At 62.0% G+C, this 56,935-nt stretch carries 51 protein-coding genes and 2 tRNA genes (1 of these 53 cut by a window edge); 32 read left to right on the top strand and 21 right to left on the bottom strand.

Annotated features, from left to right (window positions below; all coding sequences use genetic code 11):
- Nucleotides 1-96: the 3' portion of an MFS transporter gene (locus HX881_RS18760; RefSeq protein WP_177085918.1), read on the top strand. It extends 309 nt beyond the left edge of the window; only the last 96 of its 405 coding nucleotides appear in the window; the start codon falls outside the window, past its left edge; it ends in the stop codon at nt 94-96.
- Nucleotides 97-108: 12 nt separating this feature from the next.
- Here HX881_RS18760 and HX881_RS18755 read toward each other — a convergent pair whose 3' ends face one another.
- Nucleotides 109-417, bottom strand: coding sequence for a YhbY family RNA-binding protein (locus HX881_RS18755; RefSeq protein ID WP_017126811.1), 309 nt, complete (start codon nt 415-417; stop codon nt 109-111).
- 106 nt (nt 418-523) lie between these two features.
- Between HX881_RS18755 and rlmE the strand changes: the two genes are divergently transcribed.
- From rlmE to HX881_RS18675, 16 genes are all read left to right on the top strand, one after another.
- Nucleotides 524-1,153 (top strand): 23S rRNA (uridine(2552)-2'-O)-methyltransferase RlmE, encoded by a 630-nt coding sequence (gene rlmE, locus HX881_RS18750; protein WP_017126812.1) that lies wholly within the window; start codon nt 524-526, stop codon nt 1,151-1,153.
- A 201-nt stretch (nt 1,154-1,354) separates the two neighbouring features.
- Nucleotides 1,355-3,265 (top strand): ATP-dependent zinc metalloprotease FtsH, encoded by a 1,911-nt coding sequence (gene ftsH, locus HX881_RS18745; RefSeq protein WP_017126813.1) that lies wholly within the window; start codon nt 1,355-1,357, stop codon nt 3,263-3,265.
- 8 nt (nt 3,266-3,273) lie between these two features.
- Nucleotides 3,274-4,125 (top strand): dihydropteroate synthase, encoded by an 852-nt coding sequence (gene folP / locus HX881_RS18740; protein WP_177085916.1) that lies wholly within the window; start codon nt 3,274-3,276, stop codon nt 4,123-4,125.
- Nucleotides 4,126-4,141: 16 nt separating this feature from the next.
- The gene (gene glmM / locus HX881_RS18735; RefSeq protein WP_177085914.1) at nt 4,142-5,479 is read left to right on the top strand and encodes a phosphoglucosamine mutase; all 1,338 of its coding nucleotides are present in this window, start codon (nt 4,142-4,144) and stop codon (nt 5,477-5,479) included.
- Between the two features lie 66 nt (nt 5,480-5,545).
- Complete coding sequence (gene tpiA, locus HX881_RS18730; protein WP_042935547.1) at nt 5,546-6,301, top strand: triose-phosphate isomerase; 756 nt, start codon at nt 5,546-5,548, stop codon at nt 6,299-6,301.
- 4 nt (nt 6,302-6,305) lie between these two features.
- Nucleotides 6,306-6,689, top strand: coding sequence for a preprotein translocase subunit SecG (gene secG / locus HX881_RS18725; protein WP_083875367.1), 384 nt, complete (start codon nt 6,306-6,308; stop codon nt 6,687-6,689).
- A 29-nt stretch (nt 6,690-6,718) separates the two neighbouring features.
- Nucleotides 6,719-6,804: transfer RNA gene (locus tag HX881_RS18720), tRNA-Leu, on the top strand.
- Nucleotides 6,805-6,900: 96 nt separating this feature from the next.
- A tRNA-Met gene (locus HX881_RS18715) sits at nt 6,901-6,977 on the top strand.
- Nucleotides 6,978-7,120: 143 nt separating this feature from the next.
- Entirely contained in the window at nt 7,121-7,579 is a 459-nt protein-coding gene (gene rimP / locus HX881_RS18710; protein WP_042935593.1) for a ribosome maturation factor RimP, read from the top strand.
- A 47-nt stretch (nt 7,580-7,626) separates the two neighbouring features.
- Nucleotides 7,627-9,108, top strand: coding sequence for a transcription termination factor NusA (gene nusA / locus HX881_RS18705; protein WP_017126818.1), 1,482 nt, complete (start codon nt 7,627-7,629; stop codon nt 9,106-9,108).
- A 27-nt stretch (nt 9,109-9,135) separates the two neighbouring features.
- Complete coding sequence (gene infB, locus HX881_RS18700) at nt 9,136-11,661, top strand: translation initiation factor IF-2 (RefSeq protein WP_017126819.1); 2,526 nt, start codon at nt 9,136-9,138, stop codon at nt 11,659-11,661.
- A gap of 159 nt (nt 11,662-11,820) precedes the next feature.
- Nucleotides 11,821-12,237, top strand: a complete 417-nt coding sequence (gene rbfA, locus HX881_RS18695) for a 30S ribosome-binding factor RbfA (RefSeq protein ID WP_017126820.1) — start codon at nt 11,821-11,823, stop codon at nt 12,235-12,237.
- A gap of 3 nt (nt 12,238-12,240) precedes the next feature.
- A complete protein-coding gene (gene truB / locus HX881_RS18690; protein WP_017126821.1) occupies nt 12,241-13,158 on the top strand; it encodes a tRNA pseudouridine(55) synthase TruB in 918 nt (305 codons plus the stop codon).
- A gap of 142 nt (nt 13,159-13,300) precedes the next feature.
- Nucleotides 13,301-13,570, top strand: coding sequence for a 30S ribosomal protein S15 (gene rpsO / locus HX881_RS18685; protein WP_002555121.1), 270 nt, complete (start codon nt 13,301-13,303; stop codon nt 13,568-13,570).
- 223 nt (nt 13,571-13,793) lie between these two features.
- A complete protein-coding gene (pnp, locus tag HX881_RS18680; protein WP_017126822.1) occupies nt 13,794-15,899 on the top strand; it encodes a polyribonucleotide nucleotidyltransferase in 2,106 nt (701 codons plus the stop codon).
- A gap of 291 nt (nt 15,900-16,190) precedes the next feature.
- Nucleotides 16,191-16,547, top strand: coding sequence for a BON domain-containing protein (locus HX881_RS18675; RefSeq protein WP_017126823.1), 357 nt, complete (start codon nt 16,191-16,193; stop codon nt 16,545-16,547).
- Nucleotides 16,548-16,717: 170 nt separating this feature from the next.
- On the opposite strand, the gene HX881_RS18670 is transcribed toward HX881_RS18675, so the two are convergent.
- The 14 genes from HX881_RS18670 to dksA all read right to left on the bottom strand — a co-directional run bounded on the left by HX881_RS18670 (nt 16,718) and on the right by dksA (nt 36,174).
- Nucleotides 16,718-17,017, bottom strand: a complete 300-nt coding sequence (locus HX881_RS18670) for a DUF2845 domain-containing protein (RefSeq protein ID WP_042935550.1) — start codon at nt 17,015-17,017, stop codon at nt 16,718-16,720.
- A gap of 2 nt (nt 17,018-17,019) precedes the next feature.
- A complete protein-coding gene (locus HX881_RS18665; RefSeq protein ID WP_177085912.1) occupies nt 17,020-19,944 on the bottom strand; it encodes a DUF748 domain-containing protein in 2,925 nt (974 codons plus the stop codon).
- A 109-nt stretch (nt 19,945-20,053) separates the two neighbouring features.
- Nucleotides 20,054-21,070, bottom strand: coding sequence for a class I SAM-dependent rRNA methyltransferase (locus tag HX881_RS18660; RefSeq protein ID WP_177085910.1), 1,017 nt, complete (start codon nt 21,068-21,070; stop codon nt 20,054-20,056).
- A gap of 149 nt (nt 21,071-21,219) precedes the next feature.
- A complete protein-coding gene (gene acs, locus HX881_RS18655; protein ID WP_177085908.1) occupies nt 21,220-23,157 on the bottom strand; it encodes an acetate--CoA ligase in 1,938 nt (645 codons plus the stop codon).
- Nucleotides 23,158-23,427: 270 nt separating this feature from the next.
- On the bottom strand, nt 23,428-25,092 hold the full coding sequence (gene pgi, locus HX881_RS18650) for a glucose-6-phosphate isomerase (protein WP_017126828.1): 1,665 nt from the start codon (nt 25,090-25,092) through the stop codon (nt 23,428-23,430).
- A 338-nt stretch (nt 25,093-25,430) separates the two neighbouring features.
- Nucleotides 25,431-26,291, bottom strand: a complete 861-nt coding sequence (gene panC / locus HX881_RS18645; protein ID WP_017126829.1) for a pantoate--beta-alanine ligase — start codon at nt 26,289-26,291, stop codon at nt 25,431-25,433.
- Nucleotides 26,288-27,088, bottom strand: coding sequence for a 3-methyl-2-oxobutanoate hydroxymethyltransferase (gene panB, locus HX881_RS18640; protein ID WP_017126830.1), 801 nt, complete (start codon nt 27,086-27,088; stop codon nt 26,288-26,290). Before panB ends, panC begins: the two co-directional genes overlap by 4 nt.
- A gap of 368 nt (nt 27,089-27,456) precedes the next feature.
- The gene (gene folK / locus HX881_RS18635) at nt 27,457-27,939 is read right to left on the bottom strand and encodes a 2-amino-4-hydroxy-6-hydroxymethyldihydropteridine diphosphokinase (RefSeq protein WP_017126831.1); all 483 of its coding nucleotides are present in this window, start codon (nt 27,937-27,939) and stop codon (nt 27,457-27,459) included.
- Nucleotides 27,940-27,943: 4 nt separating this feature from the next.
- Complete coding sequence (locus HX881_RS18630) at nt 27,944-29,332, bottom strand: polynucleotide adenylyltransferase PcnB (protein WP_017126832.1); 1,389 nt, start codon at nt 29,330-29,332, stop codon at nt 27,944-27,946.
- 751 nt (nt 29,333-30,083) lie between these two features.
- Nucleotides 30,084-31,517, bottom strand: coding sequence for a sigma-54-dependent transcriptional regulator (locus HX881_RS18625; protein WP_177085906.1), 1,434 nt, complete (start codon nt 31,515-31,517; stop codon nt 30,084-30,086).
- Between the two features lie 22 nt (nt 31,518-31,539).
- A complete protein-coding gene (locus tag HX881_RS18620; RefSeq protein WP_167331640.1) occupies nt 31,540-34,494 on the bottom strand; it encodes a sensor histidine kinase in 2,955 nt (984 codons plus the stop codon).
- Nucleotides 34,478-34,654, bottom strand: a complete 177-nt coding sequence (locus tag HX881_RS18615) for a hypothetical protein (protein ID WP_003176118.1) — start codon at nt 34,652-34,654, stop codon at nt 34,478-34,480. Before HX881_RS18615 ends, HX881_RS18620 begins: the two co-directional genes overlap by 17 nt.
- A 77-nt stretch (nt 34,655-34,731) precedes the next feature.
- Nucleotides 34,732-35,631 (bottom strand): tRNA glutamyl-Q(34) synthetase GluQRS, encoded by a 900-nt coding sequence (gluQRS, locus tag HX881_RS18610; RefSeq protein ID WP_177085904.1) that lies wholly within the window; start codon nt 35,629-35,631, stop codon nt 34,732-34,734.
- A gap of 96 nt (nt 35,632-35,727) precedes the next feature.
- Nucleotides 35,728-36,174: an RNA polymerase-binding protein DksA gene (dksA, locus tag HX881_RS18605; RefSeq protein WP_017126836.1), complete on the bottom strand. Its 447-nt coding sequence runs from the start codon at nt 36,172-36,174 to the stop codon at nt 35,728-35,730.
- Between the two features lie 398 nt (nt 36,175-36,572).
- Between dksA and HX881_RS18600 the strand changes: the two genes are divergently transcribed.
- Both HX881_RS18600 and sfsA read left to right on the top strand, forming a co-directional pair.
- The gene (locus tag HX881_RS18600; RefSeq protein ID WP_177085902.1) at nt 36,573-37,745 is read left to right on the top strand and encodes a pyridoxal phosphate-dependent aminotransferase; all 1,173 of its coding nucleotides are present in this window, start codon (nt 36,573-36,575) and stop codon (nt 37,743-37,745) included.
- The gene (gene sfsA / locus HX881_RS18595; protein ID WP_177085900.1) at nt 37,745-38,452 is read left to right on the top strand and encodes a DNA/RNA nuclease SfsA; all 708 of its coding nucleotides are present in this window, start codon (nt 37,745-37,747) and stop codon (nt 38,450-38,452) included. The genes HX881_RS18600 and sfsA overlap by 1 nt, the downstream gene beginning before the upstream one ends.
- Before the next feature lie 4 nt (nt 38,453-38,456).
- On the opposite strand, the gene HX881_RS18590 is transcribed toward sfsA, so the two are convergent.
- The gene (locus HX881_RS18590; RefSeq protein WP_177085898.1) at nt 38,457-38,774 is read right to left on the bottom strand and encodes a Rieske (2Fe-2S) protein; all 318 of its coding nucleotides are present in this window, start codon (nt 38,772-38,774) and stop codon (nt 38,457-38,459) included.
- 205 nt (nt 38,775-38,979) lie between these two features.
- Between HX881_RS18590 and HX881_RS18585 the strand changes: the two genes are divergently transcribed.
- The 4 genes from HX881_RS18585 (at nt 38,980) to deoC (ending at nt 42,664) form a co-directional block, all read left to right on the top strand.
- Entirely contained in the window at nt 38,980-39,855 is an 876-nt protein-coding gene (locus HX881_RS18585) for a heme/hemin ABC transporter substrate-binding protein (RefSeq protein ID WP_177085896.1), read from the top strand.
- Between the two features lie 50 nt (nt 39,856-39,905).
- The gene (locus HX881_RS18580; RefSeq protein WP_177085954.1) at nt 39,906-40,889 is read left to right on the top strand and encodes a FecCD family ABC transporter permease; all 984 of its coding nucleotides are present in this window, start codon (nt 39,906-39,908) and stop codon (nt 40,887-40,889) included.
- Nucleotides 40,889-41,656, top strand: coding sequence for a heme ABC transporter ATP-binding protein (locus tag HX881_RS18575; RefSeq protein ID WP_177085894.1), 768 nt, complete (start codon nt 40,889-40,891; stop codon nt 41,654-41,656). The genes HX881_RS18580 and HX881_RS18575 overlap by 1 nt, the downstream gene beginning before the upstream one ends.
- Nucleotides 41,657-41,872: 216 nt before the next feature.
- Nucleotides 41,873-42,664 carry a deoxyribose-phosphate aldolase gene (gene deoC / locus HX881_RS18570; RefSeq protein WP_177085892.1) on the top strand — a complete coding sequence of 264 codons (792 nt, stop codon included), beginning with the start codon at nt 41,873-41,875 and terminating at the stop codon, nt 42,662-42,664.
- Between the two features lie 206 nt (nt 42,665-42,870).
- Here deoC and HX881_RS18565 read toward each other — a convergent pair whose 3' ends face one another.
- The 4 genes from HX881_RS18565 to HX881_RS18550 form a co-directional block, all read right to left on the bottom strand.
- Nucleotides 42,871-43,671, bottom strand: coding sequence for a Crp/Fnr family transcriptional regulator (locus tag HX881_RS18565; RefSeq protein ID WP_017126844.1), 801 nt, complete (start codon nt 43,669-43,671; stop codon nt 42,871-42,873).
- 15 nt (nt 43,672-43,686) lie between these two features.
- The gene (locus HX881_RS18560) at nt 43,687-43,959 is read right to left on the bottom strand and encodes a TfoX/Sxy family protein (RefSeq protein ID WP_010444127.1); all 273 of its coding nucleotides are present in this window, start codon (nt 43,957-43,959) and stop codon (nt 43,687-43,689) included.
- Nucleotides 43,960-44,214: 255 nt separating this feature from the next.
- Nucleotides 44,215-44,559, bottom strand: coding sequence for a pentapeptide repeat-containing protein (locus tag HX881_RS18555; protein WP_017126845.1), 345 nt, complete (start codon nt 44,557-44,559; stop codon nt 44,215-44,217).
- Nucleotides 44,560-44,649: 90 nt separating this feature from the next.
- The gene (locus HX881_RS18550; protein WP_177085890.1) at nt 44,650-46,206 is read right to left on the bottom strand and encodes an AAA family ATPase; all 1,557 of its coding nucleotides are present in this window, start codon (nt 46,204-46,206) and stop codon (nt 44,650-44,652) included.
- Nucleotides 46,207-46,323: 117 nt separating this feature from the next.
- Here HX881_RS18550 and mrcB point away from each other — a divergent pair, with 117 nt between their 5' ends.
- Genes mrcB through HX881_RS18535 form a run of 3 tightly spaced genes read left to right on the top strand, consistent with a single transcriptional unit; the run spans nt 46,324 to nt 49,746 of the window.
- Nucleotides 46,324-48,648, top strand: coding sequence for a penicillin-binding protein 1B (gene mrcB / locus HX881_RS18545; protein WP_177085888.1), 2,325 nt, complete (start codon nt 46,324-46,326; stop codon nt 48,646-48,648).
- 16 nt (nt 48,649-48,664) lie between these two features.
- Entirely contained in the window at nt 48,665-49,417 is a 753-nt protein-coding gene (locus HX881_RS18540; protein ID WP_042935551.1) for a tetratricopeptide repeat protein, read from the top strand.
- A complete protein-coding gene (locus tag HX881_RS18535) occupies nt 49,417-49,746 on the top strand; it encodes a YqcC family protein (protein WP_017126849.1) in 330 nt (109 codons plus the stop codon). The genes HX881_RS18540 and HX881_RS18535 overlap by 1 nt, the downstream gene beginning before the upstream one ends.
- A gap of 48 nt (nt 49,747-49,794) precedes the next feature.
- Here HX881_RS18535 and HX881_RS18530 read toward each other — a convergent pair whose 3' ends face one another.
- Nucleotides 49,795-50,226 carry a DUF4124 domain-containing protein gene (locus HX881_RS18530; protein WP_017126850.1) on the bottom strand — a complete coding sequence of 144 codons (432 nt, stop codon included), beginning with the start codon at nt 50,224-50,226 and terminating at the stop codon, nt 49,795-49,797.
- Between the two features lie 402 nt (nt 50,227-50,628).
- Between HX881_RS18530 and HX881_RS18525 the strand changes: the two genes are divergently transcribed.
- The 6 genes from HX881_RS18525 to msrQ all read left to right on the top strand — a co-directional run bounded on the left by HX881_RS18525 (nt 50,629) and on the right by msrQ (nt 56,616).
- Nucleotides 50,629-52,353, top strand: coding sequence for an acetolactate synthase 3 large subunit (locus HX881_RS18525; RefSeq protein ID WP_042935595.1), 1,725 nt, complete (start codon nt 50,629-50,631; stop codon nt 52,351-52,353).
- A gap of 1 nt (nt 52,354) precedes the next feature.
- A complete protein-coding gene (ilvN, locus tag HX881_RS18520) occupies nt 52,355-52,846 on the top strand; it encodes an acetolactate synthase small subunit (protein WP_003176102.1) in 492 nt (163 codons plus the stop codon).
- A gap of 47 nt (nt 52,847-52,893) precedes the next feature.
- Nucleotides 52,894-53,910, top strand: coding sequence for a ketol-acid reductoisomerase (gene ilvC / locus HX881_RS18515; protein ID WP_003185459.1), 1,017 nt, complete (start codon nt 52,894-52,896; stop codon nt 53,908-53,910).
- A 145-nt stretch (nt 53,911-54,055) separates the two neighbouring features.
- Entirely contained in the window at nt 54,056-54,913 is an 858-nt protein-coding gene (gene pssA, locus HX881_RS18510; protein WP_017126852.1) for a CDP-diacylglycerol--serine O-phosphatidyltransferase, read from the top strand.
- A gap of 63 nt (nt 54,914-54,976) precedes the next feature.
- Entirely contained in the window at nt 54,977-55,990 is a 1,014-nt protein-coding gene (gene msrP, locus HX881_RS18505) for a protein-methionine-sulfoxide reductase catalytic subunit MsrP (protein WP_017126853.1), read from the top strand.
- Complete coding sequence (gene msrQ, locus HX881_RS18500; protein WP_177085886.1) at nt 55,990-56,616, top strand: protein-methionine-sulfoxide reductase heme-binding subunit MsrQ; 627 nt, start codon at nt 55,990-55,992, stop codon at nt 56,614-56,616. Before msrP ends, msrQ begins: the two co-directional genes overlap by 1 nt.
- Nucleotides 56,617-56,935 lie beyond the last annotated feature (319 nt).

The raw sequence follows: 56,935 nt of genomic DNA, 5'->3' as shown, positions 1-56,935 counted from the left end.
CTGTTCAGTTATCTGGTGCTTGGCCTGTCCGGCCTGGTGCTGGTGCTGCAGCCGGTTCCCGGCGAGAGTGGCAGGGCACGCGAAGCGTACCCTTGACCCTTGTCTACATCACTTGAAACGGTGAACGTTCGACAGTTGCTTGTTGACACTGAAATTCTTGCGATAAACCAGTGCCATCTTGCCGATGACCTGTACCAGGTCCGCCTTGCCGACCTTGCACAGCTCGGCGATGTTCGCCAGGCGCGCTTCGCGATCGAGGATATTGAGCTTGATCTTGATCAGCTCGTGATCGCTCAATGCGCGTTCGAGTTCGGCTAACACACCTTCAGTCAAACCGTTGTCAGCCACAGTCAATACTGGTTTCAGATGGTGGCCAATGGATTTGTACTGTTTCTTCTGCTCTTGAGTGAGCGGCATAATCTGACCCCTGCGTCTGATCTTGTAAAAAGCGGCGGCCAGTTTACCCGAGCGAGTCCGGGACCGCCCAGTTAATCGCGATTCGACAATTTTTTCGAGGTGCCCCGTGGCCCGTTCCAAGACTAGCCTTAACTGGCTGAAAGAACATTTCAACGACCCGTTCGTCAAGATGGCACAGAAAGACGGGTACCGCTCCCGTGCCAGCTACAAGCTGCTGGAAATCCAGGAGAAGGACCGGATCATCCGTCCGGGCATGAGCGTGATCGACCTCGGCGCCGCGCCAGGTGGCTGGTCCCAGGTGACCAGTCGTCTGATTGGCGGGCAGGGGCGACTGATCGCTTCCGATATCCTCGATATGGACAGCATCCCCGATGTGACCTTCATCAAGGGCGACTTTACCGAGGACTCGGTGCTGGCGCAGATCCTCGAAGCTGTCGGAAATTCCGAGGTTGACCTTGTGATTTCCGATATGGCCCCCAATATGAGTGGTACGCCCGAAGTGGATATGCCGCGCTCGATGTTCCTTTGCGAGCTGGCACTCGATCTGGCCGGGCGCGTATTGCGTCCCGGTGGTGATTTTCTGATCAAGGTTTTCCAGGGCGAAGGCTTCGACGAGTACCACAAGAACTTCCGCAAGCAGTTCGACAAGGTGCAGACGCGCAAGCCGGCATCGTCCCGCGATCGGTCCCGCGAGCAGTACCTGCTGGGCCGTGGTTTCCGCGGGCGCACCGAGTAAAACGGGGTTTTTGACCGGGGCGATAGGAATTTCGCATTTCGCCTCGTGAACATAAGCGAATATTGTGTAGTCAATGTTTCACAAAGGGTTACAGACGGCGCCTGCGAAGCTGTAGGTAATGTAGTAAGTTATGCCGGTGAATATCATGCGAAGCGCGCGCCACAAGCGGAGCTAGCTTCAGAGGGTAGTTAATTGAACGATATGGCAAAGAATCTGATCCTGTGGTTGATCATCGCGGCTGTCCTGGTGACGGTGATGAACAACTTCTCCAGCCCTAACGAGCCACAGACCCTCAACTATTCCGACTTCATCCAGCAGGTCAAGGATGGCAAGGTCGAACGCGTTGCCGTGGACGGTTACGTGATCACCGGCAAGCGCAACGATGGCGACAGCTTCAAGACCATCCGCCCGGCGATCCAGGACAACGGCCTGATCGGCGACCTGGTGGACAACCATGTCGTGGTCGAAGGCAAGCAGCCTGAGCAGCAGAGCATCTGGACCCAGTTGCTGGTAGCCAGTTTCCCGATCCTGGTGATCATCGCGGTGTTCATGTTCTTCATGCGCCAGATGCAGGGCGGTGCGGGCGGCAAGGGCGGCCCGATGAGTTTCGGCAAGAGCAAGGCGCGCCTGCTCTCCGAAGACCAGGTGAAGACCACCCTGGCTGACGTTGCCGGTTGCGACGAAGCCAAGGAAGAAGTGGGCGAACTGGTCGAGTTCCTGCGTGATCCGGGCAAGTTCCAGCGCCTGGGCGGTCGTATCCCGCGCGGTGTGCTGATGGTCGGTCCTCCGGGTACCGGCAAGACCTTGCTGGCCAAGGCCATCGCCGGTGAGGCGAAAGTGCCGTTCTTCACCATTTCCGGTTCCGACTTCGTCGAGATGTTCGTCGGTGTCGGTGCCAGCCGCGTTCGCGATATGTTCGAGCAGGCCAAGAAACACGCGCCTTGCATCATCTTCATCGACGAAATCGACGCGGTCGGTCGTCACCGTGGTGCCGGCATGGGCGGCGGTCATGACGAACGTGAGCAGACCCTCAACCAGTTGCTGGTGGAGATGGACGGTTTCGAAATGAATGACGGCATCATCGTCATTGCCGCGACCAACCGTCCTGACGTGCTTGACCCGGCGCTGCTGCGTCCGGGCCGTTTCGACCGCCAGGTGGTGGTCGGCCTGCCGGATATCCGTGGTCGCGAGCAGATTCTCAAGGTGCACATGCGCAAGGTGCCAATGGGTGACGACGTCGCTCCGGCGGTGATTGCCCGTGGTACCCCGGGTTTCTCCGGTGCCGACCTGGCCAACCTGGTCAACGAGGCTTCGCTGTTCGCTGCCCGTACCGGCAAGCGCATCGTCGAAATGAAGGAATTCGAGCTGGCCAAGGACAAGATCATGATGGGCGCCGAGCGCAAATCCATGGTCATGTCCGAGAAGGAAAAACAGAACACTGCCTACCACGAAGCCGGTCATGCGATCGTCGGACGGGTAGTGCCCGAGCATGATCCGGTCTACAAGGTCTCGATCATCCCGCGCGGTCGTGCGCTGGGTGTGACCATGTTCCTGCCGGAAGAGGATCGCTACAGTCTGTCCAAGCGTGCCCTGATCAGCCAGATCTGCTCGCTGTACGGCGGCCGTATCGCCGAAGAGATGACCCTGGGCTTCGACGGTGTCACCACCGGTGCCTCCAACGACATCATGCGTGCCAGCCAGATTGCGCGGAACATGGTCACCAAGTGGGGCCTGTCCGAGAAGCTCGGTCCGCTGATGTATGCCGAGGAAGACCAGGAAGTGTTCCTGGGTCGTGGCGGCGGTGGCCAGAATGCCAGTTTCTCGGGCGAAACGGCCAAGCTGATCGACTCCGAAGTACGCAGCATCATTGACCAGTGCTACGGCACGGCCAAGCAGATCCTCACCGATAACCGCGACAAGCTCGACGCCATGGCCGATGCGCTGATGAAGTACGAGACCATCGATGCCGAGCAGATCGACGACATCATGGCCGGTCGCCCACCACGCGAGCCGCGTGACTGGGAAGGTGGTTCGGGTACTTCGGGCACTCCGCCCGTAGTGCAGAACGAGCGTCCCGAGACGCCGATCGGTGGCCCTGCGGCTGATCACTAAGGTTTGAAATGACTTCTGCTCAGTCCTCGACCCGGTTGCCTTGCGGCAACCGGGTTCTTGATTTGGCCCGGACGCATGTCATGGGCATTCTCAACGTCACTCCCGATTCCTTTTCCGATGGCGGGCGCTTCAGCCAGCTGGATGCGGCATTGCGACATGCCGAGGGCATGGTGCAGGCCGGCGCGACGCTGATCGATGTCGGTGGCGAGTCGACCCGGCCCGGGGCGCGTGCGGTATCGCCCCTGGAAGAGCTGGAGCGGGTGGCGCCGATTGTCGAGCGCATCCATCGTGAGCTGGATGTGGTCATTTCGGTCGATACCTCGACGCCCTCGGTGATGCGCGAAACGGCGCGTCTCGGTGCGGGGCTGATCAACGATGTACGTGCCCTGCGGCGCGATGGCGCGCTGGATGCGGCGGCGGCAACCGGGTTGCCGGTGTGCCTGATGCATATGCTCGGCGAGCCGGGCGACATGCAGGACAATCCGCACTACGACAACGTCACCGAAGAGGTGAGGGCCTTCCTGGCCGAGCGCATGCGTCAGTGCGAGGCGGCGGGGATTCCGGCCGAGCGGGTCATCCTTGACCCGGGATTCGGCTTTGCCAAGAATCTGCAGCACAACCTGAGCCTGTTCAAGCATATGGAGGCCCTGCACGTACTGGGGCGGCCACTGTTGGTTGGCGTCTCGCGAAAGAGCATGATAGGCCAGGCCCTCGGGCGTCCGGTAGGCGAGCGCCTGTACGGCGGCCTGGCGCTGGCGGCGCTGGCGATGAGCAAGGGAGCACGGATTCTGCGAGTGCACGATGTGGCCGAGACGGTCGACGTCGTCAGCATGATCGCTGCCGTTGAAGCTGCTGAATAAGAATGATGGAGCACTTATGAAAAAGAAATATTTCGGCACCGACGGTATTCGCGGTCGCGTCGGGCAATACCCGATCACCCCTGATTTCATGCTCAAGCTGGGCTGGGCTGCCGGCATGGCGTTCCGCAAGCTGGGCACCTGCCGCGTACTGGTCGGCAAGGACACGCGTATCTCCGGCTACATGTTCGAGTCCGCCCTGGAAGCCGGCCTGTCGGCCGCGGGCGCCGATGTGATGCTGCTGGGGCCGATGCCGACGCCGGCCATCGCCTACCTGACACGGACTTTCCACGCCGAGGCGGGGATTGTCATCAGTGCTTCGCACAACCCCCATGACGACAACGGCATCAAGTTCTTCTCCGGTGAAGGCACCAAGTTGCCGGATGAGGTCGAGCTGATGATCGAGGAATTGCTCGATGCGCCGATGACCGTGGTCGATTCGGAAAAGCTCGGCAAGGTTTCGCGGATCAATGACGCGGCCGGTCGTTATATCGAATTCTGCAAGAGCAGTGTGCCGACCGGGACCAACCTGGCGGGCCTGAAGATCGTGCTCGACTGTGCCCACGGCGCCACCTACAAGGTCGCTCCGAGCGTGTTTCGCGAGCTGGGGGCCGAGGTCGTCGCCCTGTCCGCGCAGCCCAACGGGCTGAACATCAATGACAACTGCGGTTCGACCCATATCAAGCCGCTACAGGCTGCGGTGCTGGCCGAGAAGGCGGACCTGGGCATTGCCTTCGATGGCGATGGCGACCGGGTGCTGATGGTCGATCACACCGGTGCCGTGGTCGATGGTGACGAACTGGTGTTCATCATTGCCCGGGATCTCGCCGAGCGTAATAAATTGAATGGCGGCGTGGTCGGCACCCTGATGAGCAACCTGGGGCTCGAGCTGGCGCTCAAGGAGCTGGATATCCCGTTCGTGCGCGCCAATGTCGGTGACCGCTACGTGATCGCCGAGCTGCTCGAGCGCAACTGGCTGATAGGCGGTGAAAACTCCGGACACATCCTCTGCCTGAACAATACGACCACCGGTGACGCGATCATCGCGGCCCTGCAGGCCTTGCTGGCGGTGCGGCGTCGTGGCGAAAGCCTGGCCCAGGCGCGCCAGGCGCTGCGCAAATGCCCGCAGGTGCTGCTCAACGTCCGTTTTGGCGGTGGCGTCGATCCGGTCAGGCATCCCGAGGTGGTGGCGGCTTGCGAGCGCGTGACCGAGGCCATGCAGGGCCGTGGGCGCGTGCTGTTGCGCAAGTCGGGCACCGAGCCGCTGGTGCGCGTGATGGTCGAAGGCGAAGACGAAGTTTCGGTTCGTGGCCATGCCGAAGTCCTGGCAAAACTGGTTGCTGAAGTTTGCGCCTGAATTCGGCTTGCCAGTGATGATCTGGTTGGGTAACATCTGCGCCCACTTTGACCTGCGAGGTACAGCATGCGTCGTCCATTGGTAGCTGGTAACTGGAAGATGCACGGTACCCGCGCCAGCGTCGCTGAGCTGATCAAGGGCCTGCGCAACCTGGCCTTGCCGAGCGGTGTTGATATCGCGGTATTCCCGCCTTGCCTGCATATCAATCAAGTGATTGATGGCTTGAAAGGCAAGTCGATCTCGGTCGGCGCGCAGAACTCTGCGATGGAATCCATGCAGGGCGCCTTGACCGGAGAGATTGCACCGAGCCAGTTGGTCGATGCGGGTTGCTCCCTGGTACTGGTGGGGCACTCCGAGCGTCGCCTGATCATGGGCGAGACGGATCGCACCCTGAATCGCAAGTTCGCGGCAGCGCAGGCTTGTGGTTTGATCCCGGTGCTCTGTGTAGGGGAAACCCAGGAGCAGCGTGAAGCCGGCAAGACGATGGAAGTGGTTTCGCGTCAGTTGGGCAGTATCATCGAAGAGCTGGGTGTCGGTGCTTTTTCCAAGGCTGTCATCGCTTACGAGCCGGTCTGGGCCATTGGCACCGGGCTGACAGCTTCGCCGCAACAAGCGCAGGATGTGCACGCCGCCATTCGCGCGCAGTTGGCGGCAGAGAATTCTGAGGTCGCACAAGGTGTGCGGCTTCTATACGGCGGCAGCGTGAAGGCGGCCAATGCGGTCGAACTGTTCGGCATGCCGGATATCGATGGGGGGCTCATTGGTGGAGCGTCCCTGAATGCAGATGAGTTCGGTGCGATCTGTCGCGCCGCGGGAAACTGAAAAAATGCTGGAAACAGTCGTAGTCGTTCTTCATCTGTTGGGTGCGCTGGGCGTTGTTGCTCTGGTATTGCTGCAACAGGGTAAAGGTGCGGACGCTGGTGCGTCTTTCGGGGCAGGTGCTTCAAATACTGTGTTCGGAAGCCAAGGTTCCTCTACCTTTCTTAGTAAGTTTACTGCTATACTTGCCGCAGCTTTTTTCATAACCAGCTTAGGGTTAGGTTACTTTGCTAAAGAGAAAGCTCACCAGCTGACTCAAGTAGGTTTGCCAAGCCCAGCGGTGTTGGAAGCGCCAAAGCAAAAACCGGCATCTGACGATGTACCGGTGCTCCAGGAGCAAAAGTCGGCTACTCCAGCGACTGACGTACCTCCAGCTCCTGAGCAGAAGTAAAACGGGTTTCATGCTGTAAACGTTGTATTGCCGAGGTGGTGGAATTGGTAGACACGCAACCTTGAGGTGGTTGTGCCCATAGGGTGTAGGGGTTCGAGTCCCCTTCTCGGTACCAATTATCAGGAGAGCCCGCTGTTGCGGGCTTTCTTGTAGGTGGAAGGTTACATTGACCCTGTAAGGGATCGGTCGTATACTTCCGCCCCAGCTTTGTCGCGGGGTGGAGCAGTCTGGTAGCTCGTCGGGCTCATAACCCGAAGGTCGTCGGTTCAAATCCGGCCCCCGCAACCAGTTTTAGCGGAGCCCCTTTTCAGGGGCTTTTTGTTAGCTGGACACTTTATGACGCCGCTGTTCGACGGCGTTTCAGGGATGGGCGATTCGCCCATTTTTTGTTTATTTCAATAGCATGCACATACATGCACGAGGGGGTTCAGGTGTCGAGCAAGCTAGAACAGTTGCAGGCCTTGTTGGCCCCGGTGGTCGTGGCCCTTGGCTATGAATGCTGGGGTATCGAGTTTTCAGCTCAAGGCCGCCATTCCGTGTTGCGCGTTTATATCGATAAAGAAGGCGGTGTGCTGGTGGATGACTGCGCCATTGTCAGTCGCCAGATCAGTGGCGTGCTGGATGTCGAAGATCCGATCACCACTGAATACACCCTTGAAGTTTCCTCTCCTGGCATGGAACGCCCGCTGTTCACCCTTGAACAGTTTGCCTCGCATGCCGGCGAACAAGTGAAAATAAGGTTGCGCTCGCCTTTTGAAGGTCGACGTAATTTTCAGGGCCTTCTGCGCGGAGTGGAAGAGCAGGACATCGTGGTGCAGGTAGAAGAGCACGAGTTCCTGTTGCCGATCGATTTGATCGACAAGGCCAACATTATTCCCAGTTTTGACTGAGACGCGGATCCCGCGGATCCAATGGCTTGCGAAAGGCGAGGCGTACGATGAGCAAAGAAGTATTGCTGGTTGTTGAGTCGGTATCCAATGAAAAGGGTGTACCGGCAAGCGTGATTTTTGAAGCACTGGAAGTGGCCCTGGCCACGGCTACCAAAAAACGCTTTGAAGACGAAGTTGACCTGCGTGTGGAAATCAATCGCCACACCGGTGCCTATGAGACTTTCCGTCGCTGGACTGTCGTCGAGGAAGCCGATCTTGACGATCCGGCTGTGGAAACCTGGCCGAGCAAGGTCGCGTTGACCCATCCTGGCGCACAAGTCGGCGATGTTGTTGAAGAAAAGATCGAGTCCATCGAGTTTGGTCGCATCGCTGCTCAGACCGCCAAGCAAGTCATCGTGCAGAAAGTCCGCGAGGCCGAGCGTGCTCAGGTCGTCGACGCCTATCGCGAGCGCCTGGGTGAAATCATCTCCGGCACCGTGAAGAAGGTCACCCGCGACAACGTCATCGTTGACCTGGGTAACAACGCCGAAGCACTGCTGGCTCGTGAAGACATCATTTCCCGCGAGACTTTCCGCGTCGGTGTACGGGTTCGTGCACTGCTCAAGGAAATCCGCACCGAAAACCGCGGCCCGCAGCTGATCCTGTCGCGTACCGCGCCGGAAATGCTGATCGAGCTGTTCCGTATCGAAGTGCCGGAGATCGCCGAAGGGCTGATCGAAGTCATGGCCGCCTCCCGTGATCCGGGTTCGCGTGCCAAGATCGCCGTGCGCTCCAAGGACAAGCGCATCGACCCGCAGGGCGCGTGCATCGGCATGCGCGGCTCGCGCGTCCAGGCCGTGTCCGGCGAGTTGGGTGGCGAGCGTGTGGATATCGTCCTGTGGGACGACAACCCGGCGCAGTTCGTGATCAACGCCATGTCGCCGGCCGAAGTCGCGGCAATTATCGTTGACGAGGATGCCCATGCCATGGACATCGCCGTCGGCGCAGACAATCTGGCTCAGGCCATTGGTCGCGGCGGTCAGAACGTGCGTCTGGCCAGCCAGCTGACTGGCTGGACCCTGAACGTGATGACCGAATCGGACATCCAGGCTAAGCAACAGGCAGAAACCGGTGACATCCTGCGCAACTTCATCGACGAGCTGGAAGTCGACGAAGAGCTGGCACAGGTGCTGGTCGATGAAGGTTTCACCAGCCTGGAAGAGATTGCCTACGTACCGTTGGAAGAAATGCTCAACATCGACGGCTTTGACGAAGACATCGTCAACGAGCTTCGCGCTCGTGCCAAGGATCGCTTGTTGACTAAAGCCATCGCTACTGAGGAAAAGCTGGCAGACGCCCATCCGGCCGAAGACCTGCTCTCGCTTGAGGGTATGGACAAGGATTTGGCGATGGAACTGGCGGTGCGCGGCGTAATTACCCGCGAAGACCTGGCCGAGCAGTCTATTGACGATCTGCTCGACATCGACGGCATCGACGACGATCGTGCCGGCAAGTTGATCATGGCCGCCCGAGCCCACTGGTTCGAGTAATTAGGCGCGGCCTGAGGAGAGAAGTGCATGACGCAAGTCACGGTGAAACAACTGGCCGATGAGGTCAAAACACCGGTAGAGCGCCTGTTGCAGCAGATGCGTGAGGCAGGTCTGCCGCACACCGCCGCCGATGAAGGTGTGAGCGATAGTGAGAAGCAGTCTTTGCTGACTCACTTGAAGAGCAGCCACAAGGCGAAAGTGGAAGAACCGCGCAAGATCACTCTGCAGCGCAAAACCACCAGCACCCTGCGTGTCGCGGGTAGCAAGAGCATCAGCGTTGAAGTACGCAAGAAGAAAGTCTTCGTGCAACGCAGCCCTGAAGAAATCGAAGCCGAGCGCAAGCGCGAGCTGGAAGAACGTCGTGCCGTAGAAAATGCGGCCCGCCAGAAGGCTGAAGAAGAAGCCAAGCGTCGCGCCGAAGAAGAAGCGCGTCACCAGCCTGCTGCTGCTCCGGTTGCCGCACCTTCGGTTGAAGCGGTTGCCGCTCCGGTCGTGGCTGCCGAACCTGTGCGTGAGGCCCCGGTTGCCGCTCCTGCACCGGTTGCCGATACCCGCAAGCGTGAAGAACCACGCCGTCCGGACAAGCCTCGCGCCGACGATAGCAATCGTCGTAGCGGCAGTGGCGATGGCGAGCGCAAGAATGCTCCGCATCGCGCTTCGGTCAAGGAAAAGGCTCCGGCGCCACGCGTGGCTCCGCGCACTACCGACGAAGAGAGCGACGGTTTCCGTCGTGGCGGTCGCGGCAAGGCCAAGCTGAAGAAACGCAACGCCCACGGTTTCCAGAGCCCAACCGGCCCTATCGTGCGTGAAGTGAAGATCGGCGAGACCATCACTGTCGGTGATCTCGCCCAGCAGATGTCGGTCAAGGCTGCTGAAATCATCAAGTTCATGTTCAAGCTGGGTACCCCGGCCACCATCAACCAGGTACTGGACCAGGAAACTGCCCAGCTGGTTGCTGAAGAACTGGGCCACAAGGTGACCCTGGTCAGCGACACCGCCCTGGAAGATTCCCTGGCCGAGTCGCTGAAGTTCGAAGGCGAGGCGTTCTCCCGTGCACCGGTCGTGACCGTCATGGGCCACGTCGACCACGGCAAGACTTCCCTGCTCGACTATATCCGTCGTGCCAAGGTAGCGGCTGGCGAAGCCGGCGGCATCACCCAGCACATCGGTGCGTACCACGTTGAAACCGAACGCGGCATGGTCACCTTCCTCGACACCCCGGGTCACGCGGCGTTTACCGCCATGCGTGCCCGTGGTGCCAAGGCGACCGACATCGTGATCCTGGTGGTTGCGGCGGACGACGGCGTGATGCCGCAGACCATCGAAGCCGTCCAGCACGCAGTCGCGGCCGGTGTTCCACTGGTGGTCGCGGTGAACAAGATCGACAAGCCGGGTGCCGACCTCGATCGCATCCGTAGCGAACTGTCGGTTCATGGCGTGACCTCGGAAGAGTGGGGCGGTGATACGCCGTTCGTTCCGGTTTCGGCGAAAGTCGGTACTGGCGTCGACGAACTGCTCGAAGCCGTTCTGCTGCAAGCCGAAGTCCTGGAACTCAAGGCAACGCCTTCGGCTCCTGGTCGTGGCGTCGTGGTTGAATCGCGTCTGGACAAGGGCCGTGGCCCGGTGGCCACCGTGCTGGTTCAAGACGGTACCCTGCGCCAGGGCGACATGGTCCTGGTCGGTTCGAACTATGGCCGTGTACGTGCCATGCTCGACGAGAACGGCAAGCCGATCAAGGAAGCCGGTCCTTCCATTCCGGTCGAGATCCTCGGCCTGGACGGTACCCCGGACGCTGGCGACGAGATGAGCGTGGTGGCCGACGAGAAGAAAGCCCGTGAAGTGGCTCTGTTCCGTCAAGGCAAGTTCCGCGAAGTCAAACTGGCTCGCGCCCATGCCGGCAAGCTGGAAAACATCTTCGAGAACATGGGCCAGGAAGAGAAGAAGACGCTCAACATCGTCCTCAAATCCGACGTCCGTGGTTCGTTGGAAGCACTGCAAGGTGCGCTCAACGGCTTGGGTAACGATGAAGTGCAAGTGCGCGTCGTCGGTGGCGGTGTCGGTGGTATCACCGAGTCCGACGCCAACCTGGCACTGGCCTCCAACGCTGTACTGTTCGGCTTCAACGTGCGTGCCGATGCTGGCGCACGGAAGATCGTCGAGCAGGAAGGCCTGGACATGCGTTACTACAACGTGATCTACGACATCATCGAAGACGTCAAGAAAGCGTTGACCGGTATGCTGGGCAGCGACGTCCGGGAGAACATCCTGGGCGTGGCCGAAGTCCGCGACGTGTTCCGCTCGCCGAAATTCGGCGCGATCGCCGGCTGCATGGTGATCGAAGGTACCGTGCACCGTAACCGTCCGATCCGCGTACTGCGTGAAGACATCGTGATCTTCGAAGGCGAGCTGGAATCCCTGCGCCGCTTCAAGGATGACGCTTCCGAAGTGCGTGCCGGCATGGAGTGCGGTATCGGCGTGAAGAGCTACAACGACGTCAAGGTCGGTGACAAGATCGAAGTCTTCGAGAAGGTTCAGGTTGCTCGCAGCCTCTGACTCGCACACTTCAAGAGCCATGATGGCCCGCCGCAGTTCGCTGCGCGGGTCGTCAGCCGGACTCTAAACGCAACGCCCGGTCCGGCTTCTGCCAGGCCGGGCGTTTGCCGCTTTCAGACCACACGGGTTTCACCGTGGGGCAGTAACAGGTAACAAGACATGGCAAAAGAATACAGCCGTACCCAACGTATCGGCGATCAGATGCAGCGTGAGCTGGCACAGCTGATCCGTCGTGAAGTCAAGGACCCGCGCGTCGGCCTGGTCACCATCACCGCTGTCGACGTCAGCCGTGACGTCGGCCACGCGAAGATCTTCATCACCGTGATGGGCCAGGACAACCCGGACGATATCGCCCAGAGCATCAAGGTGCTCAACTCGGCGGCAGGCTTCCTGCGCATGCAGCTGGCCCGCGAGATGAAGCTGCGCAGCGTGCCGCAGTTGCACTTCCACTACGACGAAAGCGTCGTGCGGGGTGCGCACCTGTCGGCGTTGATCGAGCGTGCCGTGGCCGAAGACAGCCAGCATGTCGGCGACGCGACGCCAGAAGGCAACCTTCCAGCAGACGGCCGGGAGTAAGCGGTGGCTCAGGTCAAACGTATCCGTCGTAACGTCAGTGGCATCATCCTGCTCGACAAGCCGCTGGGATTTACCTCCAATGCGGCACTGCAGAAGGTTCGCTGGTTGCTCAACGCCGAGAAGGCCGGTCACACCGGCAGCCTCGACCCGTTGGCCACCGGCGTGCTGCCGTTGTGCTTCGGCGAGGCGACCAAGTTCTCGCAATACCTGCTCGATTCCGACAAGGGTTACGAAACCCTGATGCAACTGGGCAAGACCACCACCACCGCGGACGCCGAAGGCGAGGTTTTGCAGACGCGCCCGGTGACCGTTGGTCGTGCCGATATCGAAGCGGTCCTGCCGGATTTTCGTGGGAAAATCAGTCAGATACCGCCGATGTACTCGGCACTCAAGCGTGACGGACAGCCGCTTTACAAGTTGGCCCGTGCGGGGGAAGTAGTGGAGCGCGAACCGCGTTCTGTTACTATTGCGCGCTTGGAATTGCTGGCCAGCGAAGGCGATACTGCCCGACTGGCGGTGGACTGCAGCAAGGGGACCTATATTCGTACCCTGGTTGAGGACATCGGTGAGAAGCTTGGCTGTGGCGCATACGTTGCTGAACTGCGACGGACCCAGGCCGGACCTTTCACCCTGGCGCAGACGGTCACGCTCGAAGAGCTGGAAGCAGTGCATGCCGAAGGTGGCAACGAGGCGGTCGACCGCTTCCTGATGCCATCCGACAGTGGCCTGCTGGACTGGCCGCTGCTGCAGTTCTCGGAACACAGTGCGTTCTACTGGCTCAACGGCCAGCCGGTACGTGCCCCGGACGCGCCGAAGTTCGGCATGGTACGGGTGCAGGATCACAACGGTCGCTTTATCGGTATCGGTGAAGTGAGCGAAGACGGGCGGATCGCGCCGCGTCGACTGATTCGGTCAGAATGACCGGAACCAGCCCGTGTCATAGCGGGCTGGCGAGGGTGGCTGTCAACAGGCACGGTCACTACTCATTTATAGATACAGGGATTTGTCCCTGGCCTGTTGAAACTGTTTTCCTGAAACGGTTTCCTGATAAAAGGATTGCCTCATGGCTCTCAGCGTTGAAGAAAAAGCTCAAATCGTTACCGACTACCAGCAAGCTGTTGGTGATACTGGTTCGCCAGAAGTGCAGGTTGCACTGCTGACCGCCAACATCAACAAACTGCAAGGTCACTTCAAGGCCAACGGTAAAGATCACCACTCCCGTCGTGGTCTGATCCGCATGGTTAACCAGCGTCGTAAGCTGCTGGACTACCTGAAAGGCAAGGACGTGAGCCGTTACAGCGCTCTGATCGGTCGCCTGGGTCTGCGTCGCTAATCAGCGATTGCGCTATGAGGTTGGTTGTTTGCTGTGTGTCAGCGGGTTTCCGCGAGCACATGGCAAGCTCCCAGCCTCTAGTTTTATCTGAACACCTGCTTTACCCGAAGACCGCATCTGAAGACTGCACCCGGACAATGACAGTCGGGCCGATTCCCGGCGTTGCCCAAGAATTTCGCAAGAAGACAAGTTCCCCAAGAGCCACAAAAGAAGGTAGGACACCGTGAACCCGGTAATCAAAAAATTCCAGTTCGGTCAGTCGACCGTTACCCTCGAGACTGGCCGTATCGCCCGTCAGGCCTCCGGCGCAGTGCTGGTCACCGTTGACGACGACGTCAGCGTATTGGTGACCGTTGTCGGTGCCAAGCAAGCGGATCCGGGCAAGGGCTTCTTCCCTCTGTCCGTGCACTACCAGGAAAAGACCTACGCTGCCGGCAAGATCCCTGGCGGCTTCTTCAAGCGTGAAGGCCGTCCTTCCGAAAAAGAAACCCTGACTTCGCGCCTGATCGACCGTCCGATCCGCCCGCTGTTCCCTGAAGGTTTCATGAACGAAGTGCAGGTTGTCTGCACCGTCGTCTCCACCAGCAAGAAGACCGATCCGGACATCGCCGCGATGATCGGTACCTCGGCGGCCCTGGCCATCTCCGGTATTCCTTTCGACGGCCCGATCGGCGCCGCTCGCGTAGCCTTCCACGAAAGCACCGGCTACCTGCTGAACCCGACTTACGAACAACTGAAAGCCTCGAGCCTGGACATGGTCGTGGCCGGTACTTCGGAAGCCGTGCTGATGGTTGAATCGGAAGCCAAGGAGCTGACCGAAGACCAGATGCTGGGCGCCGTACTGTTCGCCCACGACGAATTCCAGGCCGTTATCCAGGCCGTGAAAGAGCTGGCCGCCGAAGCCGCCAAGCCAACCTGGACCTGGGCTGCCGCCCCTGAAGCCACCGCACTGCTGGGCGCTATCCGCGCCGAGTTCGGTGAAGCGATCTCCCAGGCCTACACCATCACCGTCAAGGCCGACCGCTACGCTCGCCTGGGCGAGCTGAAAGACCAGGTGGTTGCCAAGCTGTCGGGCGAAGAAGGCCAGCCTTCCGCGAGCGACGTCAAGGCCGCCTTCGGTGAAATCGAATACCGCACCGTTCGCGAAAACATCGTCAACGGCAAGCCACGTATCGATGGTCGTGACACCCGCACCGTACGTCCTCTGAACATCGAAGTCGGTGTTCTGCCGAAGACCCACGGTTCGGCCCTGTTCACCCGCGGTGAAACCCAGGCCCTGGTTGTCGCTACACTGGGCACCGCCCGTGATGCACAGCTGCTGGATACCCTGGAAGGCGAGAAAAAAGACCCCTTCATGCTGCACTACAACTTCCCTCCGTTCTCGGTGGGCGAGTGTGGTCGCATGGGCGGTGCAGGTCGTCGTGAAATCGGTCACGGTCGTCTGGCCCGTCGTTCGGTCCAGGCCATGCTGCCGGATGCCGCCGAGTTCCCGTACACCATCCGCGTGGTATCGGAAATCACCGAATCCAACGGTTCGAGCTCCATGGCCTCGGTCTGTGGCGCTTCCCTGGCCCTGATGGACGCCGGTGTGCCGATGAAGGCACCAGTTGCCGGTATCGCCATGGGCCTGGTCAAAGAGGGCGAGAAATTCGCCGTCCTGACCGACATCCTGGGTGACGAAGACCACCTGGGCGACATGGACTTCAAGGTAGCCGGTACCGCCAAGGGCGTCACCGCGCTGCAGATGGACATCAAGATCAAGGGCATCACCGAAGAGATCATGGAAATCGCCCTGGGCCAAGCCCTGGAAGCGCGCCTGAACATCCTCGGCCAGATGAACCAGATCATTGGCCAGTCGCGTACCGAGCTGTCGGAAAACGCACCGACCATGATCGCGATGAAAATCGACACCGACAAGATCCGTGACGTCATCGGTAAAGGCGGCGCGACCATCCGTGCGATCTGCGAGGAAACCAAGGCTTCGATCGATATCGAAGACGACGGTTCGATCAAGATCTTCGGCGAAACCAAGGAAGCGGCCGAGGCTGCGCGCCAGCGCGTCCTGAGCATCACCGCCGAGGCCGAGATCGGCAAGATCTACGTCGGTAAGGTCGAGCGTATCGTCGACTTCGGTGCGTTCGTCAACATCCTGCCGGGCAAGGACGGTCTGGTGCACATCTCCATGCTGAGCGACGCTCGCGTAGAGAAAGTGACCGACATCCTGAAGGAAGGCCAGGAAGTTGAAGTCCTGGTACTGGACGTGGACAACCGCGGCCGTATCAAGCTGTCCATCAAGGACGTTGCTGCAGCCAAGGCGTCGGGCGTTTAATCAGCCCAGCGCTTCCAGCTGAAAAAAGGACCCTGCGGGGTCCTTTTTTTATGGGCGACGAAAAATGCCGGTATTTCAGCGGCTTGCTGGCAGATAAACGCTGCAACTTGCATGCAGGCAAGAGCACCGGTCATGCAATCTGCACGATTCCGTTTTTGCTGAATATTTATAACTAATTGAATTTAAAGGGTTTTACTTGAGGTCATGGGTTGGCACAGCGACTGCAACTCTATAGGTAACCCTGCTGCCAGGACACGGCGCAGACTTTCCAGAAGAACAGGAGTTACTCGTATGAAAAAGTTCGCTATCGCTACTGCAGCTGCCACCGCCCTGACCCTGACTCTGGCCAACGCTGCCTTTGCAGCCGAGCAGACCCAGGCCTCCAAGCCAATGGTGATCGCCGCCGGTGAAGTTACCAAGGCCAAGCAAGAGACTTCCGATACCTGGATCACCACCAAAGTCAAAGCCGATCTGCTCACCGAGAAAGGCATTCCGGGCTCCGACATCAAGGTTGAAACCGCCAACGGCGTGGTTTCCCTGTCCTCGGAGAAGCACGTGACCGCGGCACAGAAGGAAACCGCAGTGCATATTGCCAAGAACATCAAAGGGGTCAAGAACGTAACAGCTGAAGCCCTGAAAACCGAATAACGCCTTTGGATGACGCCGGAACCGGCACGAGGGAACAACGGCTGAGCCAGTCGTACATCCGTTGAGCCCAGAGGTTCATGCGACCGGTCACAAGGATGTGACCATTACAGGCCCCGATGCTTTGCATCGGGGCCTGTTCTATTGTGCGGCGGGAAAAGCGGGGCGGAAGATCAGTTGTTGCGGGTGCTCTGGATATCGGTCAGCTGCCCGCCCTGAAAGCGCAGCGACTGCTTCATGCCGCCGCTGGGCGTGTAGATCCACTCCTCGACCTTGACCCCGTCCACCCGATTGCCGTGGCGCACTTCCGTATAGCCCCGGTCGATCACCGCAACCGGCTGGCCACACTTGCTGACCACATCAAAGGTGCTGTCGCCGTAGCTGATCAGGCCTTTCTCGCAGCGCAGGGTGGTGGCCTGGGCCTGACTGGCGACCAGCAGGGCCGCCAAGCTGAACATGACGCGTTTTAGCATGGTTACTCGCTATCCAGGTGCAGGGGGGTGACGACGCGGCCATCGCTCTCGGCCTGGCCGAGGCTGGCGTCGATGAAGTACACACGATCGTCTTCCAGCTGGCCCTTGTCCACCAGGAAATCCTTGATGCTGCTGGCGCGGTCCTGGCCCAGCTTGCGCAGTAGCACGGCGTTGCCGCTCCAGTTCTTGATCACGCCGTCACGCAGCCTGGCGGTGCGCTCGTCGCGGCTCAACTGGGCCCATTCGGCCGGTGGCTGCTGCTTGAGCAGGGTGCGGTAGATGCCCTCCAGCATCGGCGCCTTCTCATCTTCCGGCACCTGCAGCAGCGAGGCCTGGGCCGGAACCTTGTCGCCACGGCGCTGGAGCATCTTGTAGTAGGTGGCCTGATATTCGCGATCCAGGCGTTGCTGGGCGATGAGGGGGCCGTCGCTGGTCTGGGCGCTGGTGCCTTCGATCTCCAGGCGCAGGTTGGGGCGTTCCTTCAAGGCCGCCGCCAGCTTGGTCAGGGAGGATTCGGCGTCCTTGCTCAGGTCGCTGGAGCCCGGGGCGAAGGCGACGTTGCTGAGGTCCTGGGAATCGCCGCCGGCGATCAGCCCGCCAATGAACTTGAAGGGCGCCGTGGCCGCTCGCACGATCAGGTTGCGCAGGGTCTGCCAGACAATCGGCATCACGCTGAACTGCGGATTGTTCAGGTCGCCGGAAACCGGCAGTTCGATGGAGATCTTGCCATCGGAGTCCTTGAGCAGGGCGATCGCCAGCTTGATCGGCAGGTCGACCGCATCCGGGCTGTCGACTTTCTCGCCCAGTTGCAACTGCTCGACCACCAGCTTGTTCTCGGCCTTCAACTGGCCCTTGGTGATCAGGTAGTGCAGGTCGAGGTTGAGCCGGCCCTTGCGGATGCGGTAGCCGGCGAACTTGCCGGAGTACGGTGTCAGGGTGGTCAGTTCGACGCGCTTGAAGCTGGTGGCGATATCCAGGCTGGCCATCGGGTCGAAGGGGTTCAGCGCGCCCTTGATGGTCACTGGCGCATAACGATCGACCTTGCCCTTGATATCGACATCGGCCGGCTTGGCCTGGCGACTGTCGATGGTGCCGATCTGGCCGTTGAGCTGCTGGATGGCCGTGGCGAAGTTGGGGGTCAGGCTGAAGTCGGCGAAATTGGCCGACCCGTCGTTGATGGCGATGCCGCCGACATGGATGCCCAGCGGCTTGCTGTTCGACGGGGCCGCCTTGGCCGTGGACTTGCCGGCGCCGCCGGCCGGTTGTGGGATCAGCAGGTCATCGACGTTGGTGGTGCGGTCGTCGTTGATCATGAAGCGCGCATAGGGCTGGAACAGGCTGACCTTGTCGATCGACAGGCTGTCGCCGTGCTGGTAGTTCAGGCCGTCGACCACCAGTTTCTGCCATTTCACGAAGTCCCGGGTCTTGAGGGTATCGAGGGTGTGCAACTGATCGACCTGGGCCCGTCCGGTCACGCTGAAGGCCAGTGGATCGACGTTCTTGAGGTTGACGTCGAGGTCGCTGCCGAGCATGCCGCTGCGAACTTCCAGGCGGATAAAGGGTTCGACGTAAGCCTGGGCGACCCGCAGGTCGATGTCCTGGGTCTTGACCTTCAGTCTGGCGCTGATCGGGCTCAGGTTGACTTCGCCGCTGGCGAGGACCTTGCCCTGCTTGCCCAGCCCGGTATCGAGCTTGAGGGTGAAGGGCGACTGGTTGAGGCTGTCGAAATTCTGCAGATCGAGGTTCAGCGGGCCGAGATCGAGGGCGACCGGTGTCTTGTTCGCGCGGTCGGCGAGGTGTACGCGGTAGTCACGCAGTTGCACGTCCTTGAGCAGCACCTGCCAGGGTTTGCTCGGTGCCGCGGGCGCGGGAGCGGGGGTATCGGCGGTGGCCGGGGCCGGTTCCTTCACCGCGGGTTTGGCCGGCTGGCTGGCGAACAGCTTCTGCCAGTCCAGTTGACCATCCGCTTCGCGGGCGGCCCAGGTTTCCAGGTTGTTGCTGCGGATCTTGCCGACGACCACCTGCTGCTTGGCGAGGTCGACGCTGGTCTCGCTGACGTCCAGCCGCTCCAGGCGTACCAGGGGCCGGCCATCGGGGGCCTTGATGGCAAACGGCGCGACGCTGAGGGACGTATTGCTCAGCAGCATCTCGGTTTCCTTGGCGAGGCTGAGCTTGTAATCGGTGCTGAGATTGACGACGCCGTCTTCCAGATCGAGCGGCACGGCATCCCGGACATAGGGCCACCAGACCTTCATCTTGCCGTCGGTGACTTTCAGCGAACCCTCGGAGGCGATCGGCACCAGGCTGAAATTGCCTTTCCAGTCGATGCGCCCGCCTTCGGGACCGGCGGCCACCAGGGTCATGTCGGCGTTGTCGTCGGGCAGGGTGCTGAGGTTTTTCAGCTGCAGGTCCATCTTGTCGTAGAGGAACTCGATGGGTTCGCTCGGACGCAGGTCCTGGAAGTGCAGGTAGCCGCCGGCCAGTTCGATCTGGTCGATGCGCAGCGGGAACGGCTTGGCGTTCGGATCGGCCGGGGTCGGTTCGCTGGCCGGCAACTTGAACAGCTGGGCAAGGTTGAGGGTACCGTCCTTGCTGAAGGTCACCTCGGTCCTGGGCTTGTCCAGCTGGATCTCGGCCAGGTGCAGGGCATGGGTCCAGAGGCTGTCGATCTGCAGATTGACATAGAGGCGCTCGAACGCGACCTGCTCCTTGCCCGGCTCACCGATATTCAGGCCCCACAGCGTCAGCTCGAGGCTGAACGGGTTGAACTCCAGGCGCTGGAGCTTGGCGGGCACCGTGGCGTAGTGCGCCAGTTGCTGGTTGGCAATACGCAGGCCCACGCCCGGCAAGATGAAGAACCCCAGCACGGTGTATAGCGCGAGAACGGTCAGCAAGGCGCCGAGGGCGCGTTTCAATCCTTTGGACATGTGAGGCTTCGTCTATCTCAGTCGGAGGTGCCTTGGAGTATGGCACGCGTTTACGGTTCCGAAGCAATCCCCTTTTTACATCGCCGAACGTGGTTTTCCGGCGTTTTTCCTACAGCTGGAGGATCAGGGTTTTCAGCGGGGGTTGTCCGTCCCGGGACGGGAAGTCGGTGGCCGGTGCCAGTACCTGCCAATCGCGTACCGGCCGCCCGGTTTTTTCCGCGCACCGCAGGACTTGTTCACGCCAGTCGTCCAGGCTGACTTTTGCCAGGTTGTTGCAGCAGATCAGCACGCCATTTTCGGCGGTGGCCAGCAGCGCCGGCTTGAGCAGGCTCTGGTAGTCGCGCAGCAAGTCGACGGTGCCGAAGGCGCTCTTGGCCCAGGCGGGTGGATCGAGCAGCACCAGGTCGTACTGGCGCTGTTCCAGGCGCTGGTAGCTCGGCAGCTTCTGGCCGCGGCGCTGGGCGATGGGCAGTCCGGCGAGCTGGCGGATGGCCGGAAAATAGTCGGACTGGACGAATTGCATGGCCGGCAGTTTCGGGTTGAGCAGGCCGTTCTCGCGGCCCACGGCCAGGTTGCCCTCGGCGAAGTCGAGGTTGCAGACTTCCCGGGCACCGCCGGCGGCGGCACTCAGGCCGACACCGCAGGTATAGGCAAACAGGTTGAGGACGCTTTTGCCCTGGCTGTGCTGCTTGACCCAGCCACGGGCATTGCGCAGGTCCAGGAACAGCAGTGGGTCCTGCCCGGCGTGGCGGCCGCGTACGCGGTAGTTGAGGCCCCATTCGTGACCGACCAGGTCGACGAGGGCGCTTTCATCGGCGCGGTAGACCGGATCTTCGCGATCGATCCGTGAGTTGCCGCGGGAGCGGTCGTTGTAGACCAGCAGGGTATCCAGTTGCAGGTGCTGGTTGATGGCCCCGTGCAAGGCCAGCAGCTCTTCGCGTTGCAGCGTCTGGTGGAAGGTCTGCACCATCAGTTGCGGGCCGTAGCGATCGATGGTCAGGCCACCGGCACCTTCCTGGCTGCCGTGGAACAGCCGATAGCAGTCGGTGCCTTGGGCGTGCAGTTCGGCCAGCAGGTCCCGGCGATGGTCGAGGGCGGCGCGCAGCGCCTGGTTCAAGGAAGACATGGAGCGCGCCTTGGGGTGGGAAGTGGCGCGGGAGTTTACCAGCCTTCCGCGTATCAGGCCCATGCAGCTCGGCCGGGGTGGCGACGAAAGCCGGCTTTCGCCGCCACCGGGGATTTCACCGGGCTATTTCACTGAGCTATTTCACCGAGCTATTGATTCAGGCGCTTGTCGATCAGTCCTTCGACCACGCTCGGGTCGGCCAGGGTCGAGGTATCGCCCAGGCTGTCCAGTTCATTGCAGGCGATCTTGCGCAGGATGCGCCGCATGATTTTCCCCGAGCGGGTTTTCGGCAGGGCCGGCGCCCACTGGATCAGATCCGGCTTGGCGAAGCTGCCGATCTCCTGGCTGACATGGGCCAGCAGCGCTTTCCTGAGGGCCTCGCTCGGCTCGATGCCATTCATGGGGGTGACAAAGGCGTAGATGCCCTGGCCCTTGAGGTCGTGGGGATAACCGACCACGGCGGCTTCGGCGATGCTCTCGTGGAGCACCAGGGCGCTTTCCACCTCGGCGGTGCCGATGCGGTGGCCGGAGACGTTGATCACGTCGTCGATCCGCCCGGTGATCCAGTAATGGCCGTCTTCATCGCGGCGTGCACCGTCACCGGTGAAGTAATAGCCGGGGTAGGGCTTGAAGTAGGTGTCGAGCATGCGCTGTGGATCGCCGTAGACGCTGCGGATCTGTCCCGGCCAGCTGGCCTTGATCGCCAGCACGCCACTGCCGGCGCCGCTGATCTCCCGGCCCTGCTCGTCCAGCAGCACTGGTTGCACGCCGAACATCGGCTGGGTGGCGCAGCCCGGCTTGAGCTGGCGGGAGCCGATCAGCGGGGTGAGCATGATGCCGCCGGTCTCGGTCTGCCACCAGGTATCGACGATGGGGCAGCGCTGCTCGCCGACCACATTGAAGTACCATTCCCAGGCTTCCGGGTTGATCGGTTCGCCGACGCTGCCGAGCAGGCGCAGGCTTGCGCGGGAGGTTTGTTGCAGTGGTGCGGCGCCTTCGCGCATCAGGGCCCGGAGGGCGGTCGGCGCGGTGTAGAAGATATTGACCTGGTGCTTGTCGATCACCTGCCAGAAGCGCGAGCTGTCCGGATGGTTCGGCACGCCTTCGTAGATCAGGCTGGTGGCGCCGTTCGCCAACGGGCCGTAGACGATATAGCTGTGGCCGGTGACCCAGCCGACATCGGCGGTGCACCAGAAGACTTCGCCCGGGCGGTAGTCGAAGACGTACTGGAAGGTCATCGCCGCCTGCAGCAGGTAGCCGCCGGTGGTGTGCAGCACGCCCTTGGGTTTGCCGGTGCTGCCGGAGGTGTAGAGGATGAACAGCGGATCCTCGGCGTCCATCGGCTCGGCTGGGCAGTCATCGCTGGCGCCATGCAGGGCCTGGTGGTACCAGAGGTCACGGCCTTCGACCCACTGCACGTCACCCTGGGTGCGCTCCACCACCAGCACGGTACTGACGCCCGGGCAACTGAGCAGCGCCTTGTCGACATTCTGCTTGAGCGGTATGTACTTGCCACCGCGCACGCCTTCGTCGGCGGTGATCACGGTGCGACAGTCGGCATCGAGGATGCGGTCGCGCAGGGCATCGGGAGAGAACCCACCGAACACCACCGAATGGATGGCGCCGATCCGCGTGCAGGCGAGCATCGCGTAGGCCGCCTCGGGAATCATCGGCATGTAGATGCAGACCCGGTCGCCCTTTTTCACGCCGCGCTCTTTCAGCACGTTGGCCAGCCGGCAGACGTTGTGGTGGAGCTTGCGGTAGGTGATCTGCGCCGACTCGGCGGGATTGTCGCCTTCCCAGATCAGCGCGATGTTGTCGCCGCGCTCGGCGAGGTGGCGGTCGATGCAGTTGTAGCTGACGTTCAGTCGGGCGCCGGCGAACCATTGCGCCTGGCCGGTGCGCAGGTCCCATTGCTGGACCTTGTCCCACGGCCTGGACCAGTCGAGAAAGCGTTTGGCCTGTTCGGCCCAGAAGGTGTCGGGGTGGTCGATGGAGTCCCGGTAGAGCCGCTGGTAGTCATCCTGGCTCAGTTGGGCGGCCTGGCGGACGGCTTCGGCCTTGGGGTATGTGCTGATATCGAACATGGCGGTTCCTTGTTCTTGTCTGCGACAAGACTAAGGGTGCGCTCTGTTGTGGCGGGGTTCAAGCGGATAAAAGGTCGAACCTGTTCCAGCTGATATCCCAGGCAGCTACACCCGGGATATCACTGACTGAACACGGCCCTTGTAGGAGCCGACTTGCCGGCGATGGCGGCCGGCAGAGCGACACAAGGCCAAGGGGCCTCATCGCTGGCAAGCCAGCTCCCACGGGTCCTGTGTCCATGCACAGACACAGGACCCTGCCGGAGGGGGCTATCAACCGCGATGACGACCGCGGAAGTAGTTGATCAGGCCCTGGGTCGAGGCATCTTCGGCCGAAGACTCCTCGCTGCCGACCAGGCGGTTGTACACGCCCTTGCCCAGCTCCTTGCCCAGTTCCACGCCCCACTGGTCGAACGCGTTGATACCCCAGATCACGCTCTGCACGAAGACCTTGTGCTCGTACATCGCCACCAGGGCGCCGAGACGACGAGGGCTGATGCGCTCGACCACCAGGGTGTTGCTCGGACGGTTGCCGGGGATCACCTTGTGCGGCGCCAGCTTCTGCACGTCGGCTTCGCTCAGGCCTTTTTCACGCAGTTCGGCCTCGGCCTCGGCGCGGGTCTTGCCGAGCATCAGTGCCTGGCTCTGCGACAGGCAGTTGGCGTACAGCCACTGGTGATGGTCGGCCACCGGGTTGAAGCTGACGATCGGCACGATGAAATCGGCCGGGATCAGCTGGGTGCCCTGGTGCAGCAACTGGTGATAGGCGTGCTGGCCGTTGCAGCCGACGCCGCCCCAGATCACCGGGCCGGTATCGGTGGACACCGGGGTACCGTCCTGGCGCACGCTCTTGCCGTTGGATTCCATGTCCAGCTGTTGCAGGTGCTTGGTGATGTTGCGCAGGTAGTGGTCGTACGGCAGGATCGCGTGGCTCTGCGCGCCCCAGAAGTTGCCGTACCAGACGCCCAGCAGGGCCAGCAGTACCGGCATGTTCTGTTCGAAAGGCGCGTTCTGGAAGTGCTGGTCCATGGTGTAGGCACCGGACAGCAGTTCCTTGAAGTTCGACATGCCGATGGCGAGGGCGATCGGCAGGCCGATGGCCGACCACAGCGAGTAGCGCCCGCCGACCCAGTCCCACATCGGGAAGATGTTCTCTTCGCGGATGCCGAAGGCCACAGCGGCGGCGTTGTTGCTCGATACCGCGATGAAGTGCTTGTAGAGCTCCGCCTCGGAACCGCCCTGGGCCAGGTACCAGTCACGGGCGGCACGGGCGTTCTTCAGGGTTTCGAGGGTGGTGAAGGTTTTCGACGAGACGATGAACAGGGTGGTCTCGGCGCGGATCTTCGCCGACAGCTCGTGGAACTCGCTGCCATCGATGTTCGCCAGGTAATGGCAGCGCACGCCTTTATGGGCGTAGGACAGCAGCGCCTCGGAGACCAGCTCCGGGCCCAGGAACGAACCGCCGATACCGATGTTCACCACGTCGGTGATCGGCTTCTCGGTGTAGCCACGCCACAGGCCGTCGTGGATTTTCCCGACCAGCTCGGTCATCTGGTTGAGGACTTTGTGCACGTCGGGCATCACATTGACGCCGTTGACCGACAGCTTGTCGCCCACCGGACGGCGCAGCGCGGTGTGCAGCGCCGGGCGACCTTCGGAGGCGTTGACCAGTTCGCCGGCAAACAGCGACTTGATCGCGCCTTGCAGGTCGACTTCATTGGCCAGGCCCACCAGCAGGTTGCGGGTCTCGTTGGTGATCAGGTTCTTGGAGTAGTCGAGGAACAACCCGCAGCTGCTGAGGGTGAATTGATTGAAGCGCTGCGGATCGGCATTAAAGGCTTCGCGCATGCTGAAGTTGTGCATGTTTTCGCGGTGTTGGTTCAACGCCTGCCAGGCGGGCAGAGCGGTCACGTCGTGAGGAGTGCGGTAGTACGCCATCGCTGCGGATTTCCTTTTACGAGAACTGCCTTTTGGACATTTGGCTTTTTGGACACCAGAAACGCCGGAACGTCCTGCTTTTATCGGTGGCAGTGTCCGGCAACCTGCGTCGGCACGGTTGGGAGACGCAGCGCGATTACAGTAAACCTCACGCAGGCGTCTGTCTTGGCTTTGTCTGACCTTTTCTCGGTACTTTTTCGCACTCTCGGGTCCGACAGGCGTTTTTCAGTCCGAGCCGGGCCTGATCAGGCGAGCTGGACCGGGGGCGCGTACAACAGCGGATACGGGCCCCGGGCGGCGGCAGTTTGCCCGAAGCCCGGGGCCCGGGCAATCGCTGCTCAGGCGGGTGTATCGAGGTTCAGGTGCAGGTTGTCGATCAGGCGGGTGGTGCCGAGGAACGCGGCGACCAGGATCACCAGATCACGGTCCTGCGCGGTGGCCGGGCGCAGGCTGAGGGCGTGGCGGATTTCCAGGTAGTCCGCACGCAAGCCTGCGCTTTCGATCAGCCGGGTATGCTCGGCGAGCAGCTTCGGATAGTCACGCTCGCCCTGCTCGATGGCCGTGGCGATCTGGCTCAGGCTGCGATACAGCGCCGGGGCGGTGGCCCGTTCGGTTTCGCTGAGGAAACCATTGCGCGACGACAGCGCCAGGCCGTCGGCGGCCCGTACGGTCGGTTCGCCGATCACCTGGATCGGCATGTTCAGGTCATGCACCAGGGCACGGATCACGGCCAGTTGCTGGTAGTCCTTCTGGCCGAACACCACCAGGTCGGGCTGGACCATGTTGAACAGCTTGCTGACCACGGTCGCCACGCCCTCGAAGTGACCGGGGCGGCTGGCGCCACACAGGCCTTCGGACAGGTGCGGAACGCTGACCCGGGTCTGCCCGGCCATGCCGTCGGGATACATCTCCTCGACTGTCGGGGCGAACAGCAGGTGGCAGCCGGCCTCGAGCAGTTTCTCCTGATCGGCGGCGAGGGTGCGCGGGTACTTGTCGAGGTCTTCGTTGGCGCCGAATTGCAGCGGGTTGACGAAGATGCTCGCCACCACGAAATCCACGCGCTGGGCCGCCTTGGTCACCAGGGCGGCGTGGCCGGCATGCAGGTTGCCCATGGTCGGTACGAAGCCGATGCGTTTGCCCTCGCTGCGGGCGCGCGCGACGGCGGCCCGCAGCTCGCGGACGGTCTTGACTGTATTCATGCCGAAAACCCGTGTTCGGTGCCTGGGAAGGTGACGGCCTTGACTTCGCTGACGTAGGCGCCGATTGCCCCCTGGATGCTGGTCTGGCCGGCCATGAAGTTCTTCACGAACTTGGGCACGCGACCGCTGATGGACAGCCCGAGCATGTCGTGCAACACCAGGACCTGACCGTCGGTGGCGGTACCGGCCCCGATACCGATGACCGGCACCTTGACCGCCTGTGTGATTTCCGCCGCCAGCTCGCTCGGCACGCACTCCAGCAGGATCATGGCGACACCGGCCTGTTCCAGGGCGATGGCGTCGGCACGCATCTGCCGGGCCTGGGCTTCGCCGCGGCCCTGGACCTTGTAGCCACCGAAGATGTTCACCGACTGCGGGGTAAGGCCCAGGTGCGCGCAGACCGGTACACCCCGTTCGGCCAGCAGGCGAATGGACTCGGCGAGCCAGGCCGCGCCCTCGACCTTGACCATGTTGGCGCCGGCCTGCATCAGCAGGGCGCTGTTGTGCAGGGTCTGTTCGACGGTGGCATAGGCCATGAACGGCAGGTCGGCGACGATGAATGCACCCTGGTTGCCGCGCTTGACGCTGGCGGTGTGGTACACGACGTCGGCCACGGTCACGGGCAGTGTGCTGTCATGCCCTTGGGAAACCATGCCCAGCGAGTCGCCAATCAGCAGCACTTCGACGCCGGCTTCGCAGGAAGCGTGGGCGAAGGTCGCGTCATAGCAGGTCAGCATGGTGATTTTCTCACCTTTCTGCTTGAGGCTTTGCAAGGTGGTCAGGGTAATGTCTGGCATGAAAAAGTCCTCTTCAGGCGCCGTGCAAATTACTGCGAGTAACGCGCGTGATTCGTCATTTATGCAGGCGCACGTTCTTTTGTCGTGCTTATAAAGCCTGGATTGCGCCCTTCAACGCCGCAGGGGCGGCAACGGGACGCCTATAGTCGTGAGGAGAACGGGGGAAGTCAATCAGGTGTGTTACCGCAATGTTACGCCGGGAGTGTTACCGGTGTAACTGATGCGATTCAGCAAAGCCTCGGTCGAGGCAAGCGTGCAGGCGACCCCTGTGGGAGCCGGCTTGCTGGCGATGACGCTGCATCATCCAACAGCGTCGTGACTGACCGATCGCTGTCGCCAGCAAGCCGGCTCCCACGCCAGAAGCGGTGTTACGGGAGCAGGCGTTCCAGGCCGACGAACGGGCATTCGGCGAGCAGGTCGCGCAGTGTGCGGCCATCGGCCAGTCGCAGGTCGGCGGGCACCAGCTCCGCCAGCGGATACAGCACGAAAGGGCGGGCCTGCATATGGTAATGCGGGACCTTCAGGCGCGGCTCGTCGATCAGCCGGTCGCCGAACAGCAGGATATCCAGGTCCAGCGTGCGCGGCCCCCAGCGTTCATGCCGCTCGCGCCCCTGATCGATTTCGATGGCCTGCAGCGCATCGAGCAGGGTCAGTGGCGCCAGGCCGCTGTCGAGGGCGGCCACCGCGTTGGTATAGCGCGGCTGGCCGGGTAGCAGCGAATCGCTCTGGTAGAACGCCGAGACGCCCGCCAGCTCGGTTTCCGGCAGTTGCGCCAGGGCCCGGACGGCATTGCGCAGTTGCTCCGCGGGGTCTGCCAGGTTGCTGCCCAGGCCGATATAGACGCGCTCCATCGACTTATTCTTCCGAGCCGGCGGTACGCTTGCGCTTGCCGGCGCTGCTGCGACGACGCTTGCGCGGTGCACCGCTGGCGTCTTCCTTGCCGCTGAGGTCGCGGATCATGTCGCGACGGCCGGCATCATTGGCGTCCTGATAATCGGTCCACCAGTCACCCAGGCCATCGGTCTGTTCGCCAGCGGTTTCGCGCAGCAGCAGGAAGTCATAGCCGGCACGGAAGCGCGGGTTGTCCAGCAGCAGGTCGGCGCGTTTGCCGCTGCGGCGTGGCAGGCGCTCCTGCATGTCCCAGATTTCGCGGATCGGCAGGGTGAAACGCTTGGGGATCGCAATGCGCTGGCATTGCTCGCTGATCAGTTCGTGGGCCGCTTCCTGCATCGCCGGAATAGGCGGCATGCCACGGGCCTGCAGGCGCAATACCCGCGCCGGCAGGGCCGGCCACAGCAAGGCGGCAAACAGGAAGGCCGGCGTCACCGGCTTGTTCTGCTTGATGCGCAGGTCGGTATTGATCAGGGCTTCGCTGATCAGCGTATGGGTGTAGCTCGGGTTGTGCTCCAGCGCCTCGAAACTGGCGGGGAACAGCGGTTCGAACAGGTTGAGGTCGACCAGCATCTCGAAGGTGTCGGCGGCATACCCCGAGAGGAACAGCTTGAGCACTTCCTCGAACAGCCGGGCCGAGGGAATCTCGCGCAGCATCGGCGCCAGATTGCGGATCGGCGCGACGGTATGTTTCTCGATACCGAAGTCCAGCTTGGCGGCAAAACGCACGGCGCGCAGCATCCGCACCGGGTCTTCCTGATAACGCTGGGTCGGGTCGCCGATCAGGCGGATCAGGCGATTGCGAATGTCGTGTACACCATTGGCGTAGTCGAGGATGCGTTCGCTGACCGGATCGTAATACAGGGCGTTGATGGTGAAGTCGCGGCGCTGGGCATCGTCTTCGAGGGTGCCGTAGACGTTGTCGCGCAGGATCCGCCCGCTTTCGTTACGGGAGGACTGGTTGCTGTCTTCCTCCTCGTCGTTCTGCGGGTGATTGGCGCGAAAGGTCGCGACTTCGATGATTTCCCGGCCAAAGTGGATATGCACCAGCTTGAACCGACGACCGATGATACGGGCGTTGCGGAATTCGGCGCGGATCTGCTCCGGCGTGGCGCTGGTGGCGACGTCGAAATCCTTGGGGGTGATATTGAGCAACATGTCACGCACGCAACCGCCGACCAGGTAGGCCTGGTAGCCGGCGTTCTGCAGGCGTTCGACGATGTTCACCGCATACCGGCTGAACTGCGCCTTCTGCAGCGAATGCTGGCTGCTGTTGAGCACTTCAGGGGTGCTGCGTTTATGTTGCGTTCGACGCAAGGGAGAACGGAATGACTGGAACAGCTTCTTCAGCATGGGATGCACTGTTTGAAGGAATATTCGGCCAACACGAAGAATGACCGCATGATGGGCGGGGATTCTAGCATTTAGTCGAGGGATGGTGTAGGAAGCTGCGGCGGCAGTGCTGAAGAGTGGCTCCGGGCCTTATGGGGCGGGCCTTGAGAGGGCGAAAACCGTACCTCGGAAAGCGTAATCGCAGAAACTACAAGGGGAGCCGAAGCTCCCCCAGAAGTAGTTGCGTGCTCTTTTTTTATTATGGTTGCGGGCTTCTTGTTTTTGTTGATCGCCCTGTGTCACAGGTCTTCATGCCCGTGACGCCTCCCAATCGGGAGATAAGAGCAAACGGATTGCTTTGGTCGCTGTGTTGTCATGATCCATCGGATCCAACCAGTTCAGGCTCTACCTTGAGGGTAGTTTTTGTTGTTCTCGGCCTGGTCGTGGGGCAAGCCCCAAATACAACGCCTCTCCAAAAGAATCAGTTAGCTGCGCCTCCGCCCTGTTGTTCTTGTTGTGCGTGAGTCGATTCGTCTTATTTTTATTGTCTTGTACATTGCTTGTTATTGTTCTTGTACGAGACATATAGCAGGTGTCGTGCCAACTTTTGCATGGCCCAGCAAAACCGGGGTCTTCGAGGGTTTTCCGATTTTCTGAAGGCATAAAAAAGCCGGATCTTCGTTACCGATAGACCCGGCTTTTGTTACGCGAAAAAACTGCGGTAACAGTTTTTTCACATCCCGGGGTGTTACCCGGGGAACTGAATCCGGCTTCAGCTTTCGCTGGCCACCCCGGTCTTGCGCCGCGGGATGCCCAGGCGCTGGCGCCGTTCCCACAGGCACTTGCGACTGACCCCCAGCTTGCGTGCCAGCTCGGTCTCGGTCATGTGGTCCTGGTGTTCCAGGACGAAGTGCTGGAAGTAGTCTTCCAGCGACAGGTCCTCGGTCGGCTCGTGGCTGGTGTTACCGGGGTTGTTCTGCTGGGGCGCGAGGCCGATGAAGTCGTCTTCCTCCAGATCGTTCAGTTCGATGTCGATGCCCAGCAGGTCGGCCGAGATTTCCGGGCTTTCGCACAGGATCACCGCGCGTTCCACCGCATTCTCCAGTTCGCGGACGTTGCCCGGCCACGAATAGTGGCGGATGGCTTGTTCCGCGTCCGGGGCGAACTTCAGGTCGTTGCGTCCGACACGGGCACTCTGGCGGGCCAGGAAGGCGTTGGCGATCTCGTTGACGTCGGCGCCACGCTCGCGCAGGGCCGGCAGTTTCAGGGCGATCACATGCAGGCGGTAGTAAAGGTCCTCACGAAACTGGCCGATCTTGGCCAGGCTCTTGAGGTCGCGGTGGGTGGCGGCGATCAGGCGCACATCGACTTTCTGCGACTGGACCGAGCCGACCCGGCGGATTTCACCTTCCTGCAGTACGCGCAGCAGGCGTGCCTGGGCTTCCAGTGGCAGTTCGCCGATTTCGTCGAGGAACAGCGTGCCGCCGTCCGCGGCTTCCACCAGGCCGGCACGACCGGCGCTGGCGCCGGTGAATGCGCCTTTCTCGTGGCCGAACAGTTCGGACTCGATCAGGGTTTCCGGAATGGCCGCGCAGTTCACCGAGATCATCGGAGCCTTGGCGCGCCTGGACAGGTTGTGCAGAGCGCGGGCCACCAGTTCCTTGCCGGTCCCCGACTCGCCCTGGATCAGCACGTTGGAGTCGGTGGGCGCGACCTTGCGGATCTTGCTGTAGAGATCCTGCATCGGCGCGCAGGTGCCGATGATGCCGATCTCGCCATTGCTGTTGTCGGCGCCGGCTTTCTCCGCCGCGCTGTTGCTCTTGGCGACCCGCTCCGCGGGTGCGCCCTGGCCGCTCTGGCGATCGCGCAGGATGCGGGCCACGGCCTGGAGCATCTCGTCGTGGTCGAAGGGCTTGGCGATGTAGTCCACCGCGCCCATCTTCATCGAGTCCACGGCGGAACGCAGGCTGGCGTAGCTGGTCATGATCAGCACCGGCGTGCCCTGGCCGAGCTTGATCAGCTCGGTGCCCGGGGCGCCGGGCAGGCGCAGGTCGCTGACGATCAGGTCGAACGAGGGGATGCTGAAGCGTTCCTGGGCTTCCTGCACCGAGCCGGCTTCGCTGACCTGGTACTGATTGCGCTCCAGCAGGCGACGCAAGGCAGAGCGGATAATGGTTTCGTCTTCGACGATCAAAATGTGCGGCATTGATTCGGTTCTCTCGACGGTCTCAGTTCACAGCGGACGTCGCTTCGACATGACGCGGTAAGGTCACCCGGATACGGGTGCCGCGTTGGCTTTCGGTGTCAGCCGGGCTGTCGATGGTGATTTGTCCATAATGCTCTTCAACGATGGAATAGACCAGTGCAAGGCCCAGTCCGGTACCTTCGCCAGGATCCTTGGTGGTGAAGAAGGGTTCGAACAATCGGTCCATGATGTTCTTCGGGATGCCGCTGCCTTCGTCTTCGACGATCAGGTCGACCGTGTGTTCGAAGGCTTCGCTCTTGACCCGTACCGCGCTGCCGGCGGGCGATGCGTCACGGGCGTTGGACAACAGGTTGATCAGCACTTGCGCCAGGCGCTGCGGATCGCCGTCGACCCAATGTTCGGGGTCGCACAGGTTGAAGAACTGTACTTCGAAATTGCGCCGGTTCAGGGCCAGCAGACCAATGGCATCCTGGGCGACCTCGGCCAGGCACACCGGTTCGTCGTTGTGCTGGTGGCTGCCGGCATGGGCGAAGCTCATCAGCGACTGGACGATGCGCGAGACGCGCTTGGTCTGCTCGATGATCTGCCCGCTGATCTCGGTGATCTCGCCGTCTTCCTCGCGCTCTTCGCGCAGGTTCTGCGCCAGGCAGGCGATCCCGGTGATCGGGTTGCCGATCTCGTGGGCGACCCCGGCGGCCAGGCGGCCGATGCTCGCCAGGCGCTCGGAATGCACTAGCTTGTCTTCGAGCATCTGGGTTTCGGTCAGGTCCTCGACCAGCAGCACCAGGCCGCTGTTGCCCGGGGCCAGCGGTTCGTCGATCGCCGCCTTGTGCAGGTTCAGCCAGCGGGTCTGGCCGTCGAGGGCCAGGTGTTGCTTGTGCAGGTGTTCGTCCGGCAGGTTGATAAAACCTTGCAACAATTCTTTCCACGGTTCGCCCAGGGTGCCCAGGCGCGAGCCGACGACCCGTTGCGCGGCAACGCCGGTGAGTTCTTCCATGGCCTTGTTCCACATCAGGATCTCCTGGTCCTTGGCCAGCGAGCAGACGCCCATGGGCAGTTCCTGCAAGGTCTGGCGGTGGTAGCGGCGCAGGGCATCGAGTTCGGCGGCCAGCCCGGTCAGGCGCGAGTGATAGTCCTCGAGGCGGCTCTCGATGAAGTGGATGTCTTCGGTGACATAGCTTTCACCGCCGGCCTTGTACGGCAGGAAGGTCTCGACCATGTCCTGGGCCACGCTCGGTCCCATCAGGCCCGACAGGTTGGCCTCGATCCGGTCGCGCAGGCGGCGCAGGGCATAGGGGCGCCGTTCGTCGAAAGGCAGGTAGAGGTCACGCAGGGCTTGCTCGACTTCCTTCTGCGCGGCCTTGGCTCCCAGCGGCTTGGCCAGTTGCGTGGCGAACTCCTGGGGCGAGGCCGCGTGCAGTTCGCGTCGCTGCGGCCGACGGACGTTGTCTACCGCGCAGGCTTCGGCGGCACTGGCCTCTTCCGGGCTGGCATTGCTGAACAGCGAGATCAGCGTGAACATCAGCACGTTGGCGGCCAGCGAGGCGATGGCCGCCATATGCCAGCTGGTATCGTCCAGCACATAGATCATATTCAGCAGGGGAATATAGAAACCCTGCAGGTTGCCGATCAGCGGCAACATCATGGTGACCATCCAGACGATGATCCCGGCCAGCAGGCCGGCGATGAAGCCGCGGCGGTTGGCGGTCGGCCAGTACAGCACCGAGAGCACGCCGGGGAGGAATTGCAGGGTGGCGACAAAGGCGACGATGCCGAGGTTGGCCAGGTCCTGTTCGGCGCCGAGCAACAGGTAGAAGCCGTAGCCGGCCATGATGATCGCGACGATCAGGGCGCGGCGGGTCCATTTCAGCCAGCGGTAGATATTGCCTTCGGCCGGGGGCTGGTAGAGCGGCAGCACCAGGTGGTTGAGGGCCATGCCGGACAACGCCAGGGTGGTGACGATGATCAGCCCGCTGGCGGCCGAAAGCCCGCCGACATAGGCCAGCAGCGCCAGGGCCTGGTTGTTGGCGGCGATGCCGATGCCCAGGGTGAAGTATTCCGGGTTGGTGGTGGCGCCCAGCTTCAGCCCGGCCCACAGGATCAACGGCACCGCCAGGCTCATCAGCAGCAGGAACAGCGGTAGTCCCCAGCTGGCGCTGACCAGCGAGCGCGGGTTGAGGTTCTCGGTAAAGGTCATGTGATACATGTGCGGCATCACGATGGCCGAGGCGAAGAACACCAGCAGCAGGGTGCGCCACGGGCCTTCCTGCAACGGTGTGTGCAGGGCGGCGAGGGCGGTCTGGTTCTGTAGCAGCCACAGTTCGAGCTGTTGCGGGCCGTCGAAGACCCCGTAGAGGGCATAGAGGCCGACCCCGCCGATGGCGATCAGCTTGATCACCGATTCGAAGGCAATCGCGAAGACCAGGCCTTCGTGTTTCTCCCGGGTGGCGATATGGCGCGAGCCGAAGAAGATGGTGAACAGGGTGATCAGCGCGCAGAAGCTCAGGGCCACGCGGTGCTGCACCGGTTCGCGGGTGAGGATGCCAATGGAGTCGGCCACCGCCTGGATCTGCAGGGCCAGCAGCGGCAGCACGCCGATCAGCATGAACACCGTGGTCAGCGCCCCGGCCCAGGTGCTGCGAAAGCGGAAGGCGAACAGGTCGGCCAGGGATGACAGCTGGTAGGTCCTGGTGATCTTCAGGATCGGGTACAGCAGCACCGGCGCCAGCAGAAAGGCGCCGGAGACTCCCAGGTAGCTGGACAGGAAGCCATAGCCGTACTGGTAGGCCAGGCCCACGGTGCCATAGAACGCCCAGGCGCTGGCATAGACGCCCAGCGACAGGGTGTAGGTCAGCGGGTGACGAATGATCGAGCGTGGAATCACGCCCCGTTCGCTGATCCAGGCGACACCGAACAGGGCCAGCAGGTACGCGGCGCTGATCAGCAGCATCTGGGTCAGGCTAAAGCTCATCGGCATCTTTTTGGCTCTGCAGGATGAAGGTCACGACGATCAGAATCAGCCAGAGCAGATAGGGCCGATACCAGGCGCCCGTCGCGTCGATCCACCAGTCCATGATCGCCGGCGAGAACAGGTAGATCCCGACTACCAGGAGCAGGACCAATCGATAGATGTACATCCTGGCCTCTCTTTTTTATAGGCGTGCCCGAAAACGTGCGGCGATGGTAACGGATGGGCGCCAACCTGCAAGGGGCGTCAGTGCAATTGCGCTTCGGCCAGGGTGGCGACCCTGGGAATCAGTGTGGCATCCCAATGGCGGATTCCCCAGTCGAGCACTTCCCTGGGCGTGCCCTGTTCCAGTGCGGCGGGTGGTGTCTGCCCCAGTGTACGCAGGGCCCGCATCAGCAACGGCGTGGCCTGATCGCTGGTCAGTGGCGGGGAACGGTAGGACTTGCCGAGCTTGTTGCCGTCCGGCTGGATGATCAGCGGGACATGCAGGTAACGCGGCTGCGGCAGGCCCAGCAATTCCTGCAGGTAGAGCTGGCGTGGTGTCGAGTCCAGCAGGTCGGCACCGCGCACGATATCGGTCACGCCCTGCCAGGCATCGTCGAGCACCACCGCCAGTTGGTAGGCATACAGCCCATCGCGGCGACGGATCACGAAGTCGCCGGCCTCGCGCCCCAGGTGCTGGTGGAACTCGCCCTGGACCCGGTCCTGGAAGCGGTAGATCAGTTCCGGGACCCGCAGGCGAATGGCGGCGTTGTCGATGTCGTGCCCGAGGTTGCGGCACAGGCCGGGATAGATCCCGTCATAGGCTTCCAGCTCCTTGCGCGAGCAGGTGCAGGCGTAGGCCAGCCCCTGGCTGAACAGGCGATCGAGCACCTGGGCGTAGGCGTCATGACGGTCGCTCTGGCGGATCATTTCGCCATCCCACTCGAAGCCGTAGCGTTCCAGGGCGTCGAGGATCGCGGCCTGGGCGCCGGGGGCCTCCCGTGGCGGATCGAGGTCTTCCATGCGCAGCAGCCAGCGGCCGCCGACCGAGCGGGCATCCAGGTAGGAGGCGAGTGCCGCGACCAGCGAGCCGAAGTGCAGGTGTCCGCTGGGCGTGGGGGCGAAGCGTCCGATATAGGCGGGCGAAGCGGTGATGGCAGTCATAAGTCGCAGGGTACTGGATCCGTGGAGGGCAGCGCCAGGAAACGCAGAAACGAAAACGGAGCGTTCGCACGCTCCGTTCGTTCAGTCCGGCATGGATTACTTGCCGACCTGTTTTTCCTTGATCTCCGCAAGGGTCTTGCAGTCGACGCACATATCGGCGGTCGGTCGGGCTTCCAGCCGGCGGATGCCGATCTCGACGCCGCAGGACTCGCACCAGCCATACTCTTCGTCTTCGATGAGCTGCAGGGTCTTGTCGATTTTCTTGATCAGCTTGCGCTCGCGGTCGCGGGCACGCAGTTCGAGGCTGAATTCCTCTTCCTGGCTGGCGCGGTCGGCGGGATCAGGAAAGTTGGCCGCTTCGTCTTTCATGTGGTCAACGGTGCGGTCGACTTCCTGCATCAGGTCCTGCTTCCACTTCTGCAGGATCTTGGTGAAGTGCTTGCGCATGGGCTCGCCCATGTACTCCTCGCCCTTGCCTTCAACATAGGGTTCGAAGCCGCTGATCTTTTGCTCAGTGCTTTGCTGCTTTGCTTGGGTGGGCATGAATGGACCGCCTCTACTCTTCTAATCCATTGCGCAGGATTTCAACATCACCGACACCTGCCGGCCCTGCGGCTGCAAGCGGGCGAACTTACCAGATCGAATCGGGGCGCGCTACTCCCGGTTGTCGAGCCTTGAGATGCGGGCCGGCCCCGGCAGTTTCCGGCGATCTTCGACGGGACCTTCGTCGGCAAGTATCGCGCCGACAGGTTTCACGGTGGTTTCAGGGCCGTGACGGGCCGATCGACGGGATGGTTGAATCTTCATTTTAGTCAATCCTGGGCGCGGCGTCGTATTGCTTTGACCTGGGGTAAGCGTGGCGTCGAGGATGTTTTTAAAGGTTCCCGGGGGAGCGAGGTTGGGTAGAATCGAATTTTGCCCACCCCAATCAAGGAAGGCTAATGGCTCAGCCCTACAGTGCGCGCAGCCGCGCGATCGAACCGTTCCACGTGATGGCCCTGCTGGCGCGTGCCAATGAGCTGCAGGCGGCCGGGCACGATGTGATCCACCTCGAGATCGGCGAGCCGGACTTCACCACGGCCGAGCCGATCATCCAGGCCGGCCAGGCTGCCCTGGCTGCCGGCAAGACCCGCTACACCGCGGCGCGCGGCCTGCCGGAGCTGCGCGAGGCGATCGCCGGTTTCTACCAGCAGCGGTATGGCGTGAGCGTCGACCCGCAACGCATCCTGGTCACCCCCGGCGGTTCCGGGGCGTTGCTGCTGACCAGCAGCCTGCTGGTGGATCCGGGCAAACACTGGCTCCTGGCCGACCCCGGCTACCCGTGCAATCGTCATTTCCTGCGCCTGGTGGAAGGTGCGGCACAGTTAGTACCGGTCGGACCGGATGTGCGTTATCAACTGACCGCCGAACTGGTGGATCGGCATTGGAACGAAGACAGCGTCGGCGCCCTGGTCGCATCACCGGCCAACCCGACCGGCACCCTGCTGAGCCGCGACGAACTGACGGGGCTGTCGAAGGCGATCAAGGCGCGCAAGGGGCATCTGGTGGTCGATGAGATCTATCACGGCCTGACGTATGGCTGCGACGCCGCCAGTGTGCTGGAAGTCGATGACAGTGCCTTCGTCCTCAATAGTTTTTCCAAATATTTCGGCATGACCGGTTGGCGCCTGGGTTGGCTGGTAGCCCCGCCGGAAGCCGTGGCCGATCTGGAGAAGCTGGCCCAGAACCTCTACATCAGCGCGCCGAGCATGGCCCAGCACGCTGCCCTGGCCTGCTTCGAGCCGCGGACCCTGAGCATCCTCGAAGAGCGTCGGGCCGAATTCGGCCGGCGGCGGGATTTCCTCCTGCCGGCGTTGCGTGAGTTGGGCTTCGGGATTGCGGTGGAGCCTGAGGGTGCCTTCTACCTGTACGCGGATGTCAGCGCGTTTGGCGGCGATGCGTTCGCGTTCTGCCGGCATTTCCTCGAAACCGAGCATGTGGCGTTCACCCCGGGACTGGATTTCGGTCATCACCTGGCCAGTCACCATGTGCGTTTCGCCTACACCCAGAGCCTGCCGCGCCTGCAGGAAGCGGTGGAGCGGATTGCCCGCGGCCTGCGGAGCTGGCAAGGCTGATGCGTTTTTCTCCTGCACTCGAAGAAGGGCGGCTGATCAAGCGCTACAAGCGGTTCCTGGCGGATATCGAAACCACCACTGGCGAACGGCTGACGATCCACTGCCCGAACACCGGCTCGATGCTCAACTGCATGGTTGAAGGGGGACAGGTCTGGTTCAGCCGCTCCAACGACCCCAAGCGCAAGTTGCCCGGCACCTGGGAAATAGGCGAGACCCCGCAGGGGCGGCTGGCGTGCGTCAACACGGCGCGGGCTAACCAGTTGGTTGAAGAGGCCTTGCGCGCCGGACTGATCATCGAGCTCAACGGCTTTACCGGGCTCAAGCGCGAGGTCGCTTACGGTCAGGAAAACAGCCGGATCGACTTTCGCCTGGATTACCCGACGGGGTCGGCGTTCGTCGAGGTGAAAAGCGTCACCCTCGGGTTTGACGGGACCGCCGTCGCGGCGTTTCCGGACGCGGTCACCCAGCGCGGGGCCAAGCATCTGCGCGAACTGGCCGCCCTGGCCCGGGAGGGCGTGCGGGCGGTGCAGCTGTACTGCGTGAACCTGACGGGAATCGAGGCGGTGCGACCGGCGCGGGAGATCGATCCGGCCTATGCCGATGCGCTGCTGGAAGCCGTGGCCGCGGGTGTCGAAGTGCTTGCCTACGGTGTCAGCCTCAGCGCCGAGCAAGTGCGGATCGATCGGCGTTTGCCGGTACTGCTCTGAAGGCTCAGGCCTGGACCCAGATGCCCTCGGCATCTTCCCGACAGGGCAGTGCCAGCAGCGACTGCCCGACACAAGGCCCGGCCACGCATTCGCCGCTTTCGATAAGGAACAGTGCGCCATGGGTGGCGCACTGGATCAGGCTGGCACTGGCATCGAGAAACTGGTCGGGTTGCCATTCCAGGGCAATGCCCCGGTGCGGGCAGCGATTCTGATAGAGATACACCCGTCCCTCGCGGCGTACCGCCAGTAATGGCCGACCATCCACTTCGAAACCACGGCTGCTGTTGTCGGCGAGCATCTGTGACGCGCAGAGAAACTTCATGCTGATCCTTTGGCAGCCCGCCTTGCCTTTAATAAGGAAGAAGTATGGCGGCTGATGGAGCTGAACGAAACCTGTGACAGGGCGTGTCTTGGCTTGACGTTCAAATGCAAATAATTATCAAATAGATAATTGCCCTGGGGCGGTATCTTACCCGTCACCCTGATCCTGTCGCTTGTTTGATCAACCCTTCGAAGGAAATTCGTCTATGCGCCTGAGTTCCCGCCTGATTGCACTTGGAGCCGGGCTTGCGCTCAGCCATGCCACGCTGGCCGGCGAGTTGCCGCAACGCTGGGTCAGCGCCGGCGGTGCGCTGTCCGAGTGGGTCAGTGTGCTGGGCGGTGAGGCAAAACTGGTCGGCGTCGATACCACCAGCCAGCATCCCGAGACCCTCAAGGCCCTGCCGAGCATCGGTTATCAGCGGCAGTTGTCGGCTGAAGGCATCCTCAGCCTGCGTCCGCAGATCCTGGTCGGCACCGAGGAAATGGGCCCGCCACCGGTGTTGGCGCAGATCCGCAATGCCGGGGTGCAGGTGGAACTGTTCTCCGCCGAAGCCGACCTGCCAACGCTGCAAGGCAATCTGCAGCACCTGGGCAAGTTGCTGGGTAACGAGGCGCAGGCCGGGCAGTTGTTCCAGGGCTACCAGCAGCAACTCGACCAGCAGCAGGCCTGGGTCAGAGAGGCGCAAGACAAGCAGTCGGCGCCGGGCGTGCTGCTGTTGCTCGGGCATGCCGGCGGCAAACCGCTGATCGCCGGCAAGGACACCGCGGCCGACTGGCTGCTGACACGGGCGGGCGGTCACAACCTGGCGACCCACAGCGGCTACAAGCCGTTTTCCGTCGAAGCCCTGGCCGGGTTGAATCCCGAAGTCCTGGTCTTCGCCGACCGCAGCCTGACGGGCGAGGCGGCTCGCCAGGCACTGATGAAGGAAAATCCGATCCTGGCTTCGACCCGCGCCGCGAAGGCCGGGCGGGTCTTCGAACTCGACCCGACCTTGCTGGTCGGCGGCCTCGGCCCGCGACTGCCGCAAGCCCTGAAAACCCTGGCCGGTGAGTTCTATCCGACGGCGCCGACCGCGCCATGACCACCCTGGTCAAACCCCGTGCCCTGTTTATCGGCTTGAGCCTGCTGTGCGTGCTGGCGGTCTGGCTGTCCCTGGCATTGGGGCCGGTCAGCCTGCCGCTGGTCGATACCCTGCGTGCGGCCCTGCGCTTGCTGGGCCTGCCAGTGCCCGCCGAAGGACTGGAGCAGGCGGAACTGATCCTCGGACAGATTCGCTTGCCGCGCACCCTGCTGGGGCTGGCCGTGGGCGGCGTGCTGGCGCTGTCCGGGGTGGCGATGCAGGGGCTGTTTCGCAATCCGCTGGCCGATCCCGGCCTGGTGGGGGTTTCCAGCGGTGCCGCGCTTGGGGCGGCAATCGCCATCGTCGGTGGGGCAGCGTTCGGTGGGCTGCCTGAAGCGCTGGGGCCTTATCTGCTATCGCTGTGCGCCTTTCTCGGCGGCCTTGGGGTGACGGCACTGGTCTATCGGCTCGGCCGGCGCAACGGCCAGACCAGTGTCGCGATCATGCTGCTCGCTGGGATTGCCCTGACCGCCCTGGCCAGTTCGGCCGTGGGGCTCTTCACCTACCTGGCCGACGATGCGACCTTGCGCACCCTGACCTTCTGGAACCTGGGCAGCCTCAACGGCGCCAGCTACGCACGGCTGTGGCCGTTGCTGCTGGTGACCGCGGCGGTGGCGTTGTGGTTGCCGCGGCGGGCCAGGGCCCTGAACGCGCTGTTGCTCGGTGAGTCGGAGGCCAGTCACCTGGGCATCGATGTCGAAGGGCTCAAGCGCGAGCTGGTGCTCTGTACGGCGCTGGGTGTCGGCGCGGCAGTGGCGGCAGCCGGCATGATCGGCTTTATCGGGCTGGTGGTCCCGCACCTGGTGCGGCTGTTGGCCGGGCCGGATCATCGGGTATTGCTGCCGGCCTCCGTTCTGGCGGGTGCCAGCCTGCTGTTGTTCGCGGATCTGGTGGCGCGTCTGGCGCTGGCCCCGGCGGAACTGCCGATCGGCATTGTCACCGCCTTTCTCGGTGCGCCGTTCTTCCTCTATCTCCTGTTGCGGGGACGTGCCTGATGTTGCGTGCGCAAAACCTGCAGATCCGGCGTGGCCAGCAGACCGTGCTGACGGATATCGATCTTGAGCTCAAACCGGGCGAGGTGCTCGGCGTGCTCGGGCCCAACGGTGCAGGCAAGAGCACCCTGCTCGGCGCCTTGAGCGGGGAACTGGTGCCGAGCCAGGGCGACGTCTGGCTGGACAAACAACCCCTGGCGCGCTGGCAGGGCGCGGAACGGGCCCGGCGCCTGGCCGTATTGCCCCAGACGTCGACGCTGGATTTCGCCTTCAGGGTCGAGGAGGTAGTGGGCATGGGCCGCCTGCCGCACCAGACCGGACAACTGCGCGACCAGGAAATCGTTGTCGCGGCGTTGCAGGCCGCCGATGCCGGGCACCTGGCCGGGCGCAGTTACCTGGCGCTGTCCGGCGGCGAGCGCCAGCGCGTGCATCTGGCGCGGGTACTGGCCCAGCTCTGGCCGGGACACCGCGGGCAGACCCTGCTGCTCGATGAGCCGACCTCGATGCTCGATCCGTTGCATCAGCACACCACCTTGCAGGCGATTCGCGAGTTCGCCGACCGGGGCGCCGCGGTGCTGATCATCCTGCATGACCTGAACCTGGCCGCGCGTTACTGCGACCGCCTGTTACTCCTGGAAAAGGGCCGCCCGTACGCCCTCGAATGCCCTGAACGGGTCCTGCGGCCCGACATGCTGAAAGCCGTGTTCGGCCTGGAAGTGCTGGTGCTGCCGCATCCTGAGCGGGGGCATCCGCTGATCATCGCGCGCTGAAACGGTCGCCGGCCTGCTCGGCTGGTGTCGGTCAATTCACCCGGTTACACAGAGAATCCTCCCGTTCTCATGTAGTCCGGGTCTTTGTCTTTGGCTCGCTGTGATTTCGTCCGAATGAGTCCTTTATTGTGTCGGCAACGCGCACTCCGCGTCGTCCGAGGATTTCAGCCCCGGATGTTTGTCACGTTGATGCAATGATCGGATGTGGGAGCAAACATGAAGCAGATTAATCAGGCGGATCAGCAACTGGCGCGTCAGGCTATCGGCCTGCTCGACCTGACCTCTCTGAGCAATGATGACGATGCCGAGCGGGTCATCTCGCTGTGCCAGCGGGCCTTGACGCCTTTCGGGCCCGTGGCGGCGGTCTGTGTCTTCCCGCAGTTCGTGACCCTGGCCCGCAAGACCCTGGACAGGCTCGGCGCATCGACGATTCGCGTGGCCACGGTGGTCAACTTTCCCTACGGTGGACCGAACGTGGCGTCGGCGGTCTCGGAAACGGAGGCGGTGCTCAAGGCGGGCGCTAACGAGGTGGATCTGGTCTATCCCTATCGTTCGCTGCTGATGGGCGATACGCAGACAGGCAAGACCATGGTCTCGGCCTGTCGCGAATTGTGCGCGGGGCGGGCCCGGCTCAAGGTGATCCTGGAAACCGGCGAGCTACGCGACCCGCAGATGATTCGCCAGGCCAGCCAGGACGCGATTGCCGCCGGCGCCGACTTTCTCAAGACCAGTACCGGCAAGGTCCTGATCAACGCCACGGAGCAGGCGGCGCGGATCATGCTCGAAGCCATCGCGGAGCGGGGCGGGCTGGTGGGCTTGAAGGCGGCGGGTGGGATTCGTACCTTCGACGACGCGCGAACCTACATCGATTTGGCGAAGGCCCGTTTCGGCGCGGACTGGGTCGACGCCGACCACCTGCGCCTGGGCGCTTCAGGGTTGCTGGATGAACTGCTGGCACAGTTGGAATGGTCGGCTGCGCCGCCGACGAAACGGCGTGGCCGCAAATGAGCTTTTTCCGGGCAAAAAAAAGACCCGGCAAAAAGCCGGGTCAATAACCGTGATTAGCCTGATGAGGAGATAATCTGAGAGTCCGAACCAAGGGCCTTCCAGAAAATCCAACCGATCTCGCGATCAGTTGTGATAATCATAACGATTCTCATTTCTAAGTCAACAAGTTTTTCCCGACCGTCCGTCGCCAGTGCCTGGCGGGCTATTCAGCCTTGCTGGGCGGCAGTGTTCAGCCGCGTGACTTCCTTGTTCAGCAGATCGATCCGCCGCGCCATGCTCTCGATCAGGCTATGGGCGATACGCGGATTGCTCTGGGTCAGGTTGAGGAACTGCTCCTTGGGAATCAGCATGACCGTGCACGGCTGGCTGGCGATCACGCTGGCGCTGCGTTTCTCGCCGGTGAACACCGCCATGGCACCAAATATCTCGTCCTTGGGGACGTCACCGACCTTGTGACCGTCGACAAAGGCTTCGGCATGTCCGTCGATGATGATGAAGACATGGTCGGCATCGTCACCCTGGCGGATCAGCACTTCACCGACCGCGACCTGCTGGAAGCCATTGCTGCTACGGAACTCCGGCTGCTTGAGGCGGGTGACCGCGTCCGACAGGAGGGCGGTCTGGCCCACGAGATAGCGCAGCAGCAGTTCGCTGCGGGCTTCATCGGCATAGATATGCTGGAACACTTCGCGGCGCCGATACGGCAGCAGGCGCAGCGGGCCATCACTGCTCAGCAGGCAGCGCGGCCAGTCGATGCCCTGGCGCAAACCCACCAGGTCGCCTTCCTGCAGGTAGAACAGCGGACGCTCGTCGACACGCGCATGCAGCAGGCCGCTATCGATCAGAAAGAGTTGATCGTCGGCCAGCCGGGATGAGAGGTCCTGGGTCTGTTCGAACTCGATGGCCGCGCCGCAGGGCGGCAGACCTTCAAGCAGTCGAGCGGGAATGCTCTGCAGCCGATTGATCAATTCATCGGCGTACGCCGGTTGCTCCCCGAGTAGATACATGACAAACCTGCACAATCAATTTTTATGCCGTGACGATATCGCTTCCAGTTGTTTATTCAAGGCTTCTTTGCGCTCCAGCGGGATGTCATTCCAGTGAATGTCCATCAGCGCGCCCTCGATGGCGTACAACAGCACTTTCGAGGCTCTGAATCCGCGGGTTCTTACTGCACGATAGGCATCCACTGCCCCTAATCGACGCAAATCCGATGCGCTGTGGATACCCACAGCGTGCAGCCATTGCGCCGACGTCTTGCCAAGGTTCTTCAGGTGTTGCAGTTCATCGTTCATCAAGCCTCCTTGCGATGGCCGAACGCTGCGTTGACGAGAGTAGGCAAGCCTGAAAAGAGTGTAGCGGTCAGTAGGAAAAGCGTGGTTCTTTGGTCGGCTTGTGCGCAAAAGCTTCTAAGCCCAAGCCACGGGCTGCGCGGGCCTGGCACTTTCGAGCCAGTCGGGAGGAGGGGGAAAAGCCATGCCTGCCGCTGTCCTGGGCGGCAATCGGTACCGGACTTCAGCGTTTGCAGCCGCTACCTCAAGCCGGAGCGGTTACTCCGGGTCGTAGCGCAGACGCGTGCCGAACTGCACGGACATGAGGATCTCGGCCGCTTTCAGTCGTGGCGGAAAGTAGGCACCGGAGATCTGTGCGTGGGCGACGCTGGCGCCTTCCAGTATGGCGTTCTGGAAGTCCACGCCGCGCAGGTCGGCGGAGCGGAAGTAGGCGTCGGTGAAGTCGACCCCGTCGGCGTTCAGTTCACGCAGGTCGAGACCGCGGAAGTCGCCACCACGCATGTCGATCGGGCCGTCCTTGGGACGGGCTTTATTGAAGCCGGCAATGTCATCCTTGTGCAGCAAGGCGAACAAGGCGGAGTCGAGAAGCTTGGGGTGGCTCATGGAACGTCTCCTGTTGGATTTATGACGCCAGTATAATGCCACTATGTTTCAGCCGTGAAGCAATTGCCGCTTCACGGCTGAAATAGTTTTTTACAGACCTGGCAGGCGCAGGCGAATCTGCGCGATCAGGGTGTCGAGGCTGCCGCTCTCGTTGGTCTGCACGCGTTTGGTCCGCAGGATTTCATCGGCTCCCAGGGCTTCGCGGTTGGCTTGTTGGGTGGCGATGACTTCCAGGGTCGCATCGGAAGGGTCGAGGGCGTCGGCCTGGCGTTGGGCCAGCCAGCTTTCGATGACGGCCTGGGGCGCGTCGCAATCGAGGATCAGGCAGGGTGCGCCGGTGGCTTCGGCAACTTTGGCGGCGGCGTCGCGCTGTTCGCGCTTGAGGTAGGTGGCATCGATCACCACCGGGAAACCGGCGCGCAGGATGATGTCGGCGATTTCATGCAGGCGCTGATAGGTCCGTGCGCTGGCGTCCTGGCTGTAGATACCGTCGCCGACCGCCTGGGTGCCCTGTTGCTCGCCGAACAGGCGCTTGCGCTCGACATCGGAACGCAGGCGGACCGCGCCCAGGGCCTCGACCATGCGCATGGCCACGTGGCTCTTGCCGACCGCGGACACGCCATGGGTAATGGCCAGGAAGCGCGAGGGGATGGTGCTGTAGCTTTCCGCCAGGTTGGCGTAGTTGCGGTACTGGCGCAGGGTGGTCGCCCGTTGTACGGCGGTGGCGTCGGCCGGCATGCTGAACAGCGCGACCTTGGCGCGGACCAGGGCACGGTAGGCCTTGTAGAAGTTCAGCACTTCCAGGCCCTGGTAGTCGCCGGTCAGTTCCAGGTACTGGCTGACGAAGCGTCGGGCCAGGCTCTTGAGGCCGCGGTCTTCCAGGTCCATGGCGAGGAAACCGGTGTCGGCGTAGACGTCGGTGAAACGGAACGGTTCGTTGAACTCGATGCAGTCGAAGATCACTACCTTGCCGTCGATGACGGTGGCGTTGCCCAGGTGGATATCGCCATGGCATTCACGGGTGAAGCCTGCGGCCTTGCGCTGGGCGAACAGCGGCTTGAGGCGCTCGAAGCTGGTCTCGGCCCAGGCTTGCAGGGCGTCGAGTTGCAGCAGGTCGGCCTTGTCCTGCAGGAACGGGCGAATCTGTTCGAAGTTCTGTCGGACCGGGTCCATGACCGCTTCCGGCGTGCCCTGGTAGTGCTCTTTCGGCACTTCGGGAGCGGTCTGGTGGAAACGGGCGATCTGCTGCGCCATCTCGTCGATATGCCGGGCGGTCAGTTCACCATTGGCCTGCAAGGTGCTGAGCAGCTGGCTTTGCGGGAACTGGCGCATTTTCAGCACGTATTCGATGGCCGGGCCGTCGCCGCCCAGTTGCGGGGCGTCGACCGTGCCGGTGATCGGCAGGACTTCCAGGTACAGGTCGTCGGTCAGGCGCTGGTTGAGGCGCAGTTCTTCATTGCAGAAGTGCTCGCGGCCGGACAGCTCGGTGAAGTCGAGAAAGCCGAAGTTGACCGGCTTCTTGATCTTGTAGGCATAGGACCCGGTGAGCAGAACCCAGGAAATATGGGTCTCGATGAGCTGGAACCCATCTACCGGATGGGGGTACAGGGCCGGATTTTGCAGGGCGGCGATCAGGGACTGGCTCACGGGCGATCCTTCAGAGGTCGGAAAATTCGAGGGCGCCATTATGGCTGCTCGGGCGGGTGCTGCAAACCGCCGGAGCGTGCATGTTGATCATGAATAAAGTGCGTATAATCCGCGCCCATGACTCGTACCCGATCCCCTCGCTCCAAACCCAAACCTCCGTCCGGCGGCCTTCGTCCCTGGCTCGGCTGGGCGCTCAAGCTCAGTCTGGTCGGCCTCGTGGTGCTGGCCGGCTTCGCCGTCTACCTCGATGCCGTGGTGCAGGAGAAGTTCTCCGGCAAGCGCTGGACCATCCCGGCCAAGGTCTATGCCCGGCCGCTGGAGCTGTTCGTCGGCCAGAAGCTGAGCAAGGAAGACTTCCTCACCGAACTCGATGCCCTGGGCTATCGCCGTGAAGCGGTGATCAACGGTCCGGGAGCGGCGGCGGTCAATGGCAACACGGTCGACCTGAACACCCGTGGCTTCCAGTTCTACGAGGGCATGGAAGCGGCGCAGCCGGTGCGCGTGCGGTTCTCCGGCGACTATGTCGCCGAGTTGTCGGCGCTCAACGGCTCGAAGCTCTCGGTGGTGCGTCTTGAGCCACTGCTGATCGGCGGCCTGTACCCGAAAAACCTCGAGGACCGGATCCTGATCAAGATCGATCAGGTGCCGCCGTATCTGCTCGATACCCTGGTGACCGTCGAGGATCGGGATTTCTATCATCACTTCGGCGTCTCGCCGAAGTCGATTGCCCGGGCGATCTGGGTCAATACCTCGGCCGGCCAGATGCGCCAGGGCGGCAGTACCTTGACCCAGCAGTTGGTGAAGAACTTCTTCCTGACCAACGAACGCAGCCTGAGCCGCAAGCTCACCGAGGCCATGATGGCCTTGCTGCTGGAACTGCATTACGACAAGAAGGAGATCCTCGAGGCTTATCTCAACGAGGTCTTTATCGGTCAGGACGGTCAGCGCGCCGTGCACGGTTTCGGCCTGGCGAGCCAGTTCTTCTTCAGCCAGCCGTTGTCCGAATTGAAGCTGCACCAGGTCGCGTTGCTGGTGGGCATGGTCAAGGGCCCGTCCTACTACAACCCACGACGTTACCCGGATCGTGCCCTCGAACGGCGTAACCTGGTGCTCGATCTGCTGGCGCAGCAGGGCGTGGTACCAGTCGAACAGGTCGAGGCGGCGAAGAAGATGCCGCTGGGCGTGACCAAGCGCGGCAGCCTGGCCGACAGCTCGTTCCCCGGCTTCCTCGATCTGGTCAAGCGCCAGTTGCGTGAAGACTATCGCGACGAAGACTTGACCGAGGAGGGGCTGCGGATTTTCACCAGCTTCGACCCGATCCTGCAGATGAAGGCCGAAGCCTCGGTCAATGAAACCTTCAAGCGCCTGGCCGGGCGCAAGGGTTCGGAGGATGTCGAGGCGGCGATGGTGGTGACCAATCCGGAAACCGGTGAAGTCCAGGCCATGATCGGTAGCCGTCAACCCGGTTTCGCCGGTTTCAACCGCGCGCTGGATGCGGTGCGCAATATCGGCTCGCTGATCAAGCCGGCGGTGTATCTGACCGCGCTGGAGAAACCGAGCCAGTACACCCTGACCAGTTGGCTGTCGGACGAAGCGTTTTCGGTGAAGGGCGCGGATGGTCAGGTCTGGAAACCGCAGAACTTCGACCGTCGCTCCCATGGCACGATTTTCCTGTACCAGGGCCTGGCGCATTCCTACAACCTGTCGACGGCGCGCCTCGGCCTGGAAGTCGGCGTGCCGAACGTGCTCAAGACGGTTGCCCGACTGGGCATCACCCGTGAGTTCCCGGCTTATCCGGCAATACTGCTGGGCGCTGGCGGCATGACCCCGATTGAAGTGGCGACCATGTACCAGACCATCGCCAACGGTGGCTTCAACACGCCGATGCGTGGTATCCGCAGCGTGCTGACGGCCGAGGGCGAACCGCTCAAGCGTTATCCGTTCCAGATCCAGCAGCGCTTCGATGCGGGCTCGATCTACCTGATCCAGGCGGCGATGCAGCGAGTGATGCGCGAGGGGACCGGGGCCAGTGCCTACAATGTCCTGCCCAAGACCCTGACATTGGCGGGTAAGTCCGGCACCAGTAACGACTCCCGTGACAGCTGGTTCTCCGGTTTCAGCCAGGATCTGCTGGCGGTGGTCTGGCTGGGCCGTGACGACAACGGCAAGACGCCGTTTACCGGTGCGACCGGGGCCTTGCAGGTCTGGACCAGTTTCATGAAGAAAGCCGATCCGCTGCCGCTGGACATGCCACAACCGGATAATATTGTTCAGGCCTGGATCGATCCGCATACCGGGCAGGGCTCCGATGCCAATTGCCCGGGCGCGGTGCAGATGCCGTATATTCGCGGCAGTGAACCTGCGCCAGGTACGGCTTGCGGTGGTGCGGCGCCCGCGCCGGCCACCGAAGTGATGGATTGGGTCAAGGGCTGGTTGAATTAAGCGAAGAGGGTTTGAAGTGAACAAGTGGTGGTTTCCAGCTTTTACGGCTCTGGCTTTGCTCAACGGTTGCTCGAGCGTGCCCCATGGTTCGATCCCGGTAGTCGATTCCGGGACAGCCGTGTCCAACAACGATCGGATTTCCGCCACCGGCGGTTTCCGCCAGACCACCATCAAGCGCGCCGTGCCGAACCAGGCCCAGGCCGTTCCGCAGGATTCCGGCGTGGTGGTGATGGTTCCGGGCGGTGGCGCGGCGACTTCCGCGCCGATCAGCAGCGAGCCCTGGACACCGGGTCCTTCCACGTCCGGGCCGATTACCCCGGGTCCGGTGGACAGTGCGCCGATCCAGACGTCGTCGATCAACCAGGGCGGCTACACCATGCCGAGCCAGGTAGCGCCCAGCGGCGTGCCCTCGGGCAATGCCGGCGGCCTGTCGGCGGACGAGCAACTGGATGGCCCGGTCCTGGCGCTGCTGACCACGGCTCAGCAGCAACAGTCCAGCGGTGACCTCAACGGTGCCTCGTCGAGCCTGGAGCGTGCCCAGCGCGTCGCGCCGCGTGAACCGCAGGTGCTCTATCGCCTGGCGCAGGTCCGCATGGCCCAGGGCGATGCCCCGCAAGCCGAGCAGTTGGCCCGTCGCGGCCTGAGCTTTGCCAATGGCCGTCCGGATCTGCAAGCCAGTCTCTGGGGCCTGATTGCCCAGGCACGGGAAAAGCAGGGTGATGCGGCCGGTGCGGCATTGGCGCGGCAGAAGGCCAAGGTCAGCCTCTGATGGATGATCGTTTCCTGTTGATTGCCGACCAGTTGTTGCTGATCGAGCGTGAACTGCGTATCCAGGGCTGGTGGGACGAGGAGCCGCCCAGTGCGCAGGCGCTGGCCAGCGTCGAGCCTTTCAGCGTCGACACGCTGGAGTTCGAGCAATGGTTGCAATGGATCTTCCTGCCGAGGATGAAGAGCATCCTCGAACAGGATCTGCCGCTGCCGGCTGCCTCGGGCATCCTGGCCATGGCCGAGATGGTCTACGCCCAGCGTCCGGGGCAGGGCAGGACGTTGCAGGCGCTGCTGGCGCAGTTCGATCAATTGATCAGCGAGTCGCGCTGAGCCTGAGCGCGTGGATGCGGCGAGGGGGCTTGCCCCTCGCCACAAGACTCAGGAACAGTTCTCTTCAATCGCCTTGCGCGTTTCAAGCAGCCGGGTCTGCCGTTCTTCCTCGGTCAGGCGCCGCAGTTCTCCGTTCACTTCCTCGCGCACCCGCGGATCGTTCTGCAATTGCGCCAGATTGGTCCGCGCCTTGTCGCAGAACACCTTGAGCGTGGCGTCTCGCTCGGCCACCTGTTTCCTGACCTTGGCATCCACGGCTTTCTGATCGCCCACCGGTGTGCTGGCCGGGACCTCGGGCCTGGGCGGTGGCGGGGGTGGCGTACCGATTGCCGGCGTGACCACGGTCGCTGTCTGTCCCGGTGGTGGCTGGGCGTCGAAATGAGTGACGCCCTGGGCATCGACCCATTTGTAGATCGGGGCGGCCAGGCACAGGGGGCTCACGGCAAACAGCAGGCTGCCTATGAGAATGCTCGTACGCATCAGGTTTCCTTCTCAGGCGGTTCAATCAGCAACCTAGCACATTCCTTCAGGAAAGGTTTTCTTCTGCTTTCTCATGCGCTTAGTTCGAAGAAAGCGCACAGATGACTTGACTTGAGCGAGGCGAATCAGAACAATCCAAAGTCCGCTGTAGAGGGACTGCCAGAAGCAGACCCACTCGGCAGATCATGAGGCGCACATCCGCGCCGACCTGTTACACCCGCAACGCGTTACCTCGCGCTGGGTGGGAAACCCCCGCAACACTTGGGGCACTCCCAATACTTGCTCAGTCAGTGCTGACGTAGTCGGCGACCACCGTCGCTCATGCTCTGCCGAGAAGTAAACCTATTAAGACCCGTCTCCAGCGTTTGTGGACGGTATTCTGGCGTTTTAGAGGTGAACAACGTGGAGCTTTTATCTGGCGGTGAGATGCTCGTCCGCTTTTTGCGTGACGAAGGCGTCAAATATATCTACGGGTACCCGGGTGGTGCTCTTCTTCATGTCTACGATGCCCTGTTCAAAGAACCGGAAGTGACCCACATCCTGGTTCGTCACGAGCAGGCCGCTACCCATATGGCTGACGGCTATGCCCGTGCCACCGGCAAGGCCGGCGTGGTGCTGGTGACTTCCGGTCCCGGCGCAACCAACGCCATCACCGGTATCGCCACGGCGTACATGGACTCCATTCCGATGGTGATCATCTCCGGTCAGGTGCCAAGCACCCTGGTCGGTACCGATGCGTTCCAGGAAACCGACATGATCGGTATCTCCCGGCCGATCGTGAAGCACAGCTTCATGATCAAGCACGCCTCGGAAATCCCGGAAGTCATGAAGAAGGCGTTCTACCTGGCGCAGTCCGGCCGCCCTGGTCCTGTCGTTGTCGATATCCCGAAAGACATGACCAACCCGGCCGAGAAGTTCGAATACATCTTCCCGAAAAAAGCCAAGCTGCGTTCCTACAGCCCGGCTGTACGCGGTCACTCCGGCCAGATCCGCAAGGCGGCCGAAATGCTCCTGGCTGCCAAGCGTCCGGTGCTCTACTCGGGCGGCGGCGTGATCCTCGGCGGCGGTTCCGCACCCTTGACCGAACTGGCCAAGCTGCTCAACCTGCCGGTGACCAACACCCTGATGGGGCTCGGCGCCTACCCTGGCACCGACCGTCAGTTCGTCGGCATGCTCGGCATGCACGGCAGCTACACCGCCAACCTGGCCATGCACCACGCCGATGTGATCCTGGCCGTCGGTGCGCGCTTCGACGACCGTGTCATCAACGGTGCACCGAAGTTCTGCCCGAACGCCAAGATCATCCATATCGACATCGATCCGGCATCGATCTCCAAGACCATCAAGGCAGACGTGCCTATCGTGGGTCCGGTGGAGAGCGTGCTGACCGAGATGGTCGCGGCCCTCAAGGAAATCGGCGAGACTCCGAACAAGGAGTCGGTCGCCAGCTGGTGGAAGCAGATCGACGAATGGCGCGGTGACCGTGGCCTGTTCCCTTATGATAAGGGCGACGGCAGCATCATCAAGCCGCAGACGGTGATCGAAACCCTGTGCGAAGTGACCAAGGGCGATGCCTTCGTGACCTCCGACGTGGGCCAGCACCAAATGTTCGCGGCGCAGTACTACAAGTTCAACAAGCCCAATCGCTGGATCAACTCCGGCGGCCTGGGCACCATGGGCTTCGGGTTCCCGGCGGCCATGGGCGTGAAGTTGAGCTTCCCGGATGTGGATGTCGCCTGCGTCACCGGCGAAGGCAGTATCCAGATGAACATCCAGGAACTTTCGACCTGCCTGCAGTACGGTCTGCCGGTGAAGATCGTCAGCCTGAACAACGGTGTGCTCGGCATGGTTCGCCAGTGGCAGGACATGAGCTACGGCAGCCGTCACTCGCACTCGTACATGGAATCGCTGCCTGACTTCGTCAAGCTGGTCGAGGCCTATGGTCACGTCGGAATCCGTATCACGGATCTGAAAGACTTGAAGCCGAAGATGGAAGAAGCGTTCGCCATGAAGGATCGCCTGGTGTTCCTCGATATCCAGGTCGATACCAGCGAGCACGTCTACCCGATGCAGATCAAAGACGGCTCCATGCGCGATATGTGGCTGAGCAAGACGGAGCGTACCTAACATGCGGCATATCATTTCCCTGCTTCTGGAAAACGAACCTGGCGCTCTGTCTCGTGTGGTTGGTCTGTTTTCGCAACGCAACTACAACATCGAAAGCCTGACCGTGGCCCCGACCGAAGACCCGACCCTGTCGCGTCTGACGCTGACCACCGTGGGGCATGATGAAGTCATCGAGCAGATCACCAAGAACCTGAACAAACTGATCGAAGTGGTCAAGCTGGTCGACCTGTCGGAAAGTGCTCACATCGAGCGCGAACTGATGCTGGTCAAGGTCAAGGCCACTGGCGCCCAGCGCGCCGAGATAAAACGGACTACCGATATTTACCGCGGGCAGATCGTTGATGTGAGCGCCAGCGTTTATACCGTGCAATTGACCGGTACAAGCGACAAGCTGGACAGCTTCATCCAGTCGATCGGGACGGCCTCGATTCTGGAAACCGTGCGTAGTGGCGTCACCGGGATTGCCCGTGGCGACAAAGTACTGAGCATCTAACTTAATTTAGCGAATGGCCTGATGGCCTGGATATAAAGGGGTATTTCATGAAGGTTTTCTACGATAAAGACTGTGACCTGTCGATCATCCAGGGCAAGAAAGTCGCGATTATCGGTTACGGCTCCCAGGGCCACGCACAAGCTTGCAACCTGAAGGATTCCGGCGTCGACGTTACCGTCGGCCTGCGCAAGGGGTCGGCCACTGTTGCCAAGGCAGAAGCCCACGGCCTGAAAGTGACCGACGTCGCTTCCGCCGTTGCTGCCGCCGACCTGGTCATGATCCTGACTCCGGACGAGTTCCAGTCCGCGCTGTACAAGAACGAAATCGAGCCGAACATCAAGAAAGGCGCCACCCTGGCCTTCTCCCACGGCTTCGCGATCCACTACAACCAGGTTGTGCCGCGCGCCGACCTCGACGTGATCATGATCGCGCCGAAGGCTCCAGGCCACACCGTGCGTTCCGAATTCGTCAAGGGCGGCGGTATCCCTGACCTGATCGCGATCTACCAGGACGCCTCGGGCAACGCCAAGAACGTTGCACTGTCCTACGCCGCCGGCGTGGGTGGCGGTCGTACCGGCATCATCGAAACCACCTTCAAGGACGAGACCGAAACCGACCTGTTCGGCGAACAGGCCGTTCTGTGCGGCGGTACCGTCGAGCTGGTGAAAGCCGGTTTCGAAACCCTGGTTGAAGCTGGCTACGCGCCGGAAATGGCCTACTTCGAATGCCTGCACGAACTGAAGCTGATCGTTGACCTCATGTACGAAGGCGGTATCGCCAACATGAACTACTCGATCTCCAACAACGCCGAATACGGCGAGTACGTGACCGGCCCTGAAGTCATCAACGCCGAATCCCGCCAGGCCATGCGCAACGCTCTGAAGCGCATCCAGGACGGCGAGTACGCGAAGATGTTCATCAGCGAAGGTGCTACCGGCTACCCATCGATGACTGCCAAGCGTCGTAACAACGCTGCCCACGGTATCGAGATCATCGGTGAGCAACTGCGTTCGATGATGCCTTGGATCGGTGCGAACAAGATCGTCGACAAAGCCAAGAACTGAGTTCGGGGCCTGTCTGGAAAAACGCGGCCTCGGCCGCGTTTTTTCGTTTAGGGGGCCGCTTCTGGTATAAAGCTGGATCGTTTTGCGGTCGAACCCCGGCCGCGAACCTCTGTCGAATTTTTTTCACCGTTGCAAGGTACTGTCCATGAGCGAACGTCCCGAAGAGCCGAACCAGGCTCCTGACGCCGAAAGCCTGCTGCCGATCGATGAGCATGTCGAAGAAGGACATGACGCCGAAGGCCGTAAAGTCCGGCATCGTGGTATCTATCTGCTGCCGAATCTGTTTACCACCGCGAACCTGTTCGCCGGTTTCTACGCGATCATCAGTGCGATGAGTGCGCAAAGTGCTGCCAGTGCGGGGGATCCCGCCGGGGCGAGCAAGTATTTCGCGTTTTCCGCGATCGCGATCTTCGTCGCCATGGTCCTCGACGGGCTGGATGGGCGCGTGGCGCGGATGACCAATACCCAGAGCGCCTTCGGTGCCGAGTATGACTCGCTGTCCGACATGGTCGCGTTCGGCGTGGCCCCGGCGTTGCTGGCCTTCGGCTGGGCGCTGGGCGATATGGGCAAGGTCGGCTGGATGGTGGCCTTTATCTATGTGGCGGGTGCGGCCCTGCGCCTGGCGCGCTTCAACACCCAGGTCGGGACCGCGGACAAGCGTTACTTCATCGGTCTTGCCAGCCCGGCCGCGGCCGGTGTGGTGGCCGGCACGGTCTGGGCCTTCAGCGACTACGGTATCCAGGGATCGAAGATGTCGTTCCTGGTGGCCCTGCTGGTGGCGGCGGCCGGGATGCTGATGGTCAGCAACATCAAGTACAACAGCTTCAAGGAGCTGGATCTCAAGGGGCGTGTGCCGTTTGTCGCGATCCTGGCCGTGGTGCTGGTGTTCGCCGTGGTGTTCAGCGATCCGCCGCGGATCCTGCTGCTGATTTTCCTCGCCTATGCGGCTTCCGGCCCTGTCCAGTACCTGCTGCACCTGCGTCGCCACAAAAGCGTCGAGTGATGTAATTTCCCTTACACTCCGTAGTCTATTGGTGCATCAGTCGTCCAATACTGCGGAGTTGCCATGCTGATCAAGCTTTCCAGGACTTCCGACTCCAAGGAGTCGGAAGTCACCCCCGAGTCACTCTATCTTTCCCGTCGTGCCGTGCTCGGCAGTTCGCTGGCCGGGTTGGCGCTCGGCAGTCTGCCGCGTTGGGCCAGTGCGGCCGAGGCGGCGCGCTACGCCGATGTGGAAGCAGGGAATGCGCCGTCCTGGTTTGCCGGCAAGCTGCCGGATACCCGCTGGGGCGCCGTGACGGTCAAGGATGAAGCGATCACCCCGTACAAGGACGCGACGCACTACAACAACTTCTATGAGTTCGGGACCGACAAGGGCGATCCGGCGCAGAATGCCGGATCGCTGAAAACCGAACCCTGGTCGGTGGTGATCGACGGCGAGGTCGGCAAGCCCGGACGTTATGCCCTCGAAGACTTCATGAAGCCTTATCAGCTGGAAGAGCGGATCTATCGCCTGCGTTGTGTCGAAGCCTGGTCGATGGTGATCCCCTGGATCGGCTTTCCGATCTCTGCGTTGCTCAAGCAGGTCGAGCCGACCTCCAAGGCCAGGTACATTCGCTTTGAAACCCTGCAGGATCCCAAGAGCATGCCGGGGCAGCGCTCCGGTTTTGCCCTGATCGACTGGCCTTATGTCGAGGGCTTGCGTCTGGATGAGGCGATGAACCCGCTGGCGATTCTGGCCGTGGGCATGTACGGGCGGGAGTTGCCGAATCAGAACGGCGCGCCGTTGCGTCTCGTGGTGCCGTGGAAGTACGGCTTCAAGAGCGTCAAGTCCATCGTGCGCATCAGCCTGGTGACGGAACAGCCGAAAACCACCTGGCAGAGCATCGCTTCGGATGAGTACGGCTTCTATGCCAACGTGAACCCGACGGTCGATCATCCGCGCTGGACCCAGGCCCGCGAGCGTCGGTTGCCTAGTGGCCTGTTCAGTCCGAATGTGCGCGAGACGCAGATGTTCAACGGCTACTCGGATGAAGTCGCTTCCTTGTATACCGGCCTGGACCTGCGGAAGAACTACTGATGCGCTATCCATTCTGGCGTGTGGGCGTCTTTATCGCGGCGGCGATCTGGCCGTTGCTCTGGTTGTATCAGGCGTGGATCTTTGCCCTTGGGCCGGATCCGGGAAAGGTGCTGGTCGACCGGCTGGGCCTGGGTACGCTGATCCTGTTGCTGATCACCCTCGGCATGACACCGTTGCAGAAGTTGAGCGGCTGGCCGGGCTGGATCGCGGTGCGGCGCCAGTTGGGATTGTGGTGTTTCGCCTATGTGGTGCTGCATCTGGCGGCGTACCTGGTGTTTGTCCTGGGGCTGGATTGGTCGCAGCTGGGTGTCGAGTTGCGCAAGCGGCCCTACATCATTGTCGGCACCTTGGGCTTTCTCTGTCTCCTGGCGCTTTCCGTGACGTCGAACCGTTATAGCCAGCGCCGCCTGGGCGCGCGCTGGAAGAAGCTGCACCGCCTGGTGTATGTGGTTCTCGGCCTGGGGTTGCTGCACATGTTGTGGATCGTGCGGGCAGACCTGAAGGAGTGGACGGTGTATGCCTCTATAGGTGCGTTGTTGTTGACGCTGCGTATCCCGGCGCTGGCGCGGCGGATTCCCCGTCTTGTGGCAAAGAAGCCGACCCCTTCAGCGACACGGTCCCTGTAGGCGTCGGGCTTGCCCGCGAAGGCGTCCTTGAGTCCTGCGTTGCCTGTATGGACGCCTTCGCTGGCAAGCCAGCTCCCACAGGTATGTAGTCGTCCACCCATTTTGTGTGCAACCCCCAAACTGTAGGAGCCGGCTTGCTGGCGATGGCGTCCCTCTGGGTGCTGCAAGGCTTGCGGGCCTCATCGCTGGCAAGCCAGCTCCTACAGGTATGTCGTTGCCCACCCATTTTGGGTGCAACACCCAAACTGTAGGAGCCGGCTTGCTGGCGATGGCGTCCCTCTGGGCGCTGCAAGGCTTACGGGCCTCATCGCTGGCAAGC

This window comes from Pseudomonas gingeri (assembly GCF_013386115.1).
Classification (GTDB): Bacteria; Pseudomonadota; Gammaproteobacteria; order Pseudomonadales; family Pseudomonadaceae; genus Aquipseudomonas; species Aquipseudomonas gingeri.
This window is presented reverse-complemented; position numbering and strand designations above follow the sequence as displayed.

Excerpts from the sequence above, each read along its gene's own strand:
- deoC (WP_177085892.1), top strand. The coding sequence starts at position 41,873 with ATGAAGCAGATTAATCAGGCGGATCAGCAACTGGCGCGTCAGGCTATC.
- HX881_RS18615 (WP_003176118.1), bottom strand. The coding sequence starts at position 34,654 with ATGTACATCTATCGATTGGTCCTGCTCCTGGTAGTCGGGATCTACCTG.
- msrQ (WP_177085886.1), top strand. The coding sequence starts at position 55,990 with ATGCGCTATCCATTCTGGCGTGTGGGCGTCTTTATCGCGGCGGCGATC.
- dksA (WP_017126836.1), bottom strand. The coding sequence starts at position 36,174 with ATGCCCACCCAAGCAAAGCAGCAAAGCACTGAGCAAAAGATCAGCGGC.
- HX881_RS18560 (WP_010444127.1), bottom strand. The coding sequence starts at position 43,959 with ATGAACGATGAACTGCAACACCTGAAGAACCTTGGCAAGACGTCGGCG.
- nusA (WP_017126818.1), top strand. The coding sequence starts at position 7,627 with ATGAGCAAAGAAGTATTGCTGGTTGTTGAGTCGGTATCCAATGAAAAG.
- HX881_RS18590 (WP_177085898.1), bottom strand. The coding sequence starts at position 38,774 with ATGAAGTTTCTCTGCGCGTCACAGATGCTCGCCGACAACAGCAGCCGT.
- HX881_RS18585 (WP_177085896.1), top strand. The coding sequence starts at position 38,980 with ATGCGCCTGAGTTCCCGCCTGATTGCACTTGGAGCCGGGCTTGCGCTC.
- HX881_RS18675 (WP_017126823.1), top strand. The coding sequence starts at position 16,191 with ATGAAAAAGTTCGCTATCGCTACTGCAGCTGCCACCGCCCTGACCCTG.
- pssA (WP_017126852.1), top strand. The coding sequence starts at position 54,056 with ATGAGCGAACGTCCCGAAGAGCCGAACCAGGCTCCTGACGCCGAAAGC.
- HX881_RS18530 (WP_017126850.1), bottom strand. The coding sequence starts at position 50,226 with ATGCGTACGAGCATTCTCATAGGCAGCCTGCTGTTTGCCGTGAGCCCC.
- acs (WP_177085908.1), bottom strand. The coding sequence starts at position 23,157 with ATGTTCGATATCAGCACATACCCCAAGGCCGAAGCCGTCCGCCAGGCC.
- panC (WP_017126829.1), bottom strand. The coding sequence starts at position 26,291 with ATGAATACAGTCAAGACCGTCCGCGAGCTGCGGGCCGCCGTCGCGCGC.
- folK (WP_017126831.1), bottom strand. The coding sequence starts at position 27,939 with ATGGAGCGCGTCTATATCGGCCTGGGCAGCAACCTGGCAGACCCCGCG.
- panB (WP_017126830.1), bottom strand. The coding sequence starts at position 27,088 with ATGCCAGACATTACCCTGACCACCTTGCAAAGCCTCAAGCAGAAAGGT.
- msrP (WP_017126853.1), top strand. The coding sequence starts at position 54,977 with ATGCTGATCAAGCTTTCCAGGACTTCCGACTCCAAGGAGTCGGAAGTC.
- ftsH (WP_017126813.1), top strand. The coding sequence starts at position 1,355 with ATGGCAAAGAATCTGATCCTGTGGTTGATCATCGCGGCTGTCCTGGTG.
- ilvN (WP_003176102.1), top strand. The coding sequence starts at position 52,355 with ATGCGGCATATCATTTCCCTGCTTCTGGAAAACGAACCTGGCGCTCTG.
- HX881_RS18555 (WP_017126845.1), bottom strand. The coding sequence starts at position 44,559 with ATGAGCCACCCCAAGCTTCTCGACTCCGCCTTGTTCGCCTTGCTGCAC.
- tpiA (WP_042935547.1), top strand. The coding sequence starts at position 5,546 with ATGCGTCGTCCATTGGTAGCTGGTAACTGGAAGATGCACGGTACCCGC.
- HX881_RS18755 (WP_017126811.1), bottom strand. The coding sequence starts at position 417 with ATGCCGCTCACTCAAGAGCAGAAGAAACAGTACAAATCCATTGGCCAC.
- gluQRS (WP_177085904.1), bottom strand. The coding sequence starts at position 35,631 with ATGACTGCCATCACCGCTTCGCCCGCCTATATCGGACGCTTCGCCCCC.
- HX881_RS18535 (WP_017126849.1), top strand. The coding sequence starts at position 49,417 with ATGGATGATCGTTTCCTGTTGATTGCCGACCAGTTGTTGCTGATCGAG.
- infB (WP_017126819.1), top strand. The coding sequence starts at position 9,136 with ATGACGCAAGTCACGGTGAAACAACTGGCCGATGAGGTCAAAACACCG.
- HX881_RS18630 (WP_017126832.1), bottom strand. The coding sequence starts at position 29,332 with ATGCTGAAGAAGCTGTTCCAGTCATTCCGTTCTCCCTTGCGTCGAACG.
- rbfA (WP_017126820.1), top strand. The coding sequence starts at position 11,821 with ATGGCAAAAGAATACAGCCGTACCCAACGTATCGGCGATCAGATGCAG.
- HX881_RS18665 (WP_177085912.1), bottom strand. The coding sequence starts at position 19,944 with ATGTCCAAAGGATTGAAACGCGCCCTCGGCGCCTTGCTGACCGTTCTC.
- HX881_RS18625 (WP_177085906.1), bottom strand. The coding sequence starts at position 31,517 with ATGCCGCACATTTTGATCGTCGAAGACGAAACCATTATCCGCTCTGCC.
- HX881_RS18660 (WP_177085910.1), bottom strand. The coding sequence starts at position 21,070 with ATGTCTTCCTTGAACCAGGCGCTGCGCGCCGCCCTCGACCATCGCCGG.
- mrcB (WP_177085888.1), top strand. The coding sequence starts at position 46,324 with ATGACTCGTACCCGATCCCCTCGCTCCAAACCCAAACCTCCGTCCGGC.
- sfsA (WP_177085900.1), top strand. The coding sequence starts at position 37,745 with ATGCGTTTTTCTCCTGCACTCGAAGAAGGGCGGCTGATCAAGCGCTAC.
- secG (WP_083875367.1), top strand. The coding sequence starts at position 6,306 with ATGCTGGAAACAGTCGTAGTCGTTCTTCATCTGTTGGGTGCGCTGGGC.
- HX881_RS18565 (WP_017126844.1), bottom strand. The coding sequence starts at position 43,671 with ATGTATCTACTCGGGGAGCAACCGGCGTACGCCGATGAATTGATCAAT.
- rpsO (WP_002555121.1), top strand. The coding sequence starts at position 13,301 with ATGGCTCTCAGCGTTGAAGAAAAAGCTCAAATCGTTACCGACTACCAG.
- HX881_RS18670 (WP_042935550.1), bottom strand. The coding sequence starts at position 17,017 with ATGCTAAAACGCGTCATGTTCAGCTTGGCGGCCCTGCTGGTCGCCAGT.
- ilvC (WP_003185459.1), top strand. The coding sequence starts at position 52,894 with ATGAAGGTTTTCTACGATAAAGACTGTGACCTGTCGATCATCCAGGGC.
- folP (WP_177085916.1), top strand. The coding sequence starts at position 3,274 with ATGACTTCTGCTCAGTCCTCGACCCGGTTGCCTTGCGGCAACCGGGTT.
- HX881_RS18575 (WP_177085894.1), top strand. The coding sequence starts at position 40,889 with ATGTTGCGTGCGCAAAACCTGCAGATCCGGCGTGGCCAGCAGACCGTG.
- HX881_RS18620 (WP_167331640.1), bottom strand. The coding sequence starts at position 34,494 with ATGCCGATGAGCTTTAGCCTGACCCAGATGCTGCTGATCAGCGCCGCG.
- pgi (WP_017126828.1), bottom strand. The coding sequence starts at position 25,092 with ATGGCGTACTACCGCACTCCTCACGACGTGACCGCTCTGCCCGCCTGG.
- HX881_RS18600 (WP_177085902.1), top strand. The coding sequence starts at position 36,573 with ATGGCTCAGCCCTACAGTGCGCGCAGCCGCGCGATCGAACCGTTCCAC.
- glmM (WP_177085914.1), top strand. The coding sequence starts at position 4,142 with ATGAAAAAGAAATATTTCGGCACCGACGGTATTCGCGGTCGCGTCGGG.